Raw genomic sequence first — 55,982 nt, forward strand, 5'->3', positions numbered from 1 at the left:
GGTAGTCGCGCAGCAGGGCCAGCACCGCCGTACCACCCGTGCCGATGGTGTAGGAGTAGCCGAGTCCGGTCGCACCGTCCGCGGTCTCCACCTCGACGAAGATCGTCTCCTGCTTGAGGAAGGCCTGGACCGCGTCGGTCCTCGGCGTCTCGACGGGCAGGTCGACGAGGAACGCCTCGGCGCGGGTGATCGCGGCGGTCACTTGCAGGAGAGGTACTGCGCGTCGAAGGCCTTGAGCAGCTCGGCCGTCTTGGCCTGGCGCTCGGTGTCGTAGGCGCCCACGTTGTCCTTGGTGACCACGAAGGAGCCCGAGTCGATGATGACGCCCGGCTCCTTCATCGTGCAGCCCTCGAGGAGCTTGCTCAGGGCGTAGGTGCCGGCGGTGGCCTGGCCGACCGGGTTCTGCGTGACCGTGGCGGCCACGGCGCCGTCCTCGATGCCCTTGATGATGGACGAGTCGTCGTCGATGGCGACGACCTTGATCGGCAGCTTCGCCGAGGCGACTCCCGCAGCAGCGGCCACGGCGGGGTTGTAGGCCGTGGTGACGATGCCGTTGACGTCCTTGCCCTTGGCGGCGAGGAGGTCGGCGACGGCCCGCTGGGCCGACTGCAGGTCCACGTCGATGTCGGTGATGGTCTGGATGAGCTTGACCTTCCCACCCGTCTCGTCGACTGCCTTCTGGACGCCCTTGATGCGGCGCTGGGTGTTGGAGTCGACCTTGTTGCCGGTGAGGTGCACGAGGTTGCCCTGGCCACCCATCGAGTCGATCGCCGCCTTGGCCGCCTTGTAGGCGGCGAGCTCGACGTCGGTGGAGAGGCAGAAGGCCGCCTCGTTGGTGTCACCGGCGGGGCAGGAGGCGAGCGAGGCGACCTGGAAGCCCTGCTTCTCGAGGTCCGAGAAGGTGGAGTTGATGTTGTCGGGGGACACCCCGAAGATCCCGAAGGCGTTGTAGCCCTGGGCGGCCAGCGACTTGAGGACGTCGTTCTGCTTCGTCTGGTCCCAGCCGGCGGTCTCGTTGAACGTGACGTCGGCGAGCCCGAGCTTCTTGCCCTCGTCCGCCCCGGCGGACTTCCACGGCTGGAAGTAGGGGTGGGGACCACCGGGGACGAGCGCGACCTTGATGTCCTTGGCCGCCTTCCCCGACGGGGCCGCCGACCCGGAGGTGGTCTCGGCGTCCCGCTTGGCGCAGCCCGCGGTGGACAGGGCGAGGCACAGGGCCGTCGCCAGGATGGTCGTGCGTCGAATGCTCATGCGTGCTCCTTTGGACGGCCCCACCGTTGGGGCGTGCTCCGACAGCCGCAATCATCATTCGTCATACGTATCCTGTCAAGAGTGATTCCGCACTATGCTTCGGCCATGACGGAGGACAGGTCCCACGAGGACGAGGTGGCCACGGTGAGCACGCCCTGGCCGCGCCGGCCGCGCCGCCTCGCCACGGTGGTCATCGACGAGCTGGTGGACCGCCTGGTGGGTGGCGAGCTGCCGGTGGGGGCGAGCCTGCCCACCGAGCCGGTGCTGTGCGAGACCTTCGGCGTCTCGCGCACGGTCGTACGCGAGGCGGTCAAGGCCTTGGAGACGATGCGCCTGGTGACCGCCCAGCAGGGCCAGGGCACGCGCATCCGACCCCTCGCGGACTGGGACCTGTTCAACCCGACCGTGCTGTCGGCCGTGGTCCGCCACGACGCCGACAACGCCATCCTCGAGGACCTCGTCGACGTGCGGCGCACGCTCGAGGCGCGGATGGCAGGGCAGGCCGCGGCCAACGCCACCCCCGCGGAGCGCGCCGCGATCACCGAGCGGATGCGCGAGCTCGACGCGAGCATGGACGACGCCATGACCTACCTCAAGGCCGACGTGGCGTTCCACGACGCGATCATGATCGCCTCCCGCAACCGCCTCGGCCGGGCGATGATCCACAACCTCACGGTGGAGGCGTACCGGTCCCTGCGCTACGTCGGCGACCCGTCCCCCGAACACATCCGGCTCACGAACCAGGCCCACCAGGAGGTGCACGACGCCGTGCTCTCCGGCGACGCGGAGAAGGCGTCGAAGGCCATGGACGAGCACATCATCGAGTCCTGGCAACGGCGGCGGCGCACCCGCTGAGCATTCGGCCCGTTGAGCACCCGCCCTTGAGCACCCGCCCTTGAGCACCCGCCCTCGAGCACCCGCCCTCGAACATGCCGAGAGCCCCGTCGGCGGCGGGACTCAGTCGGCCAGCCGGTACCAGCGCTGGGCCGTCCCGCCCCACACCGCCCGCTCGTCCTGCTCGCTGACGCCGGGCACGGCGGCCAGGGCCTCGTCGACGGCATCCACGACCTCGGCGTACGTCATCGACATCGACGAGACCGGCCAGTCGCTGCCGAACATCACCCGGTCGCTGCCGAACGCGTCGAGGGCGGCCTCGACAAACCCGGGGAGCTGGCGGCGCACGGCGGCCGGGGAGTCCGCCCGGGCGGCGACGGCCGACAGCTTGAGGGCGATGTTGGGGGCGGCGGCGAACCCGGCCAGGTCGGACTGCCACCGTGCCGGCGTCGAGGTCCTGAAGTCGACGTTGCCGAGGTGGTCGAGCACGAACCGCGTCCCGGGGTGGCGGGCCACGGCCGCGGCGGCAGCCGGCCACTGGTCCGGACGCAGCAAGAGGTCGACGACCAGGCCGGCCTCACCGCACGCGGCGAAGAGCGCGTCGGCCGCCTCACCCGCCGCCCAGTCCGACTCGGGCCGGTCGGCACTCTGGTCGCGCAGGCCAACCAGCCGCTCGGCACCCGCGAGCCGGGTCACCGCCTCGACCTGGCGGGCCACCCGCTGCGGCCCGAGGTCCAGGTCGACCCAGCCGACGACGCCTCGGACGAGGGGGGTGGCTGCTGCCAGCTCGAGGAACTCCCCCGTCTCGGCCGGGTCGCGCACCGTCTGCACGAGCACCGAACCCACGATGCCGCTCCCCATGGCCGCCTCGACGTAGTCGCCGACGAGCTGGTCGTGGCCGATGAGCGCGTCCTGCTCCGGCGTCATCCACAGCTGGGGGTGCCGCGCGACCTCCCACACGTGGTGGTGGGCGTCGATGCGGACCATCTCTCGGAAGGCTCTCGTCATGGCGCCAAATTCATCATACGATTCCCCCATGGGTCAATCATCATACGAATTTTCCTCCTCGGTGGCAGCGCCTGACGGTGCCGCGGCGGCGCTCGGCGCCCTGCTCCAGCCGGCCCCCGGCCTGCGCGTCCTGGTCACGGGAGGCACGTCGGGCATCGGGCTGGCCGTGGTCACCGCCCTCGAGTCCTTCGGTGCCCGCGTGCACGTCTGCGGCACGGACGCCGACCGGCTCGCCGCCCACCTCGACGCGGTCCCCGGACGCACCGGCAGCCGCTGCGACGTCTCCTCCCCCGACGAGGTCGCCGCGATGGTCGCCGACGTCGAGCGCGACCTCGGTGGGCTCGACGTGCTGGTCAACAACGCGGGGATCGCCGGCCCCACGGCGCGCGTCGAGGACATCACGACCGAGGAGTGGCGCCGCACCATCGACATCGACCTCAACGGTGCCTTCTTCTGCGCCCAGGCCACCGCACCCATGCTCAAGGCGAGCAACGGCTCCATCGTCAACATCTCCTCCGTCGCCGGGAGGCTGGGCTACGCGCTGCGCTCGCCCTACAACGCGGCCAAGTTCGGGCTGGCGGGCCTCACCGAGTCACTGGCCCGCGAGCTCGGGCCCGACGGCGTCCGGGTCAACGCGGTGCTTCCCGGCTTCGTCGACAGCGACCGCCTCAACCGCACCACGCAGGCCCGGGCCGACGCGATGGGCCTGTCCTTCGCGGAGGTCGAGGGGATCCTCATGGCGAAGACCTCCCTGCGCACCAAGGTGAGCGAGCAGGAGGTGGCCCTCCTCGTGGCCTATCTGCTCTCGCCTGCCGCCCGCACCATCAGCGGTCAGTCCCTGAGCATCTGCGGCAACGTGGAGTACCTGTGAGCACCGCCGGGCAGGACCTGACGGGCACCACCCCAGCGTCTGGACCCGCGCCCGTCGCCGTCGTCGGCGCCGGGATGGTCGGGCTCGGGTGGGCCGTGATCTTCACCCGTGCCGGGCACCCCGTCCGCCTCGTCGACACCCGGCAGGAGGCCCTCGACCGGGCGCCGGGCGCCCTGGCTGCGATGTGGGCCGATGTCGAGGACGGTCCCGTCCCCGACAGCACCACCTTCACCCTCGACCTCGAACACGCGGTGGGGGACGCCGTCCACGTCCAGGAGTGCGTCCTCGAGGACGTCGGCCTCAAGGCAGAGGTCTTCACGCGGATCGCCGAGGCCACCGCCCCGCAGACCGTGATCGCCTCCTCGACCTCGGCCCTGATCCCGTCCTCCTTCACGGCGGACGTCCCGGGCCGCGAGCGCACGCTCGTCGCGCACCCCTTCAACCCCCCGCACCTGCACACCGCCGTGGAGCTCGTCCCCGCCCCCTGGACCTCTCACGAGGCCATGGCCACGACGCGCGCCCTGCTCGCAGGAGCCGGCATGGAGCCGATCGAGCTCGCGCAGGAGCTCGACGGGTTCGTGGTCAACCGCCTCCAGTCCGCGATGATCCACGAGGTGTTCCGCCTCCTCGGCAGTGGGGTGGTCAGCGCCGCCGACATCGACGCCGCCGTCCGCGGCGCCCTGGCCCCGCGGTGGCTGGCCCTCGGCGTGGTCGAGACGATCGACCTCAACGCCCCCGCTGGCATCGAGGACTACGTGGCCCGGTACGGCGGGATGTACTCCCGGCTCGCCGAGGTCCAGCGCGACCCCGTCGACTGGCAGGCCGTGCTCGACGCCGGGTTGGCGCAGGAGCGTTCGGCCACCCTCCCGCGCGAACGGCTCGACGAGCGGCGCCGCTGGCGTGACGCCCGGCTGGCGGCCATCGCCCGGTTCCGCGAGGCCGATGCGGCAGCCGGTCCCTGGCCCCCGGACGCCGACTGACGAGGACGCTCACGGGGCGGGTCGGGGAACAACGGCGGGGTCGTGCGCGCTGGCACTCCCAGACCCCCGACCCCCCACGAGAGGCCTCCCATGAGCCGCTGGACCCCTGACCAGATGCCCGACCTGACCGGGAAGCGCGCCCTGGTCACCGGCGCGAACTCCGGGATCGGGCTCGTCGAGGCGCGCGAGCTGGCGCGACACGGGGCCGATGTCGTCATGGCGGTCCGCAACACGTCCTCCGGTGAGGAGGGCGCCCGACGGATCCGCGCGACGGGGGCGAAGGGGCGCGTCACGGTCGAGGCGCTGGACCTCGCGTCGCAGGCCTCGGTCCAAGCGCTGGCCGACCGGTTCGAGGGTCCGCTCGACCTGCTCGTCAACAACGCCGGCGTCATGGCTCCGCCGCGACGCCGCGAGACCGAGGACGGGTTCGAGCTGCAGTTCGGCACCAACCACCTCGGCCACTTCGCGCTGACCGGACTGCTCCTGCCGCACCTCCTCGAGGCCAGCGCTCCGCGCGTGGCCACGGTCTCGTCCATCGCCCACCACGCCGGCGACGGCATGGTCTGCGAGGGCAACCCCGCGGACGGCTACGACCCCCAGTCCTCCTACGGCCGGTCCAAGCTCGCCAACCTGCTCTTCGCGACCGAGCTGCAGCGCCGGGCGTCGGCCACTGGTTCGGCCCTCACCTCCACCGCCGCCCATCCCGGTGTGTCCGCGACCAACCTCGTGGCGAGCAAGGACGGGATGGGGGCCATCCCGGTCGTCGGCACGATCGCGCAGTGGGGCGTGAAGCTGGCGTTCCCCGGCCCCGACAAGGGCGCCGAAGCGATCCTCTACGCCGCCACCGTCGCCGAGCCCGGGTCGTACTCCGGACCCACGGGGTTCCGCGAGACCCGCGGCCCGGTCGGCGAGGCCCGCCGGAGCACCTGGGCGCGTGACGAGACCCTGGCCGGTCTGCTGTGGGACCGCAGCGAAGAGCTCACCGGAGTCCACTTCTCCCTCTGAGCTCCCGTATGGCGCCGCCCGGAACCGTGGTCGCGGGGCGGGCGTTGGCTCTCGAGAGGCCGATCACGCTGCCCGTGGGTAGCGTCGGAACGGCCCCAGCCGACCCCGACCGCGGACCCACCGACCGCGCCCGGGGCTGACGAGACGAGAGCGAGCCGATGGCCCTGCGACACCGCGACCACCTGCCCGAGGACTTCAGCGAGCGCACCCTGAGCGAGGACGTGCGCGCCGGGCTGACCAGCAGCCCCAAGACGCTGCCGCCGAAGTGGTTCTACGACAAGGTCGGCAGCGAGCTGTACGAGGAGATCACCCGGCTCCCGGAGTACTACCCGTTCGCGGCCGAGCGCGAGATCCTCATGGCCCGTGCCACCGAGATCGTCGGTGCTGCCGGCTGCCGCCACCTCGTGGAGCTGGGCTCCGGCTCCTCGGAGAAGACGCGGGCCCTGATCGAGGCCGTGCTGGAGGCGACCCCGGAGGATGAGCAGGCGGCATACCGCGCCATCGACGTGAGCGACAGCGCCCTGCGCGCCGCCGCCGAGCACCTGTCCCGGCGCTACCCCACCCTGGAGCTGGAGTCGGTCCGCGCCGACTTCGAGCACGGGCTCGCCGAGGCCCTCGCGGTCGAGGACGGCGACGATCGCGGTGGTCGCCTCGTCATCTTCCTCGGCGGCACCATCGGCAACCAGACCCCCGCGCAACGCCGCCGCTTCCTCGCGGCCCTGCGCGGCGTGCTCGAGCCGGGTGACGCGTTCCTCCTCGGCGCCGACCTCGTGAAGTCGCCCGAGGTCCTCGTGCCGGCGTACGACGACGCGGCAGGGGTCACGGCCGCCTTCAACCTCAACGTCCTCGAGGTGGTCAACAGCCGACTCGGCGCGAACTTCGACGCCCGCGACTTCCGCCACGTCGCGGTGTGGGACGCCGAGAACGCTTGGATCGAGATGCGGCTGGAGGCCGTGCGTGACGTCCACGTGCGCATCGCCGACCTCGACCTCCAGGTGGACTTCGCTGCGGGTGAGCAGATGCGCACCGAGATCTCGGCGAAGTTCACCCGCGAGCGGCTGGTCGACGAGTTCGAGGATGCCGGCTTCGCCGCCTCGGGGTGGTGGACCGACGATGCCGACCGGTTCAGCGTCTCGTTGTGGACCCCGGCCGGCACGGCCTCGACGGCCGTCTCGACGGACATCTCGTGACCGACCGCATCCTGGAGATCGTCAACCAGATCGGTGAGCTCGGGGTCGGGCTGCTGATCCTGCTGGAGACCGTCATCCCGCCGATCCCGTCGGAGGTCGTGCTCCCCTTCGCCGGCTTCGCCGCGGCGTCCGGCCACCTGAACCCCTGGCTGGCCTGGGTTGCTGCGACCGTCGGCTCCGTGGCCGGTGCCTCGATCCTCTACTGGCTCGGTGTCGCGCTCAGCTACGAGCGGCTGCACCACCTCGCCGGCAAGCCGTGGTTCCTGCTCTTCGGCCAGCGCGACCTCGAGCGCGGGCAGCGGTTCTTCGAGGCGCGGGGCGAGGTCGTCGTGCTCGTCGGCCGCTGCGTCCCGTTCATCCGGTCGGTGGTGTCGGTGCCGGCCGGGCTCACCCGGATGCCGATCCTGCGCTTCGCCCTGCTCACCACCCTCGGCAGCGGCATCTGGAACGCCGTCTTCATCTACGCCGGCTTCCGCCTCGGCGACAACTACACCGCGGTCGAGCGCTACCTCGCCCCCATGAGCAAGGCCGTCGTCGCGATCGTGCTGGTCGTGCTGGTCTGGCTCGTCGTCCGTCGCCTCCGCGAGCGGCGTATGGCGCGTGAGCGCGAGACCGTGGGCGCTGGCTCCCCCGAGGTCGGTTGAGCCGTCGGCCGTGGTGCGTCGGCGGGGGTCGCTACCCTCGCCGGTGTGGAGGCGCGGGAGATCAGCAGGGCGCAGGCGCGGCGGATCGCCGTGCGCGCCCAGGCCCTCGACCTGCCCCGACCGGGTGACCTGGTCGAGGTGGTGCAGCAGCTGAGCCTGCTCCAGATCGACCCCGTGGCGGCGATCGCCCCCAGCGCCGAGCTCGTGCTGTGGAGCCGGCTGGGGGCCGGATACCGGTCGGCGGACCTCGTCCGGGCGCTGGAGTCACGCACCCTCGTGGAGTTCAACGGGATGATCCGCCCCGTGGAGGACCTGCCCGCGCACCTCGCCGGGCACGACGAGTGGCCGCGCCAGTGGGACCAAGGGCGGGAGTGGCTGCGGGCCAACGACCGGTTCCGGCAGGACGTCCTGAACCGCCTCGAGGACCAGGGACCGTTGCTGTCCAAGGAGATACCGGACACCAGCCAGGTGTCGTGGCCGTCCTCGGGGTGGACCAACGACCGCAACGTCACGCAGATGCTCGAGTTCCTCGTGATGCGGGCCGAGGTCGCGGTGAGCGGTCGTCGTGGTCGGCAGCGGGTCTTCGACCTCGCCGAACGCGTCTACCCCGACCTGCCGGAGCTGACCCTGGAGGAGGGGCTGCCGCTGCGCGACGAGCGACGGCTCACCTCGCTCGGGATCGCCAGGACCAAGGGGACCGCCATGCCGTCCGAGCCGGTCGACGTCGGCCAGGCCGGGATCCCGGTGACGATCGAGGGTGTCGACGGGCAGTGGCGGGTGGACCCCGAGGCGCTCGAGCGGGACGAGACCACCGAGTTCCGGGGACGGGCAGCGCTGCTGTCTCCTTACGACCGGTTGGTCTTCGACCGCCAGCGCGCACAGGAGCTGTTCGGGTTCGAGTTCGTCGTCGAGGTCTACAAGCCGGCGAACAAGCGACGCTGGGGCTACTACGCGCTGCCGATCTTGTTCAGGGACAGGCTGATCGGCAAGCTCGACGCGAAGGCCGAGCGCAAGGAAGGCGTCTTCGAGGTGTACGCGATCCACCAGGACGTGGCCTTCACGGAGGAGATGACGGTGGCGGTCGAGGCCGAGATCGACGCACTGGCGCACTGGCTCGGGCTGGAGAGGCTGCGATGAACGGACGCGAGGACCTGCAGCGGCTGGCCGACGAGCTGCTCGCCCGCGCCTCTGTTCTCCGCGAACAGGTGGATCGCGGCGACGGTCGGGACGCGGTCGAGGGCCTGGCCGCGGCCGCCGCTTCCCTGCGTGGGCTCGCCGTGACCCTCGGCGTCGACCCGGCGCGGCTGCTCGACCCACCGGTCGTGGCGACGGCATCGCCGACCGGTCCGACCCCCTTGCCACCACTGGAGATCACGGTCCCCGTCCTGGGAGTCGACGCCTGCAAGGCCGGCTGGGTCGGCGCAATCCTCGAGCCCGGTGCACCCCGACCCCGCATCGCGGTCGCCGAGACCATCGGTGGGCTCGTCGAGACGGTGCGGCAGTCGCTCGGCATCCAAGTCGTGGGGATCGACATCCCCATCGGCCTTCCCGACGACTCGACCCGTCAGGCCGATGCCTTGGCGCGCAAGGCGTTGAAGGGCAAGGCTTCCTCGATCTTCACCACCCTGACCCGGGCCGCCTACGCGGCCGAGACGCGGCTCGAGGCCGACGCCGCCAACCGGGCTCGCTCCGGCCAGGGTGTCGGTGCCCAGGCCTTTGCCCTGCGGCCCAAGATCCTCGAGGTCGACGCCTGGGTCCGCAGCCGCCCGACCGTCATGGTCCTCGAGGTCCACCCCGAGTTGTCCTTCGCCACGATGGCCGGCGCCCCGCTGCTCGACAGCAAGAAGACCGACGAAGGGCGCCGCGCCCGCCTCGCCGCCCTCGCGGCGGCCGGCCTCGCCTCCCCCTCGGTCCTCTCCGGTCCGGGGTATGCCGCCGACGACGTCCTCGACGCCTGCGCCGTCGCGTGGACCGCAGCTCGCCGGACAGCCGGACTGGCCACCCCGTTCCCGGACCCGCCCGAGGTGTTCAGCGACGGCATCCCCGCCGCGATCTGGGCCTGACCGGCACGCGCCCCGGCCCCGCTTGCGGGACTGCCGAGCTCAGGGCTTGACCCTGACGTTGCGTCAGGGCTGCACGCTCGTGCCATGACCACGACACACGCCATCGAGATCCACGGTCTGACCAAGTCCTACGGCGACCACGCGGTGCTCAAGGGCGTCGACCTGAGCGTCGACGCCGGCTCGGTCCTCGCCCTCCTCGGCTCCAACGGGGCGGGCAAGACGACCGCGGTGAAGATCCTGTCCACGCTGCTGTCCGCCGACGGTGGGACGGCCACCGTCAACGGGTTCGACGTGGCGAGCGACCCCGGCAAGGTCCGCGAGTCGATCAGTCTCACCGGCCAGTTCGCCGCCGTCGACGAGGTGCTCACCGGTCGGGAGAACCTCGTGCTCGTCGCCCAGCTGCGCCGGCACCCCGACGCCGGGTCCGTCGCGGACGACCTGCTCACGCGGTTCGACCTCACCGAGGCGGGACGGAAGCGGGTGGCGACGTACTCCGGGGGGATGCGCCGCCGCCTCGACATCGCGATGAGCCTGGTCGGCGACCCGCCGGTGCTGTTCCTCGACGAGCCGACCACCGGCCTGGACCCGCAGTCACGGCTGGAGGTCTGGGAGACCGTGCGCGAGCTCGCCGGGCGGGGCACGACGGTGCTGCTCACGACGCAGTACCTCGACGAGGCGGAGCAGCTCGCCGACCGGATCGCCGTCCTGCACGAGGGCCGCCTCATCGCCGACGGCACCCTCGCCGAGCTCAAACAGCTCCTGCCACCGACCACGGTCGAGTACGTCGAGAAGCAGCCCACCCTCGAGGACGTCTTCCTCGCCATCGTCGGCCACGACCGCCGCCACGCTGAGGAGTCCCGATGACCACGTACGCCCTCCACGACACCGTCGTCCTGCTCAAGCGGTCGCTGCGCCACATCCTGCGCAGCCCCGACACGATCATCACGACCGCAGTCACCCCCATCGCGATGCTGCTGCTGTTCGTCTACGTCTTCGGTGGCGCGATCGACGTCGGGACCGACAGCTACGTCAACTACCTGCTGCCCGGGATCCTGCTCGTCACCGTCGCCTCGGGCATCGCCTACACGGCGTTCCGCCTGTTCACCGACGTCTCGGGAGGCATCTTCGAGCGCTTCCAGTCGATGCCGATCACCCGGTCGGCGGTGCTGTGGAGCCACGTGCTGACCTCGGTCGTGGCCAACCTGACTTCGCTGGTACTCGTCGTTCTCGTCGCGCTGGTCATGGGATTCCGTTCCAGCGCAGGCGTTCTCGCCTGGCTGGCCGTCGCGGGGATCCTCGTGCTGTTCACCCTGGCCCTCACCTGGCTGGCCGTGATCCCGGGGCTGACCGCCACGTCGGTCGACGGCGTGAGCGGCTTCTCCTACCCGCTGATCTTCCTGCCGTTCATCAGCTCGGCGTTCGTCCCGACGGCCGGGATGCCGGGGCCGGTGCGCTGGTTCGCCGAGCACCAGCCCGTCACCTCGATCGTCGACACGCTCCGCACCCTGTATGCAGCCGAGCCCGTCGGTCGCGAGGGCTGGGTCGCCGTGGCGTGGTGCGTCGGCCTGCTCGTCGTCGCGTACGCGCTGGCCATGCGGACCTACCGCGGCAAGGTCGCACAATGAGCCTATGCTGACGATCAGCCAGATCGCGTCCTACGCGGGGGTCACCGTCCGGACCGTCAGGCACTACCACGCGAAGGGGCTGCTGCCGGAGCCCGAGCGCGACCACTCCGGCTACCGCCGCTACGACGCCGCCGCCGTGGTCGAGCTGGTCCGCATCCGGACGCTGGCCGATGCCGGAGTCCCGCTGTCCCGGGTGGAGGAGCTGCTGGGGGCCGGGCCCGACGAGTTCGCGGCGGCGGTCGAGGACATCGACCGCCGCCTCCGGGCCGAGGTCCGCGAGCTCCAGCGCCACCGAGAGCGGATCGCGAAGCTCGCCTCGGGCGACAGCCTGGCGCTGCCGCCCGAGGCAGTGGCCTACCTCGAACGCCTCCGCGCCGTTGGCGTCACGGAGCAGATGGTCGACGCCGAGCGCGACGCCTGGATCCTCGTCGCGGCCCAGCTGCCGGACCGGATGCCTTATTACATGCAGACCAAGAGCCAGCAGCTCGAGGACGCCACGGTCACCGCCCTCTACCAGGAGCTCGCCGAGATCGTGGAGTGGCCGGCCGACGACCCACGGCTGGACGTCGTCGGAGACCGGCTGGCCGCCCAGTTCGCGGCAGTGCCCGACACCGGCTGGGACGAGGGTCCACTCCCTGACGACCTGGCCGACCTGCTCGACACGGTCTTCCTGACCTCCGTCCCGGGCGCCCGGCGCATCCTCGAGCGGCTCGAGCATCACGGCTGGACGGGCTGGACCAACATCCGGCGGATCAACCCCGAGCACTGATGTCGACCCCTGCCGGGCTGGACACCTGACGGGCGCGACCGGCGAACGATCAGCTCGCCCTCGCCGTGGTGCCGCCGAGCACGAACTGTCGCACGGTGGCCGCGAGGTGATCGTCCGCCGGCGGTGAGCCGCGCGCCGGCCCCTCCCGCGGCGCCATACCGCGACGGGCCCGGACGACCGCCACAGGAAGCGGTGCGTCCGAGCCCGTCGTGGGGTTTGGAAGGTCGAGATCAGGAAGCGATGGCGGAGATGTCGAACTCGAGCGCGATCTTCTCGGACACGAGGACGCCGCCGGTCTCGAGCGCGGCGTTGAAGGACAGGCCCCAGTCGGCGCGGTTGATCGTCGTCGAGCCCTCGAAGCCGACGCGCACGTTGCCGTACGGGTCCTTGGCCGAACCGGTCTCCTCGAAGACCACGGTGACGGGGCGCGTCACGTCGTTGATGGTGAGGTCGCCGGTGATGGACCACTCGGCGCCGTCGCGGACGACGTCAGTGCTGGTGAAGGTGAGGTTCTCGTAGGTCTCGACGTCGAAGAAGTCGGGGGTCTTGAGGTGGGCGTCGCGCTGCTCCTGGCCGGTGGTGACGCTGGCGGCCTTGATCGTGACGGTGACCGAGGAGTTGGCCGGGACGGCCGTGTCGATGACCGCGGTCCCCTCGAACTGGTCGAACTGGCCGCGGACCTTGGTGACCATGGCGTGGCGGGCGGAGAAGCCGATGCGGCTGTGGCTGGGGTCGAGCGCGTAGGTGCCGGAGATGTCGTCCAGGACCTGCGAGTCGTGGGCGACGGCGGGCGCCGGGGCGTCGATGACTGCGGTGGAGGACTTGCGGGAGAACAGGGCCATGGGAAGTTCCTTCGAGGTTCAGGGCTCGGGGTCGGGCTCAGGGTGAGCTAGAGGTGGGACTCGAGCAGTTGGTTGAATGTTCAACCACACCGTAGCGCACTTCATTCCCCCTCCGACCACTCGGGTCGCTCCCCCGGCCCCACGCCCCATGCGTCCCGCTTCGGGCGACTCGTCCTTTGTGCGGAGGCGGCCCCGGCCGGGCGGTGCTCTACTGATCGCCGATCAGGGGGTGCGAGATGGGCGAGGCTCGGGACGGGCACCGCGACGTCACCGGCGAGTACAAGGCGCGCGTGGGGCCGATGACGTGGGGACGGATCGCCCTCGGCGTCGCCTGGGTGGTTGCCGGAGCCGTACAGCTGGCCGACGACCACGTCAGCATCGCGCTGCTCTGGTGGGCCACTGCAACCCTGTGGCTGGCCATGGCTGCGGTCGGGCAGCGCGGGCGCACCCTGGTCGATGCCGATGGCGTCGTGGTGAAGGCCGTCAGCCGCACCAAGCGGATGTCGTGGGACGAGGTCAACTTCACGACCAGCGCACCGTCGACCCACTGGCCACCAGCCGACCTCACCCTTCGGGCCAGGAACGGACGAGAGCTGCCCACCCACGTCCCCGCCCTTCGGTGGGCCGAAATCAAGGCGTACGGCGAGCAGCATCGTTCCGTGCAGGACCAGCCTTCGAGGCCGACATGAGCACCATGGGTACCGCCTGTCTTTCGGGCGAGGTGAAGGAGTGAGGATGGGGCGGCTCGAGCAGCGGTGGGAGTCCCGGCGCGAGGCAGGCCGTGAACGCGCACGTCGTTCTCTCGCCGTCGATCCCGGGCCGCGCCGGGTCCTTCCGGTCGAGGGTCGGCACCCGAGGCTGGACTCGCTGGGCGTGTCCGAGCGATCACAACGACGGCACCGGTGGGGTCTGGGCCTCACTTCAGTGGCCTTTGCCTGCCAGACGGCCCTCGGGATCGTCACCGAGCGGTACGGCTACGCCGCTCTGGCGGCGACGATGCTGGTCCTCGTCTGGGTCGTCGGTCGCAGGACCACGAGGAGCCACACCACCGTCGCACCCGACGCACTTCGCGTCCAAGGGGTCGTCCGGCAGGTGACGATCCCGTGGGGCGGGATCTCGTCCGTTGCCGAGACCAGCGCCTGGAGCCCTACGCAGACGGTCATGCTCACCACCGACGAGGGGAAGCAGCTGCGCACCGACGTGCCCGACTCCCTGCGCGAGGAGTTCGTGTCCTACGCGCGCTCCCACGGGATGCACGACGCCTCGGACCAGACCTCACCCGAGGCGAAGTAGGCCAAAGCTGGGAGGGGCCCACCGACGCATGGAGCGATGGCCCTCGAGGGGGCCATCGCTCCATACGTGTCCATGGGTGGCCGCCGCCTCACGAAGGTGGCGTCGGCACGGGGACCACTCGCTCAGACAGCCAAGCTCGGCTCACCCATTGGCCCTATCCGGCTTAATGACGACCAGTCGACGACAAGCCGGCCAGCCAGTTGGTGGGGCTGAGCACGAACAGAGGCGGATCCGGAGGCGGCTTGTCGTCGACTGGTCGCCCGTCGGTCACCCCACGGACGGACGCATAGGTGCAACTGCCGGCCACAGGCACAGCGTGGAGGTGGTGGGGACAGCCCCGGTTTGCGGGAGTCGACTACGTCAGAAGTTCTGGGCCATGTTGGCGAACCGGGCGTAGTGACCCTGGAACGCCAGCACCATGTCCTTGGTCGGGCCGTTTCGGTGCTTGGCCACGATCACGTCGACCTCGCCCTCACGGCCCTCGAGCTTGGGCTCGCGGTGCAGCAGGATGACCATGTCAGCGTCCTGCTCGATGGAGCCGGACTCACGCAGGTCGGACATCGCAGGCCGCTTGTCGGCACGCTGCTCCGAACCACGGTTCAGCTGCGAGATCGCGATGACCGGGACCTCGAGCTCCTTGGCCAGCAGCTTGAGCGCACGGGAGAACTCCGAGACCTCCTGCTGGCGCGACTCGACCTTCTTGCCCGAGCTCATCAGCTGGAGGTAGTCGATGACGACGAGCTTGAGGTTGTGCTGCTGCTTGAGCCGACGGCACTTGGCCCGGATCTCCATGAGCGACATGTTGGGCGAGTCGTCGATGAACAGTGGCGAGTCGGAGATCTGGCCCATGATCCGCGCAAGCTTCTTCCAGCCGGCATCGCCGATGGTGCCCTTGCGCAGGTCCTGCAGCTGGATCTGCGCCTCGGCGGACAGGCAACGCATGGTGATCTCGCTGCGGCTCATCTCCAGGGAGAAGACCGCCGTGGCCTGCTTGTGCTTGATGGCGGCACAGCGGGCGATGTCCAGGCCCATGGTCGACTTACCGACGGCGGGACGGGCGGCCAGGACGATCATCTGTCCCGGGTGCAGTCCGTGGGTCAGCTCGTCGAGCTCGATGAACCCGGTCGGCACGCCGAGCATCTCGTTGGCGTCGCGACCGGCGGCGACCTCGATCTCGTTGAGGGTGTCCTCGAGGACGTCACCGAGGGCGACGTAGTCCTCGCCACCGCGCTTGTCGGCCACGGCGTAGACCTCGGCCTGGGCGGCGTTGACGATGTCCTCGACGTCGCCGTTGCCCTGCTGGTAGCCGAGCTGGACGATGCGGGTGCCCGCCTCGACGAGCCGGCGCAGCACCGCGCGCTCGCTCACGATCTCGGCGTAGTAGCCGGCGTTGGCGGCAGTCGGGACGGCCTGGATCAGCGTGTGCAGGTAGGCCTGACCACCGATCCGCTGGAGGTCGCCGCGCTTGGTCAGCTCGTCGGAGACGGTGATCGCGTCGGCGGGCTCACCGCGGCCGTAGAGGTCGAGGATCGCGTCGTAGATCAGCTCGTGCGCGGGCCGGTAGAAGTCGGTGCCGCGCAGCCCCTCGACGCAGTCGGCGATCGCGTCCTTGGACAGGAGCATGCCGCCGAGGACCGACTGCTCGGCGTGCAGGTCCTGCGGGGGCACCCGGTCGTCGGACTGCGGAGGCCCGTCGCCGCCAGCACTGAAAGCGCTGGTGCTCAGCTCCGCAAGAGACACTCTGCCAACTCCCTGGGACACGAACGAGAACGAAGAACACCGGTGTGATTCGAGTAGACCACGGCCCACCGACAGTGGACACCCACCCCGCCGGACGAAGCACCGGACAACCGCCCGGATAAGCCCCCGAACCACGAATGCCTCACCGTAGGGCGGCGCCGGCCACCCGCCCAAACGCGCCCTGTGGACGGGGTGTGGACAAGGTGTGCGCAACTCCCGACCACCTTGTGCACAGTCGGGGGATAACCCTGTGGATTTCCGCGACGGAGCGTTTCGCCCACCCCGCTGACCTGCACCGATCTCGTCCACGGGGTGTGGACCGAAGAAAGTCTCGGGCGTGTCCGTGAGGTGTCGCCCCGTGCACAACCTGTGACGAACTTTCGCACGGGCCTGTCCCACGCGCCATACCGGACGTAGCCTGCGGGCATGTGCCGAAACATCCGCCAGCTGCACAACTTCGAGCCCCCGGCGACCAGCGACGAGGTCCGCGCCGCCGCCCTCCAGTACGTCCGCAAGGTGAGCGGCAGCACCAAGCCCAGCCAGGCCAACCAGGCGGCGTTCGACGCGGCGGTCGAGGAGATCGCGCACGCGACGGCGCACCTGCTCGAGCACCTCACCACCACCGCACCGCCCAAGGACCGCGAGACCGAGGCCGTCAAGGCGCGCGCTCGCGCGCAGGCGAGGTATGGCGCCGCCTGACCACCCGGTGGAGTGACCGCTGAAAACGGTTTGAGCCCTGTCGGTGGCCCTCGGCAGGATGGTCGGGCAGCAGGGCGATGAGTTCTGGGGAGCACCCCGGTCTACACCCCGAACCCAGCGACCACGAAGGACCTCCCCATGACCGAAGCCACCGCCCTCGGCGGAACGGACACCGCGCGCGGACTGCCGGGCGAGCGGACCCCCACCGTCAACACCACGGCCGTCCTGCGGATCCTCGTCCTCGCCACCTTCATCGTCATCCTCAACGAGACGATCATGGTCAACGCGATCCCGCGGCTGATGCGCGACTTCGACGTCCCGGCGACCAGCGCCCAGTGGTTGTCGACCGCCTTCATGCTGACGATGGCCGTCGTCATCCCCGTCACCGGCTGGTTCCTCCAGCGCGTCACCACGCGCACCGCCTACACGCTGGCGATGAGCCTGTTCCTCACCGGGACGGCGCTGGCCGCGGTCGCCCCGACGTTCAGCATCCTGTTGGGCGCCCGGGTCATCCAGGCCAGCGGCACCGCGGTGATGATGCCGCTGCTCATGACGACGATGCTCACGCTCGTGCCCATGCAGGACCGCGGCAAGGTGATGGGCAACGTCACCCTCGTCATGTCCGTCGCCCCGGCACTCGGCCCGGCCGTCTCCGGGGTCCTGCTCCAGCTCGGGTCGTGGCGGCTCATCTTCGCCGTGGTGCTCCCGATCGCGGTCGTCATCACCGTGCTGGGTCTGCGCGAGCTGGTCAACATCGCCGAGCCCAAGCCGTCGCGGATCGACTGGTCCAGCGTGGCCCTGTCGGCCGTCGGGTTCGGCGCGCTCGTCTATGGCCTGAGCGGCCTCGGCGAGGGGTCGCACAGCACCGCCGCGATCCCCCCGGCGGTCACCACCGCGATCGGTGTCCTCTCGTTGGCCGTCTTCGTGTGGCGCCAGATCCGGCTCCAGCGCGGCGCCGGCCCGCTCCTCGACCTGCGCACCCTGACCTTCGCGCCGTTCGCCATCGCCCTGGCGCTGATGTGCGGGTCCTTCATGGCCCTGATGGGCGCGATGATCCTGCTGCCGCTCTACCTCCAGGAGGTCAAGGGCCTGAGCACCCTCACCACAGGGCTGCTGCTCATGCCGGGCGGGCTCGCCATGGGCGTGCTCGGCCCGTGGGTCGGCCGCGCCTACGACCGGTATGGCGCCGCCCGCCTGGTCGTCCCCGGCTCGGTCGTCATGGCGCTGACCCTGGTCGCGTTCACGCAGGTCGGTGTCGACACCCCGGCCTACCTCGTGCTCACCAACCACGTGGTGCTCAGCGCCGCGCTCGCGATGATCTTCACGCCGGTGTTCACCTCAGGCCTGTCGGTCCTGCCTCCGCACCTCTACGCGCACGGCAGCGCGGTGCTCGGTTCGCTCCAGCAGGTCGCTGCCGCCGCCGGCACCGCCGTCGTCATCAGCGTCATGGCCGGGCGCACTGCCGCTGCCGCCGCGGACGGCGCCTCGGGGACGGCCGCCCTGGCCACCGGCGCCCAGTGGGGCTTCGGCGTCGGAGCGGTGCTGGCGGTGGGGGCCGTCGTCATCTCGTTCTTCGTCCGCACGCCGAAGGTCGACCCCCACGGCGACCACCACGGCGCTTCCCACGACTCGGACGACAGCCTTGCCGCTGCCGAGCCGCAGCACGCGGAGCAGTGACCTCGGCGCCGGTCGTCGAGGCGGTGCGGTCGGCCCTCGCCTCAGCCGGCGACCCCGACCGCGCCGTCGCGCAGCAGGCATACATGAAGTCGGCGATGCCCTACCGCGGCATCACCGCACCGGAGCTCAAGGCCCTGCTGCGCCCGCTGCTGGCTGACCCCGCCCTCGAGCTGCCCGGCCGCGGGGCGTGGGAGGGCGCGGTCCGCGAGCTCTGGGACGGCGCGACCCACCGCGAGGAGCGCTACGCCGCAACGGCTCTCACCGGGCACCGCGCCTACCAGCGGTGGCAGGACCCCGACACGCTCGAGCTCTACCGGCACCTGGTCGTCACCGGTGCCTGGTGGGACCACGTCGACGAGATCGCCAGCCAACGCATCGGCCCGATCCTGCTCTCCCACCGCGAGGAGGTCACGCCCGTCATCCTCGACTGGGCGCAGGACGACGACCCGTGGCTGCGACGGACGGCGGTCATCAGCCAGCTGACCTTCCGCGAGAGGACCGACCTCGGGCTGCTGCGCGCGACGATCGAGCCCAACCTCGACGACACGAGCTTCTGGCTCCGCAAGGCCATCGGCTGGGCGCTGCGCCAGTACGCCCGGACCGACCCGGACTGGGTGCGGGCGACGGTGGCGGAGTACGGCGAGCGCTTGTCCGGCCTCAGTCGTCGTGAGGCCCTGAAGCACCTCTGACGTCGGACGGGGTCGCGGTCGGCGTGGGCACACCGCGAAGCACCGGCACGGCGACGACCAGCGCCGCCAACGACGAGCCCGCCGCGACGAGGAAGGCCGCGCTGATCGAGCCACCGTCCGCGAGCGCCCCGGCCGTGAAGGCGCCGACCGAACCACCTGCGAGGAAGGCACTGATCAGCCACGCGAAGGCCTCGGTCGTCGTCCCCACCGGAGCGAGCCGGTCGACGACCTGGAACACGCAGGTCAGCGTCAGCGGCAGGCCGATGCCGCTCAGGACGGTGAGCACGGCCATGACCGGTGGCTGCGCCGGGGTCCAGGCCAGGGCGGCATACGTCGCGACGAGGGTGAGCAGGCCGAACGGCAGGTCGCGCAACGGATTCCGGTGGGGTGCGCGTCCGCTGTAGGCGAGGCCGCCGGCGAGCGCACCGAGGGCGTTGGCGGCGACCAGCCACGAGGCCCACCCGGGGGCGGACACAGACTCGGCGTAGGCGACCAGGGCCACCGCGGGGACGCCGATGGTGAGGCCGACGAGGAGGACGGCGATGTAGAGCACGCAGAGCCGGGCCGAGCGCAGCGGCCCGAGCCAGTGCCGCTCCTCGCGGACCGGCGTCCACTCGCGCGACACCCGCGACGCCGTGAACCACCACGTGCCGGCCACGCCGACCACCGCTGCAGCGATCAGCCCGCCGCCGTCGCCGAACCCTTGGGCCAGCAGGACGACGAGCGGGCCCAGGACGAACACGAGCTCCTGCGCCGCGGCGTCGACCGCGAACGCCGCCGGCACCTCGCGCGCGGGCAGGACCGAGGGCCAGAGGGTGCGCAGGGCGGGTTCGAGCGGCGGGGTCATCAGGCCGGCCACGAGCGCGACCAGCAGACCGGCGAGGCCCGGGGCGAAGGGCACCGCCGCCAGCGCCACCGACGACACGATGCCACCGAGGACCAGCGTGCCTCGTTGACCGCGAGCGTCCATGACGCGCGACAGGACAGGGCCGCCGAGGCAGGCGCCGAGGGAGTACGCGGCGGTGAGCAGCCCGGCGCGGGCGAAGTCGGCACCGCTCTCGCGGGTGAACAGCACCAGCGCCAGCGGCACCATGCCCGTGGGCAACCGGCCGAGCAGCGCCGAGAACAGCAGACGGCTGACGTGCGGGCGACGCAGCAGCTCGACCGGCCCGACGGTCGCGGCTGCGGCAGGTGCCGTGGACGACGGCGCCGCGGTGCCGTCTCCGGCCGGGTGGTGCGGTTCAGCCACCGAAGGGCCAGCCCGGCTGCATACCGGGCTCACGGCCGGGCTCGATGTAGTGCTCGAAGCCGAAGAAGGCGAGGAAGTACTCCTCGGGCATGCCGAGCATGCCCTCGATGTCGGTCGCCTGGCTGGCGTGCGCCTCGAGGGCGGCACGACGCTGGGGCAGGTAGTCGGTGACGTCGACGCGCCAGTGGATCTCTGCCTCGGGCGTGCCGAGAGGGTTGCCATCGTCCATGTCGCTGTCGGGGTCGAAGCTCTTGTCCCCCTGTCCGGCGGCCACCGCGGCCTGGTGGAAGGTCCGCATCTGGTCGCGGTTCATCGTCGACTCGAGCAGCCGCGGCCGTCGCGTCGCGAGCTCGGCCGCTCGGTGCACGACGGCGTGGACCCGGACGTGGTCGGGGTGGCCGTAGCCGCCGTGCCAGTCGTAGCCCACGAGGACATCAGCGTCCTCCTCGTCGAGGATGGCGGCCAGCCGCCCGGCGGCCTCGTCGAGGTCGGCGGAGTGGAACGCGCCCTCGTGGCCGTTCTGCTCCCACCCGGTCATGCCCGAGTCGCGGTAGCCGAGCCAGGCGACCCGCTGCACCCCGAGGACGGCGGCCGAGGCCTCGGCCTCGCGCCGGCGCCAGTCGGTGAGGGTCTCGCCCTCGGGCAGACCAGCCCTGGGCTCCTCGCCGTGCTCGCCGCCGGTGCCGTAGACGGTGACGACCCGGCTCCCCTCGGCGCTCGCACGGGCCATCGCGCCCGCGGTCTGCGAGGCCTCGTCGTCGGGGTGGGCGTGGAGGAACACGATCGTCGGCACGGGGTCCATCCTGCCCCTCGACAGTGCCGCACCGGGGTCGACGTCGAAAGGTCACGAAATGATAAATAGTTAATAGCCACTATTTATTAATGACATGGAGACCTGCTCCACTGAGGAGGTAGAGGGTCAGGCACCGGCGCCGGACCCACAGGGACACTCGGAGTCAACGATGACCATCCCCACGCACACCGCGCTCGCCCCCGAACCGCCAGCTCCCCGCTGCGGCGAACGGCCCACCGAGCCCAAGTCCGCCCTGTTCGTCGCCGCCCTCGGCTTCGCGCAGTTCGGCCTCTTCGTCGCCCTGCTCGGACCGGTCATCGTCTCGATGGCCCTCAAGGTCAACACGATCCTGGCCACGCCGACCGAGCGCACCAGCGCCCTCGGCGTCATCCTCGGCGTCGGGGCGGTGGCCGCGTTCGTCGGCAACGCCCTCTTCGGCCGCCTCTCCGACCGCACCACCTCCCGCTACGGCCGTCGCCGCCCGTGGATGGTCGGCGGCGTCGCCGTCCTCACCCTGGCGCTGTGGTTCATCGCCACCGCCGACTCGGTCCCGGCCCTGGCCGCCGGCTGGTTCGTCGCGCAGCTCGGCGCCAACGCCACGCTCGCGTCGTTCATCGCGACCCTGGCCGACCAGCTCCCCGAGCGGCAGTACGCCAAGGTCTCCGCCATGGTGGGCATCATGCAGAACGTCGGCATCCTCGGCGCCAGCCAGATCGCCGCGCAGTTCACCTCGGACATGCTGGCCCTGTTCCTCGTCCCCGCCGCCGTCGGCGTGGTCGGGATCCTCGCGTATGCAGCCGTGCTCAAGGACCCGGTGCTGCAGACCCGGCCCGGACGCCTGGACCTGCACACCCTGGCCTCGTCGTTCTGGGTCAACCCGTTCACCCACCGCGACTTCGGGCTGGCCTGGTGGAGCCGCTTCCTCATCATCCTGAGCAGCTTCCTGTTCTCGACCTTCCGCCTGAACTTCCTCGTCGACCGCGTCGGCCTCACCGACGCCAGGGCCGCCGGGGCGATCGCCACCGGCATCCTCATCTACACCGCCGTGCTCGTCGTCTCCGGCTGGGTCGCCGGCGTCATCTCCGACCGCACCGGCAAGCGCAAGATGCTCGTCGCCTCCTCCACCGCGCTGTTCGCCCTCGGGGTCGCCGTCCTCGCCCACACCCACACCCTCAGCGGCTTCTACCTCGTCGAGGCGATCATGGGCGTCGCCTACGGCATCTACATGAGCGTCGACATGGCGCTCGTCCTCGAGGTCCTGCCCAACCCGGAGGACTCCGGCAAGGACCTCGGCGTCTTCAACATGGCCAACGCCATCCCGCAGTCGGCAGCACCGTTCCTCGGCTCGGTCCTGCTCGGCGTCGGCGCAGCCTCCACCGCGGGCGGATCCTCCTCGCCCAACTACACCCTCATGCTCTGGGCGGCCGCGATCGCGGCGCTCATCGGGGCCCTCGTGGTCCTCCCGATCAGGAAAGTGAAGTGACCAGCATGACCGCCACCACCGACCGTCCCACCGCCTCCGCCGCCACCCCCGGCGAGGCGCCCGCGGGCCGCGACCACGCGGCATACCTCGAGCTCGTCGGCCGGCTCGACCTGGCCACCAAGGTGCGGCTCCTCACCGGCGCCACGTCGTTCACGCTGCACGGTGAGGAGTCGATCGGGCTGGCACCGATGGCGTTCTCCGACGGGCCGACCGGAGTCCGCGGCCTGAAGTTCACCGGCGGCGACCACGTCGCGCTCTTCCCCAGCGCCACGGTGCTCGCGAGCGCCTGGAGCGAGGAGACCGCGCACGAGGTCGGCGAGATGCTCGCCGAGGAGGCCGAGCGCCAGCAGATCCACGTCGTCCTCGGGCCGACCATCAACCTGCACCGCACCCCGCTCGGCGGTCGCCTCTTCGAGGCCTACTCCGAGGACCCGCTGCTCACCGGCAAGCTCGCCGCCGCCTACGTGCGGGGTCTGCAGGGGCGCGGGATCGGCGCCTGCCTCAAGCACCTCGTGGCCAACGAGTCCGAGACCCTGCGCAACTACATGAACTCCGTCGTCAGCGAGACGGCCCTGCGCGAGGTGTACCTACTGCCGTTCGAGATCGCGGTCCAGGACGCCGACGCGTGGTCGATCATGGCCGCCTACAACGACATCAACGGTGTCGCCGCGACGGAGCAGAACCACGTCAACAACACCGTCGTCAAGGGCGACTGGGGCTGGGACGGGCTGCTCATGTCGGACTGGTTCGCCACGAAGACCTCTGCTCCGGCGGCCCTCGGCGGGCTCGACCTCGTCATGCCCGGCCCGGACGGCCCTTGGGGCGAGGCGCTGGTCGCCGACGTCGAGTCCGGCGCCGTGCACGAGTCGGTCATCGACGAGCACGTCGTGCGGTTGCTCCGCCTGGCCGAGCGCGTCGGCGCCCTGGGCTCGACGGACGAGCAGCGGGTGTGGCCGACCGAGTCGCTCGCCCCCGACGCCCCGGCCCGGCGCGCGCAGCTGCGCCGCCTCGCCACCGACGGCATGGTCGTGCTGAAGAACGCCGGAGGCATCCTGCCCCTGGCCGCAACAGGACCAGACTCCGGCGCGGGCACCGCGGGGGATGCCCGCGCCGGCACCGTCGCGCTCATCGGTCGCCACGGCATCGACACCATCTGCATGGGTGGAGGCTCTGCCACGGTGAACCCGCCCTACCAGGTCTCGATCGCCGAGGGCCTCGAGGCCGCGATCGGCGACCGTCTCCTGGTCGTCGACGGTGTCGAGGTCCGCGATCGTGCGGTCGTCGCCGAGCCCTCCGCCATCACCGACCCGGAGACGGGCGAGCCCGGCCTGCGCGTCGCCTACCTCGACGCCGAGGGTGTCGTCATGGCCAGCGAGCACAGCAGCGTCGCCTCGATCGTGACCGGCTGGGACGACGTGCTGCCGCGTCCGACCGAGCAGGTCGTGCTGACGGCCCGCCTCACGGGCTCCGGGCCGGTCCGCCTCGGCGTGCTCGGCACCGGCACCTGGACGATCGACCTCGACGGCGAGCGGGTCGGATCCGCCGAGCTGGTCGCCGAGGGGTTCGACCCCGGCGAGTCGATGCTCAAGCCCCCGGTCTGGACCATCGACACCGACGCGACCACGACGACCGACGACGAGGGCACGCGCGAGGGCGCGCTCGTCACCGCGACCGTGACCGTGGTCCGCTCGGAGCCGCAGCCCGGCCCCGACGGCAAGCTCAGCACCCTCTCGCACGTCATCGCGTCCGGCATGGGGATGAAGGGGCTCGTCGTCTCCCCGGTCCCCGCACCCGCGTCCGAGGTCCTCGAATCGGTAACTGCCGCAGCGGCATCCGCTGACGTCGCGGTCGTCGTCGTCGGCCTCACCGAGGAGCAGGAGACCGAGGCCACCGACAAGTCGACCCTCGCCCTGCTCGGCGACCAGGACGCCATGGTCTCGGCCGTCGCAGCCGCCGCGAGCCGCACGGTCGTCGTCGTCAACGCCTCCACCCCGGTGCTCATGCCGTGGTTCGACGAGGTCGACGCCGTCCTCGTCGTCGGCCTGCCCGGTCAGGAGGGTGGCCACGCGGTGGCCGATGCCCTGCTCGGGGTGCGTGAGCCCGCAGGTCGCCTGGTCACCTCGTGGCCGAGCGCCGACGAAGCAGCCCCGGCCTGGGAGGTCGTCCCCGACGGCCTGACGCTGGAGTACACCGACGGCACCTTCGTCGGCTACCGCGGGTTCGCTGCCGGTCACGCCCCTGCCCCGGCCCACTGGCTCGGTGCCGGTGACGGGTATGGCGCGTGGACCTACGGCGCCGCCCGCCTCCTCGAGGGCGGGTCGGGTGCGCCCTCGGTCGAGGTGACCGTGGCGAACAGCTCGACCCACGACTCGCGCGAGGTGGTGCAGGTCTACCTGCGCCCCGACACCGAAGACCAGCCGGTGCGCCTCGTCGGGTTCGCCCCGGTGCAGGTGGCCGCGGGATCCGAGGCCACGGTCACGGTGGACACCGACGCCCGGTTGTGGCGTCGCTGGGACGAGGCGGCGAACGCCTGGGGCGAGCCGCTGACCGGCGGCACCCTCCTCGTCGCCCGGGGCCTCGGCGACGTGCAGGCCGAGCTGCCCCTCGCCTGACGCCGGCTCACGGCTCCTGCCTTCGCCGGGTCGATGTGAGCACGCCGCACATCACGGGCGCGTTCACATCGACCCGCGGAGGATCAGGGAGGCGAAGGGGAGGGAGGGGGAGCAGGTGAGCACACGGCATACAGTCACTGACATGTCAGCCACGTCGGACCGGGCCGCACCCCGCCGCGGGCGTGGCCGTCCGCGCGGCACCGGCACCGGCCAGACCCGCGAACGCATCGTCGCGGCGGCGGCGGAGCTGTTCGCCGAGCGCGGGTTCCACGCGACGCCGATGACGAGCATCGCCGAGGCCGCCGGGCTGAGCCAGACCGGGTTGCTGCACCACTTCCCCGCGAAGGAGGAGCTGCTCGCCGCGGTGCTCGAGCAGCGCGACCTGCGCGACCTCGAGACCCTCGCGTCGACCCACGACCACCTCCCCCGCGGCTGGGAGGTGTGGGACGACATGGTCAGGCTCGTCGGGCTCAACAGCGAGCGTGAGGGTTTCGTGCGGTTGTTCACCAGCCTGGCCGGCGAGGCCGTCGACCCGTCCCACCCCGGCCACGGCTGGCTCGGGGCGCACCACAGCGCAGCGGTCGAGTCGCTCGCGCACGCGCTGCGCGAGGCGGCGCGCGACGGGAAAGCGGACGAGGACATCCCGGCCGAGCAGCTCGCCCGGCAGGCGGTCGCGCTGATGGACGGCCTGCAGCTGCAGTGGCTGATGCGCCCGGACGAGGTCGACATGGCCGCCGACTTCGCCTCCTGGGTGGAGACGGTCCGCCTCCGCTGGGGCACCTAGGCCTCAGAGATCGGGCGCGACCAGTCGCACCAACCCCCGCTGGTATGCCGCGTGCAGCCTGCGCGGGACGCTCGGCCTCGTCGCCGGTGGGCGGCGGGCACCGGGAGCGCCGCCCTCGACAGCCATCCCCGGGACCGGGACGAGGTGGGGCTCCGTGGCCTTCCACCCCGACCGGCGGTGGTGGGTGCGCGACCTCGAGGAGCGGCCCTTCGGCGCCGCCATCAGCGCGTCGTCCCGTAGCGGCGGCGGAACTGCTCGACGCGGCCCTCGCTGTCCAGCACCCTGGCGCGGCCGGTCCAGAACGGGTGCGAGGCACTGCTCACCTCCACCTTGACCAGCGGCAGGGTGCGGCCGTCGGTCCAGGTGGTCGTCAGGGACGTGACGACCGTGGAACGGGTCAGGAAGGCGTCGCCGGTGGTGGCGTCCTCGAAGACGACGGGGCGGTACTCGGGGTGGATTCCAGGTTTCATGGGAGCTCCTCGGGTGGTGGTCGGTGGCGCGGGCCAGGATGGGTGGACCGCGTGGGTGGACCGGATGGGTGGACCGGGGCGGTCAGGCGATGTCGGAGTAGCGGCCGAGCCAGGGGTCGAACTCGTCGTCGAGCCCGACCCAACCGCCGAGCCCGCCCGCGAGCTCGGCATCGGTCAGCAGGGCTCCGCGCAGGGCCGCGGCCACCTGCTGCTGGCCCTCCCCCCGGCCGGTGACGACGACCCGGGTGCGCGGCCGTCGCCCCTCCCAGGTCCCGCTCGTGCCGATGCTGAGTTGACCGCCCGACCCGTCCCAGACGCCGACTCCGCCGGGCCTGGTCGGCAGCCAGAAGCAGCCACGACCTCGCAGTCCACCACCTCCGAGGTGCTCCAGGTCGCGCATCAACCGACCGGGGTGGAACGGTCGCCAGGTGTCCAGCACGACCGACCAGATGCCCTCGGCAGGAGCGAAGGCTGCCACGGCGTCGGAGGGCGCGTCGTCACCCGGAAGACCGGTGGGCCCCGCGGAGCGGGTGAGGGGGTGCACCCACTGCTCCGCTGCTCGGTGGTCGCGCCGCCCACCCAGCAGGTCGGCGGGCACGAGCGTGCTCACCTCGGGGACGACCCGGGACCCCGGACGGCGCAGGGCGTCGAGCAAGGCCGCGGCCTCCTCGGAGGTCGACCCGTCGGCGAGCGCCAGCACGTCGGCATACTCGAGCTGCGCTGCCAGGGCCTCTCCCCAGGCGCGCGCATCGCCGGGAAAGCCCTCCTCGTCGCGTTCGCGCAGGAGGTCGTCCCCGAAGACGTCGTCGACCACGGCCTGCCCGTCGAGGGCCACGACGACGCGCGCCACCTCGAGGTGGGCGACGGCTCGACGGGAGCCGATCACCATGTCGCGGATGCCACGCACCACAGGCGCGGGGTCCGCAGCCAGCGGCAGGCTCACGACGACCGACTCGTGCTGACCGGCATCCTTGAGCCGCAACAGCATCGGCACGATCTCGTAGCGCAGCGCGCAGGTGAGGCAGGCGTGCTCCAGGGGGATCTCGACGCGCTCCACCACCCCACCGTGGTCGGAGAGACAGCGGGTCAGGACCCCTCGGGTCAGGTCGATCTCGTGGCGCAGCACGGCGGTGCCCGGCAGCGAGAACGCGAGCGCGCCCTCCACCACGGCGGTGTCCGGGCGGGTCATCCCGGCGAGGACGACGACAGGCAGGCGACCAGCGGACGAGAGGTGGGGCTCGGGCGCCCCGGACGGCTGGGAGGAGGTGGACATGGCTTCAGTTGTATATGAGAATGATTTTCATTACAACTCATATCGAGAGGACCACCGTGGCTCGCACCACCGACCTGCGCCCCGTCATCAAGCTCCGTTCCACGGCCGGCACGGGATACACCTACGTCACCCGCAAGAACCGCCGCACCACCCCCGAGCGGCTCGTCGTCCGCAAGTTCGACCCCGTCGTGCGTCGCCACGTCGACTTCCGCGAGGAGCGCTGAACGGTCGGACTACGGAGCGGGGGCGAGAACCCAGAGGACCTCGCAGGGCGCCTCGACCGACGCGTTGCGCCAGGTGTGCGGCGCCCGCCCCGGGAAGGTCATCGCGTCGCCCGGACCGAGGTCCTCCTCGCCGGTCTCGAGGACGATGGTGAGGTGCCCGGCGATGACGTACGCGCACTCCACGTCGCAGTCCAGCGTGTAGAGGTCGTCACCGCCGTTGCCGCCGGCGTCGATGCGGGCGTGGATGATCTCGAGGCCCTGCTGGGTGCCGGGGGTGATGAGCGCCTCGTGGGCACCGGTGCCACCGAAGTTGATCGGCCGCCCCTCGCCGGCCCTGATGACCGCGGTCTCGGGTGGGTCGAACAGGTCACCGACCCGTAGCCCCAGCACCTCGCACACCGTGACCAGCGAGGCCACCGACGGTGACACGTCGTCGCGCTCGAGCCGGCTGACGAACCCCTTGGTCAGCCCTGCCGACTCGGCGACCTGGGCGATGGTGAGGCTGCGGGCCTGCCGCGCGGCGCGGAGCCGGGCGCCGATGCGGACCTGGGTGTCCGGGCGCTCGCGGGCCGCGCGGGACGCCGGTGTCCGGGTGGTCATGGCGCCAGTTCTACAGCAACCGCCCGGACCGGCGCCCCGTCGGCCGCCTCGAGGCGGATCGGCAGGACGGAGACGAACGGGTCGGCGAAGTCGATGTCGCCCAGGCCGCGCAGGTTCTCGATGATGACGCCACCGAGGTCGGCGATGAGGTGGTGGCAGGGGAACCCCACTCCCGGGTGCTCCTCGTCCGGCGTCTCGTCGAGGTTGAGTGCGTCGAGCCCGATGGTGCGCACCCCGAGTTCGAGCAGCCGGCGGCAGGCGTCGGCGTCGAGGTAGGGGTTCTCGAAGTACGCGGGCGTGCCGTAGTGCTCGTCCCACCCGGTGTGCAGCAGCACGATCGTCCCGGGGTCGATGCGGTCAGCCACCGGCTCGATGTGGTCCCAGGTCACGACTCCGCGCGGACCCAGGCCGGTCGCGTCGACGACGACCCCGGGACCGGTGAAGAGCGTCAGGTCCAGCTCGTCGATCCGCGCCCCGGACTCCTCGAAGTGGAACGGTGCGTCGACGTGGGTGCCGGTCTGCGAACCAAGGTGCACGTCGAGCAGGTTGAACCCGTCGCGCTCGATGGTGCTGTGCACGGTCAGCGCGGGCTCGGGGTCGCCGGGGTAGATGACGGTCCCGGGACCGACGGGCACCGACAGGTCGACGATCCGAAGGACTCTCATGGTGAACAACTATTGCATTGCAGTAAACCTCGGCGCTAGCGTTCCCGGCCACAAGCCGCCCTCTGGAGGGAACCCGCATGAGCTCCACGACCACCCCGGCGAACGTCCCCGCCCCACGTCCCAAGGTCACCGACGTCGAGCAGCACGGCATCGACACGATCCCCGACGCCGACCGCACGTCGCGACCGCTCGACCTCTTCCGGATCCAGTTCGGCGGCGCCAACACCTTCGCCACCGTCCTGCTCGGCACCTTCCCCATCGCCCTGGGGCTCTCGTTCTGGCAGGCCGTCGGCGCGACGCTCGCCGGAGTCGTCGTCGGCGCGCTGTTCCTCATGCCGATGGGCCTGTTCGGTCCGCTGACCGGCACCAACAACGCCGTCTCCTCCGGCGCCCACTTCGGCGTCCGTGGGCGCATCGTCGGCTCGTTCCTGTCGCTGCTCACCGCCATCGCCTTCTACTCGATCTCGGTGTGGGTCAGCGGTGACGCGCTCGTCGGTGCGATGGCGCGGTTGTTCGGCGTCCCCGACTCCGACCTGCTGCGCGGTGTCGTCTACGCCGTGCTCGGGGCCATCGTCATCGTGGTCGTCGTCTACGGCTTCCAGTTCATGCTGCTGGTCAACAAGATCGTCGTGGTCGGCAACACCGTCCTCATCCTCCTGGCGATCGTCGCCTACGCCTCGGTGTTCGATGCCTCCTACGACCCCGGCCCCAGCGCGTACGCCCTCGGGACGTTCTGGCCCACCTTCGTCCTCTCGGCGCTCATCGTCATGGGCAACCCCGTGTCGTTCGGGGCGTTCCTCGGCGACTGGTCGCGCTACATCCCGGCTGCGACGTCGCGGAAGTCGTTGCTGGGAGCCACGTTCGGCGCACAGCTGATGACCCTCATCCCGTTCATCTTCGGTGTCGCCACCGCCACGCTGGTCGCCGGTGAGGCCGACTACATCGTCGCGCTGATCAAGATCTCGCCGATCTGGTACGCCGTGCTGCTCATGGTCGTCGCGTTCCTCGGTGGCCTCTCGACGGGCGTCACCTCGCTCTACGGCACCGGCCTGGACTTCTCGTCGGTGTTCCCGCGGCTGAGCCGGGTGCAGGCGTCGCTGTTCATCGGCCTGCTCGCCTTCGTCTTCATCCTCGTCGGGCGACTGGCCTTCGACCTCATCGCCAGCGTCAACGCGTTCATCGGCGCCATCGTCATCTGCACGACGCCGTGGATGGTCATCATGACGATCGGCTACATCGTCCGTCGCGGCCACTACCGCCCCGCCGACGTGCAGGTGTTCAACCTCGGGATGCGCGGCGGCGCCTACTGGTTCCGCAACGGCGTCAACTGGCGCGGCATGGTCGCGTGGATCCCGGCGGCCGTGGCCGGCCTGATGTTCGCCAACTACCCGCCGCTCATCGAGGGCCCCTTCCGCAACGCCGTCGGTGGTGGCATCGACATCAGCCTGCCCGTGGCGATCGGTGTCGCTGCGGTCCTCTACCTGGGCCTGCTGTATGCCGTGCCGGAGCCCCGGTACGTGTTCGGCCCGCAGGGCCCGCGCTGGGTCCCCGCAGCCGACGGTGACGAGCCGCCGGTGGTGGCGGACGAGTCGGCGTCCCAGCACCGCAAGGGCCGTCGCGGCCGCACCATGGACGAGTCGGTCACGGCCGAGCTGGAGGCCCGCATCGATGGCTGACGCAACGACCCCGCTGCACCAGACCCTGCCGCGCATCACCGAGGGCGGTCGCGTCGGCCAGGTCGACGCGACCGTGGTCCCGCGGTTCGCCGGCCCCCCGACCTTCGCGCGGCTGCCCCGCGTGGACGAGGTCTCCGACGTCGACGTGGCGGTGCTCGGTGTCCCGTTCGACGCCGGGGTGTCCTACCGCCCCGGCGCACGGTTCGGCCCGGCCCACATCCGCGAGTCCTCCCGGTTGCTGCGCCCCTACAACCCCGCTCAGGACGTGTCACCCTTCGCCGCCCAACAGGTCGTCGACGCCGGCGACCTCGGCGTCAACCCGTTCTCGATCGACGAGGCCGTCGACAGCATCGAGGCCGGCGCACGGGCCGTCCTCGAGCGCGCGGGGCGGATGCTCACCCTCGGCGGCGACCACACGATCACGTTGCCGCTGCTGCGGGCCCACGCCGCAGCGCACGGCCCGATCGCCGTGGTGCACTTCGACGCCCACCTCGACACCTGGGACACCTACTTCGGCGCGCGCTACACGCACGGCACACCGTTCCGCCGGGCGTCCGAGGAGGGGCTGCTCGACAAGGAGGCCTGCCTGCACGTCGGCTCGCGGGGACCGCTCTACTCCGCTAAGGACCTCGACGACGACGCCACCCTCGGCTTCGCCATCGTCCCCAGCGTGGAGATGGACGACCTCGGCGCCCGCGGCGTGATCGAGCGCATCCGTGACCGCGTCGGCGACCGGCCGGTCTACGCCTCCATCGACATCGACGTCCTCGACCCGGGGTTCGCCCCCGGCACCGGCACCCCCGAGACCGGTGGGCTCACCGGGCGCGAGCTGCTCGCGATCCTGCGCGGCTTCGCCGACCTCAACCTCATCGGCGCCGACGTCGTGGAGGTGGCCCCGGCCTACGACCACGCCGAGGTCACCGGCATCGCCGCCTCCCACGTCTCCTACGAGCTGCTCAGCGCGATGGCGCCCCGAGCCGACAGCGAGGTGTCCCGGTGACCACCACCCCCGACGCGTCCCAGACCGTGCAGCAGGAGGTCCTGGCCGCCGCCGACGCCGTGGTGCGCGCCTTCGCGGGCGGCGACAGCGCCGCATACTTCGCCTGCTTCGCGCCGGAGGCGACGTTCGTCTTCCACACGACGCCGCAGCGGTTGGGATCCCGCGCGGCGTACGAGGCGCTGTGGGAGCAGTGGGTCACCGAGGACGGCTTCAGGGTCGTCGCGTGCGCGTCGAGCAACCAGCACGTGCAGGTCCTCGGCGCCGACTCGGCCGTCTTCGTCCACGACGTCGCCACGGTCCTCGAACTCGGTGGTGCTCGCGAGGAGCTCAGCGAGCGCGAGACCATCGTGTTCGAGCGCCGCGACGAGGTCTGGATGGCGGTCCACGAGCACCTCTCCCCCACACCTTTGGTCCAATAGGCCGGGTGAGCAGGGACGAGACGGCAGCGGGCGGCCGGCGCGGCGATCCGGCACAGAGCCGCGAGATCCTGCGGCTGGCGGTCCCGGCGTTCCTCGCGCTCGTCGCGGAGCCGATGTTCCTGCTCGCCGACTCGGCGATCATCGGGCACCTCGGCACCGCCCAGCTCGCCGGTCTCGGGGTCGCGAGCGCGACCCTGCTGACCGCGGCCAACCTGTTCGTCTTCCTCGCCTACGGCGCCACGTCGATCGTCGCCCGACAGGTCGGGGCAGGCAGCGAGCGGGGCGCCCTGGAGGCCGGGATCGACGGCACCTGGCTCGCGGTCGGGCTCGGCGCCGCCACCGGACTGGCGGTCGCCCTGGCCGCCGAACCGCTGTGCCGGCTGTTCGGTGCCTCCGAGGCCGCGATCGGTTTCGCCACGACCTACCTGCGGATCTCGGCCATCGGCATCCCTGCGATGTTGGTGGCGCTGGCCGCGACGGGCGTGCTGCGCGGGCTGCAGGACACCAGGACCCCGCTGGTCGCCTCGGCGGTCGGGTTCGGCGCGAACATCGTGCTCAACCTGCTGTTCGTCTACGGGTTCGGGTGGGGCATCGCCGGCTCGGCGTGGGGCACCGTCCTCGCCCAGACCGGTATGGCGCTGGGCCTGGTCACCGTCCTCGTTCGCCACGCGCGGCGGGCCGGCGCGGGGTTGCACGCCCACCCGGCCCGCGTCCTCAAGGCTGCTGTGACCGGGGTCCCGCTGCTCGTGCGGACCCTGGCGCTGCGCTCCATCCTGCTCGTGACGACATGGGTCGCGGCCGGGCTCGGCGACGTCCCTCTCGCCGCGCACCAGGTCGCCGCCACCGTCTGGTCGTTCCTCGTCTTCGCCCTCGACGCCCTCGCCATCGCGGCGCAGGCGTTGACGGGCAAGGCCCTCGGCGCCGGTGACGTGCGCGCTGCTCGCGCTGCCACGTCGACGATGATCCGCTGGGGCGTCTGGGGAGGAGCCGTCCTCGGGGTCGTCCTGCTGGCGCTGCACACGGTGATCCCGGCCGCTTTCACCCAGGACCCGGCGGTGCGCTCGGCCCTCGCGGCGGCCCTGGTCGTCGTGGCCCTCGGCCAGCCGCTGTCGGGCTACGTATTCGTCGTCGACGGCGTCCTCATCGGGGCGGGTGACGGCCGGTGGCTCGCCAAGGCGATGGTCGCGACCCTCGTCCTCTACCTCCCGCTGGCCCTCGGGGTCCACCTCAACGGCGACCGGCTGCTCGAGTCAGGGGTGCCTTTCGCGATGGGTGCGCTGTGGGTCGCGTTCACCGGCTTCATGGCGATCCGTGCGGTGTTCTTCTGGACCCGCATCCGCGGGGACGCCTGGATGGTGACCGGCGCCGCTCGCTGACGATCGGCGCCATACGGGCTCAGCCGATGCGCGTCGCGGCTTCGCGGCGTGGGTCGCCGGCTGCGACGAGGTCGCCGTCGGCCCCGCGTGCTGCGGCGCCGACCCCGCCGAAGAACATCGAGATCTGGCTGTGGGTGAAGGCCGGCAGCCCCATCGCCTCGACAGCGGCCGCGATGGCAGGGTCGTCCTCGTGGTCGACGCGGGTGCTGCCGTCGTCGAGGATCCGCACGTGCGCGCGCGGTGCGTCGATGGCCTCCTGGAGCGAGTCACCGTGGTGGCAGTAGCGGCCGAGCACCTGCATGAGGGCCGTGGTGATCCGGTCGGCGCCGGGGCTCCCGATCGCCAGCGCCGCGCCGGCGCTCGACCGGGCGACGGACGGGGCCATGTTGGACGCGAGCCGGGTGCCGGGGGTGAGCGCGTGCAGGCCGAGACGGTTGAGCTCGGGCTCGCCGAGGCAGTTGTTGAGCATCATCCCCGTGCCGGGAACCGTTGCGCCCGAACCGTATCCGCTGGATGCCGTGATGGCGCAGACCGTCCCGTCGCTGTCGACAGCCGACACGTTCGCGGTCGACGAGGAGGTCGGCAGTCCCGCCAACCCGTGGCGCTCGACGAGGTCGAGCAGCGCGTAGCCGTCCTCCTCGAGGTCGGTCGACAGGTCGTGCACCTTGTGGCGGTACGCGAGGACGCGGCGCTGCACGTCGATGACCTGCTGCCAGTCCCACCGGTCGGCGCCGAGCTCGCGGAGCATCACGGCCAGCATGGGGCCACCGACCGAGGGCGGCGGGTTGGTGGCCACGTCCCAGTCGCCGAGCCGCATCCGCAGCGGGGTGCGGACCACCGCCCGGTATGCCGCGAGGTCGGCTGCCGTCACGAGCCCACCCCGCTCGGCGCAGTCCTCGGCGATCCGGGCCGCGAGCTCCCCGGTGTAGAGGTCCTCGGCGCCGCGCTCCCCGAGGTGCTCGAGCGTCAGCGCGAGGTCGGGGTTGGTGATCATCTCGCCCGGGGCGAGAGCCGAGCCGTCGGCCCGCTTCACCAGGGGGGCCGTGTGCTCGTCCCATCCGAAGACGCTGTCACCGGTGATGGCGAGGTAGCTCGCAGCAGCGCCGCCGATGGCGTACCCGTCGCGAGCGGTGGCCACGCTCGGTGCGAGCACGTCGGCCCACGCCGCGCTGCCGTGCCGCTCGTGCGCCATACCGAGGGCGGCGAAGGCTCCCGGCGTCGCGACGGAACCATGGCCGGCGTAGAGCGTCAGGCCACCACCGTAGGAGGTGGTGATCTCCCGCAGTCCGGTGCCGAAGCGGTCGGTGGGCAGGCCGCGTCCCGGCATCTCGACGTTGCCGTCGACCACCTCGGGCTCGCCGTCGGCCGGCCAGATGCTGACGAACGCGCCGCCGAGCATCGACACGATCCCCGGCTCGGTCGACATGGCGGCGACGATCGCCGCGATGGCCGCGTCGACGGCGTTGCCCCCGGCACGGACGGCGGCCACCCCCGCCTCCGCCGACACCGGTCCGGTGCCCGCGACCGCCACACGCCTGTCCATGCGCCGATTCTGCCCCGCCGCACCGCCTCGTGCGCGATCTGACCACCGCCGGTCTGGCGTGGACGTGGACGGCACGCCGACCACGGCCGCGGCTAGGGTCCGAGGGTGCTCGAGGTGCTCCTGCTCGTCGTCGCCGCCCTCGTGGTCGGCTACTCGAAGACCTCCATCGGCGGGTTGTCGGCCATCTCGATCGCGATCTTCGCCAACGTCATGCCCGCCCGGGAGTCGACGGCGGCGATCCTGCTGCTGCTCATCACCGGCGACGTCGTGGCGGTCTGGAAGTACCGCAGGCACGCCGACTGGTCCCTGTTGAAACGTCTCGTGCCCAGCGTCCTGCCAGGGCTCGCGCTCGGCGCGGCGTTCCTCGCCGTCGTCGACGACACGGTGCTGCGCCGCTCGATCGGTGTGCTGCTGCTGGTCCTGGCCGCCCTCCAGCTCGCCCTGCGTTTCCGTTCGCCGGACACCTCGGGCCTGGCCCGATCGCGTCCCGCCGCCCTGGGGACCGGTCTCGCAGCAGGGTTCACCACCATGACGGCCAACGCCGCCGGGTCGGTGATGACGCTCTACCTCGTCGCGCGAGGGGTGGAGAAGAGCAGGTTCCTCGGGACGGGCGCGCTGTTCTTCTTCGGGGTCAACCTCTGCAAGATCCCGTTCAGCGCCGGGCTCGGGCTGTTCACCGCGGAGACGCTCCGGCGGACGGTCCTGCTCATCCCGTTCGTGCTGCTCGGGACGTGGGCCGGGCTGCACACCGCGCGACGGCTCAGCCAGGAACGCTTCGACCAGGCGGTGCTCGCCGCGACCATCGTCTCGGCCGTGGCGCTCGTCGCCCGCTGAGCGCCTACTGGTCCTGCGGGCCGACGAGCGGACGCTGGTTCTTCTTGTGCTCGACGTACTCCGCGTAGGCCCGCTGCGTCGACGCCAGCTCGGACTCGGCGCTGACCGGGACGTCCCACCAGCTGTCGCTGTCGGGGGCGAAGACGGTCGGGTCGGTCTCGACGTGGATGACCACCGGACCGCCGTCAGCAGGAGCCGCCTTGGCCTCCTTGACCGCCTGCTCGAGCTCGGCGCGCGAGTGCACCTCGATGACGTGGGCACCGAGGCTGCGGGCGTTGGCCGCCAGGTCCACCGGTAGCGGGGCCCCGTCGAGTCGTCCCGACGCCTGGTCGCGGTAGCGGTAGCGCGTGCCGAACCGCTGCGAGCCCAACGACTCCGACAGCGACCCGATCGAGTGGAAGCCATGGTTCTGGACGAGCACCACGACGACCTTGACCCGCTCCTGCACCGCGGTGACGAGCTCGGTCGGCATCATGAGGTAGCCGCCGTCACCGACCATCGCGAACACGTCACGACTCGGGTCCGCGAGCCGGATCCCGATGGACGCCGGGACCTCGTAACCCATACAGGAGTAGCCGTACTCCACGTGGTAGCCCTTGCGGTCACGGACCCGCCACAGCTTGTGCAGGTCTCCGGGCATCGACCCGGCGGCGCACAGGACCACGTCGCGCGGGTCGGTCCGCTCGTTGACGACGCCGAGCACCTCGGCCTGGGTCAGCAGGCCCGGCGCCAGGGTGTCGGTCACCTCCGCAGAGGGTTCGTATGCAGCGACGACCTTCTCGTCCCAGGCCTGCCACAGCGTGACCTGGCGTTCGCGGTAGGACGTGTCGACGGAGTACCCGTCGAGCGCGGCGGTCAGTGCGGACAGGGCGGCACGCGCGTCGGCGACCACCGGCAGCCCGGCCTGCTTCCCGGCGTCGAACCGCGCGACGTTGATGTTGACGAACCGGACACCCTTGTCCCGGAAGGCCGTTCGCGAGGCTGTCGTGAAGTCGCTCCAGCGCGTGCCGATGCCGATGACCACGTCGGCCTCGGCGGCGAGAGCGTTGGCAGCCGTGGTGCCGGTCGACCCGACGGCCCCCATGAGCTGCGGGTGTCCGTGCACGAGCGAGCCCTTGCCGGCCTGGGTCTCCCCGACGGGGATGCCGGTGGCGTCGCAGAAGTCCGACAGCGCCGACTCCGCGCCGGAGTAGTGGACACCGCCTCCGGCGACGACGAAGGGCCTTGAGGCAGAACGGATCAGCGCTGCCGCGTCGTCGATGTCCACGGCCTCGGGGACGGGTCGGGCGATCCGCCAGGTGCGCTCGGCGAAGAGCTCGACGGGCCAGTCGAACGCCTCGGCCTGCACGTCCTGCGGCAGGGCGATCGTGACGGCACCGGTCGCGGCGGGGTCGGTGAGCACCCGCATCGCCGCCAGCAATGCCGACGGCAGCTGCTCTGGGCGGTTGACGCGGTCGAAGAACGCCGAGAGCGGCCGGAACGCGTCGTTGACGGTGACGTCCGCGGCATACGGCTGCTCGAGCTCCTGGAGCACCGGGGCGGCGACACGTGTCGCGAACGTGCCCGAGGGCAGCAGCAGCACCGGGATCCGGTTGATCGTCGCGAGCGCAGCGCCGGTGAGCATGTTGGTCGAGCCCGGGCCGACCGAGGCGGTGCAGGCCCACGTCTGGAGCCGGTCCTTGTGCTTGGCGTAGCCGACGGCGGTGTGGACCATCGCCTGCTCGTTGCGGGCGAGGACGTACGGCAGGTGCCGGTCGTGGTCAGCCGAGTCGTCGGCGAGCTCGCCCTGGAGCAGCGCCTGGCCGATGCCGGCGACGTTGCCGTGGCCGAAGATGCCGAAGCACCCGGCGAAGAGCTTCTGCCGCTCGCCGTCACGCTCGCTCCACTGCTCGCCGAGGAACCGCACGACGGCCTGGGCCACGGTGAGGCGGACGGTCGACGCTCCGGTCGCGGACGCGGGTTCAGCAGCGGTCATCGGGTCCCTCCCAGGGGCAGTCGCGGGTCGACGTCCTGACCCTTCCAGGTCTGGCGCACCCAGCCGTGGGCCGGGTCGTCGCAGATCAGCCAGGCCCGCTCGGCGCCGGGGCCGGCCATGACGTTGAGGTAGTAGAGGTCGTAGCCGGGGACGGCCATCGCGGGGCCGTGCCAGCCGTGCGGCACGAGGACGACGTCACCGGTACGCACCTCGGCGAGCACGTCGATCGGACGCTCGTCGGTCCCGTAGACCCGTTGGTAGCCAACGGGATCTGCGTCGTCGGGGGCGGGTGAGCCGGCGGACACCTGCACCTCGAAGTAGTAGATCTCCTCGAGCTCGGTCTCGACGCCCTCGCGCTCCTCGTCGTGCTTGTGCGGCGGGTAGGAGCTCCAGTTGCCGCCCGGCGTGATGACCTCGCAGGCGATGATCGAGTCAGCGTCGAGGACGCCGGGGATGCCGAAGTTGCGGACCTCCCGGCTGGCGACACCCGCGCCGCGCAGCTCGACCGGCACCTCGGCTGCAGGCAGGTGCCGGAACGCGGGGGCCTGCGGTGCCGCTGCCCGCGCCGCGCAGACCGCCACCCGGGCGGGCCCGTCGTGGGCGACCACGGTGAAGCCACGGTCACGGGCCACGTAGGCGACATCCGTGGGGCCGGCGAAGACCGAGGCGCGCCCGGCGAGCACCGCCGAGTCCTCCTCCGAGGACACGGTGACCGTTCCCGACAGCGGGACGACGACGTGCTCCCACTTTCCCGCCGCGAACTCACGACGCTCCCCGGCATCCAGCCGACCGGCATACAGGCCGGTGTGCTGCCAGCCCTCGACGGCCTGGTCGATCGCGACCTCCCACCCACGGTCGGCGACGGTGCCGAGCGGACGCACCCAACGGGCGTTGTCGCTCACCGGCTCACCCCGTGCACGAGCTCGGCGGCGATGTCGACCGCAGCACCGACGTCACTATCCGGCGGGTAGAGCAGGGCCCGGCCGACGACGAGACCGCGCACGGCTGGCAGGTCGAGCGCCTTGCCCCAGGAGGCATAGGTCTCGTGGGGGTCACCCACGGGGTCGCCACCGAGCAGGAGCGTCGGCAGCGTCGTCGCGTCCATGACCCGCGGCAGGTCGTCGACGACCGGCAGCTTGAGCCAGGTGTGGGCGCTGGACGCGCCCAGGGCCGAGGCCACGTGGATCGAGGTGATGACGGAGTCGGGGTCGAGCAGGTTGACCACGCGCCCGTCGCGGCGCTGCGACAGGAACGGCTCGACCATCGCCATGAGGCCCAGCTCGGCGAGCTCGGTCACCGCCTGCGCGCTGGACTCCAGAGTGCGCACGGTGCCCGGGTCGTCGAACGCGATGCGGGTCAGCATCTTGCCGCCGTCGAGCCCGAGGGCCGCGAGGTCGCTGGCGCGATAGGCGGTGAAGCGGTCGTCCAGCTCGAACGAGGAGCCCTGCAGCCCACCGCGGTTCATCGAGCCGACGACGACCTTTCCCTCGAGGGCTCCGAGCAGCAGCAGGTCGTCGAGGATGTCGGGGGTGCCGAGGACACCGTCGACACCGGGTCGCGCGAGCGCGGTGACGAGGCGCTCGAGCAGGTCGGTGCGGCTGGCCATGGCCCGCGGTTGGTTGCGGACACCGAGCGCCGCGCGTGCCGGGTGGTCGGCGGCGACGAGCAGCATCCGTCCGTCGCGGCGCACGACCTGGCGCAGCCGGCGGTTCTCCCACTCCTCGCCGATGCGGTGCGGCTCCCGCGCCCGGATCTCGGTGAGGTCGGCGACGTTGACGCGGGGGGCGGTCATGACCGGCTCCCGGCCGGGGCGCGCCCTGCGAGCAGCGCCTCCACCTCGGCGGTCGTGGGCATGGCCGTCGAGCACTCGAGCTTGGAGGCCACGACGGCCCCGGCGACGTTGGCGAACTCCAGCGTGCGACGCAGGTCCCAGCCCTCCAGCAGACCGAGGCAGAGCGCACCACCGAAGGCGTCACCGGCACCGAGCCCGTTGACCACCTCGACGGGGAACGGTGGCACCTCGACGCGTTCGTCGCGCGTCGCGGCCAGCACCCCCTTGGGTCCCTGCTTCACCACGGCGAGCTCGACGCCGCGCTCGAGGAGGGCGTCGGCGGCACGCTGCGGGTCGGTCTCGCCGACGGCGACCTGGCACTCCTCGCGGTTGCCGACGGCGACGGTCACGTGCTCGAGGGCCTGATCCACCTGCGCACTCGCCTCCTCCGGGTGCGGCCAGAACATCGGCCGGTAGTCGAGGTCCAGGACGGTGTGGATGCGTCGGCCGCGCGCCTGCCAGGCGGCGAGGTGCGCAGCGCGGCTTGGCTCCTGCGAGAGGCCGGTGACGGTCGCCCAGAAGATCCGGGCGTCCCGGATCGCCTCGATCGGCAGCTCGTCGGCCTCGATCATCAGGTCGGGGGCGATGGGGTAGCGGTAGAAGTACAGCGGGAAGTCGTCCGGTGGGTGCACCTCGCAGAACGTCACCGGTGTGGGTGGGCCCTCCACGGCGGTGACGAACTCGTCGTCGACGCCGAACTCACGCAGCGCCCGGTGGATGTACCGCCCGAACGGGTCGTCACCGGTGCGGGTCAGCAGCGCCGTCCGCAGCCCGTGCCGCGCGGCGGCGACAGAGACGTTGGTGGCGCTGCCGCCGAGGAACTTCTGGAACGTCTCGACGTCCTCGAGCCCCACCCCGTGCTGGAGCGGATAGATGTCGACCCCGGTGCGCCCCACCGCCACGACATCGTACGGCGCGGACCCACCAGCGGTTCCGGCCTCACCCGGGCGGTCGCTCACGGTCCCATCCGACACCACGTCAGCTCCTCACGCTCGGCGAAGCGCCCTCGGCCACCTCGAGCAGGTGGTCGAGACTGGTCCGCACCGCACCGATGGGACCATCACGACCGGGGTCGGCGGGCAGGATGGTGTCCTGCTCCAGGACGTACCACCCGTCATACCCCTGCGCCTCGAGCGCGCCGACGATGGCGGCGATGTCGACGTCGCCCTCGCCGAGGGGGACGTACATGCCGGCGGCGACGGCCTCGGTGTAGGTGGCCTCGCCGGACTGCACCTGGCGCGCCCAGTCGAGCCTGACGTCCTTGAGGTGCACGTGGGCGATCCGCTCGGGCGACGTGACCGCCACGGCGACGGGGTCACCGCCGCCGATGAGGAGGTGGCCGGTGTCGAGGCACAGCCCGATGCGGCTGCCTGCGAGCACCCGTGCCGTCTCGTCGCCGCTCTCGATCATCGTGCCGACGTGCGGGTGCAGCGTCGCGGTCAGGCCACGGGTCGACGCCGCCTCGCTGATGCGGTCGAGGTTGGCGAGCAGGGCGGTCCACGCGGCGTCGTCGAGGACCGGACGCTCGTCGTAGCCGTCCATCCCGGAGGCTGCTGCGAGGACCACGGTCGAGGCCCCGGCACGGACGAGGGCCTCCATGGCCGGCTCGACGTCGGGCAGCGGGTCGTGCGCAGGATCGTGCAGGACGACGGGCACGAACTGCCCGACCGCGTGCAGTCCGTGAGCCGCTAGCGTGCGTGCGCGCTCGTCCAGGTCCTCGGGCAGGAAGCCATCAGGGCCGAACTCTGTTGCGGCCAGACCGATCTCGGCCATCTGCGTCAGGACGGTCTCGGCGTCGTACTGCCACCCCCAGCCCGGCACCTCGCAGACGCCCCACGAGATGGGGGCGCCGGCCACACGCTGCGCGACAGGGCGGCGCCCGCCGCCCTGTCCCTGGGGCCCCTCCGGCTGCTCCACGGAGTGCTCGACGTCGGCGCTCACAGCCCCTCCACCTCGTCGAGCCGGACCACGCGGCCCTCACGGCGGGAGGTGTCGCAGGCCTCGGCGATCCGGAACGCCTGCAACGCATCGGCGACGGTGCACGGCGAGGGGATGGCTCCCCGCGCGACGTCGGCGAAGGCCGTGAGCTCGGCGCGGTAGGCCGGCAGGAAGCGGTCCATGAACGACACGTGCACCGGACCCGGGGGGAACGACACCCCCGGCTCGACCGATCGCAACGCCAGCGAGTCGTCGAGCCCGACGGCGACGCTGCCCCGGCTGCCGACGACCTCGAGCCGCACGTCGTGCCCCTGGCCGGTGTATCGCGAGGACGACACCTGGGCGATGGTGCCGTCGTCGAGGGTGAGGATGGCCGCAGCCGTGTCGACGTCGCCCGCCTCGGAGAAGAACGACTCCCCCTTGTTCGATCCGGTGGCGAAGACGGACACGACCTCGCGTCCGGTGACGAACCGGATGATGTCGAAGTCGTGGACGTTGCAGTCCCGGAAGATCCCGCCACTGGTCGGGATGTATGCCGCGTGCGGCGGGGCCTGGTCGCCGGTCACCGCGCGCAGGGTGTGCAGGAAGCCCAGGTCGCCGCTGGTGACGGCCTCGGCCGCGGCGCGGTAGCCGGCGTCGAAACGTCGCTGGAACCCGATGTGCACCGGGACGTCCGCGCTCGCCTCGAGCTTGGCGAGCTCCAGGCTCTCGGCGAGGGTGCCGGCCACCGGCTTCTCGCAGAAGGTGGGCACCCCGGCCTCGATCCCGGCCCGGATCAGCGAGGCGTGCGCGTTCGTGGCCGCAGCGATGACGAAGCCGTCGACCCCCTCGGCCAGCAGCGCCTCCGGGGACTCGGCCCAGGCCACCCCCAGCTGCTCGGCGACGGCCCGGCCGACTTCGGCGTTGACATCGGTGACGACGAGGTCGTCCACCACGGGGAGGGCTTTGAGGGTGTCGGCGTGGAAGGCGCCGATGCGTCCGACGCCGGCGAGGCCGATGCGCATGACTGCTCCGTTCAGGGCGAGCTCGGGAAGTACGACGCCACAGCCTGACAAGTGGGTCGACAACGTGTCAAGCATATGTCCTGACATTCTCATGTCCTCTAGTCCACCGCTCCGACCCACTATTCTTTCGGCCATGGTGAAGCAGATCGGCGTCCGGATTGACCGGGCCTCCCCCGTGCCGCTCTACCACCAGCTCTCCCAGCAGCTCTCAGCCGCGATCACGAGCGGCGACCTCCAGCCGGGCGACCCGTTCGAGAACGAGATCGCCCTCGGCGAACGGCTCGGGCTGTCCCGTCCCACGGTCCGCCGCGCGTTCCAGGAGCTGGTGTCACAGGGACTGCTCGTGCGCCGACGCGGCCTGGGCACCACCGTCGCCAACCGCAAGGTCCACCGTCGGGCCGAGCTCACCAGCCTGTGGGACGACCTGGCCCGCGCCGGCGACACCCCGACCACGACCGTCCTGTCGCACGAGCTGGTGCAGGACGAGGTCGCCGCCGCGGCCCTCGACCTGCCCGCCGACACCGTGCTGCTGTGCATCCAGCGGCTGCGCTCCGCCGGGACGACGCCGCTGGCGGTGATGCGCAACTGGCTGCCCCCGGCCGTCGGCGAGATCGCCCGGGACCAGCTCGAGCAGGAGGGCCTCTACGCGGTCCTGCGCGAGCGCGGCATCCGCCCGGTCGTGGCCCACCAGAACATTGGCGCCCGCATGCCCACGGCGGCAGAGCGCCGGCACCTGCGGATCCGGGGGACCGAACCGGTGCTCACCATGACGCGCAGCGCCTTCGACGCCGCAGGCAAGGCCGTCGAGTACGGCGACCACTGCTACAAGGCGTCGAGCTACAGCATCGACGTCATGGTCGACGAGCGCTGAGCGCACCCCTCAGCGGCGGCGGCGCCCAGCGGCGTACCTTGCGACGTGGCACGGCTACTTGGTGGTGAGGCGGACCCGGAAGTCGGCGCTGGTGCCCTCACCCGACACGGTGACACCGAGGGCGGAGAGGCTGGCCAGGTCGGCGACGTCCTTGGGGTCCATGTCGTCCTTGAACTCCGAGACCAGTCCGGCGATGTCGATGTAGACGACCGCGCGGGCGTCCTCGACGTCGTGGACGGCGTCCTGGAAGCCGGGCATCGTGCCGAGGCCGGATCCGGTGACGATCTCTTGGCCGTACTCGTCGGAGGTGGCGAGGACACTGCGTCCCGGTGACGGCAGCAGCGTGAGCTTCTCGCCCCCGAAGGCCTGCCCGGACGTCGCCAGCTTGCCGAGCACGACCTGGTCGCCGTTGCCGACGAGGGCGGCCTTCAGCTGACCGTTGCGCTCCTCCACGCCACCGAGGACGAGGGTGAGCTGGCTGCCCAGCGCTGCATACAGGTCCTCGGGCAGCGAGATGCCGAGGAGTCGTTCGGCCGCGGCCAGCGGACACTCGGATGGTGCGGCGGCTGCTGCACCCTTCGTGGCGCTGGCCCGGCCCTGCGCCGGGACTGAGCCCGAACCGGTGGCCCGGCTGATCTCCGGCCAGGCGGCGCGCAGCTGGGCGCCGCCGTTGGCGATGCTCACGGCGGCCAGGGAGTTCCACGGCAGCGACGTCACGCCGGTGACGTGCTCCTTGCCGACGAACGAAGCCTTGGCACCGTTGGTGTGGCCGGCGAGCTCAAGGTGCGGCCCGTCGAAGCGCAGCGCGATCGCAGTGCGACCGGTGTCGGCGAGGCCGTCGCCGGGCGAGCCGCCCTCTGCCCCGGGGAGGTCGGCGGTGGCGCTGGTCAGGCCTTCGAGGACGTCGCCGGAGAAGAGCGGCAGGGAGCCGACGAGCTCGGCTGCCTTCGCCGAGTCGACCCAGCCGGCGACGATCCCGTCCTCGCCGAGGTCGCCCATGTCCTGGCGGAAGGTCGCGGCCTCGGCCAGCGAACCCCGGGCGGTCGCAGTGAGGACGGCGTCGAGGGCGCTGCCGTCCTTGCCCCGGGTGCAGACCGCGAAGTCCTGCACGACCTGGCAGGTGCCGCCGAGTGCGGTGGCGACCTTCGGCAGGTGCGTGCGCGCGGCACCGGGGTCCTCGACGGCCAGTGCCAGGACGGCGACGGGCTCGTCCTGGGTCGTGGCTCCGGGCACGATGCCGAGCGCGATCCGCTGGCCGATCCACGGCGCGACGTCGGCGCGGTAGTCCACGCCGGCGAGCTGCCCTTCGGCCTGGAGTGCGGTGAAGGCGACCTCGCGCAGGTCCGACGTCTCGCTGACCTTGTCACGAGCCTGCGGGAAGGCGCGCAGGAAGCGGACGGCGTCGACCTTCTGCCCGGCGGAGGGGTTCAGGTCCACCTTGACGAAGGCCACCGTGGTCGAGGGCAGCGCGGTCTCGGGCTGTGGGCCACCCCCACCGAGGGCCGACCACACGAAGGTCCCGCCCGCGCCAGCGGCGACGATGGCGAGCAGGCCGCCCACGAGGGCGACGTTCCGACCACGTCGCCAGCGCGCCACCTTGGCGCTGGCCATGTTTGCGCGCAGGTCGACGGCGAACTCATCGCGATCGGCGGCGGTCAGCGCCTGGACTGGAGCGAGTTGGTCAGCCGGCAGCAGGGTGCTCCCGCTGCTCGGGGCCGGGGCCCCGACGAAGAGGGAGCCGGTCGCAGCGTGCTGGTCGGGCGACGCGAAGATCGATCCCGGTGCCGCCTGGTGACCGGGCCTGCTGGGCACGGCTGCCGCGGTCGTCCCGACCCCGGCAGCCGGGACACCGGCGTCAGGGGGGCCGTCGGAGTCGCCGAGGCCGCCGAGGACCGCGATGTCCGAGGCCGCGACCCCCTCGGCGTCGACGCCGAGGTTGACGACGCGGCGGTCGGGGTCGTCGGCGGTGAGGTCGATGGTCATGGACCCCTCGGCGGCGACGCCGAGGTTGACGACGCGGCGGTCGGGGTCGTCGGCGGTGAGGTCGATGGTCATGGACCCCTCGGCCGCTGCGCCGAGGTCGACCGTGCGACGGTCTGTCAGCTGCGCCCGTCCTGGTCCACGTCCGGCAGCTGTCCCCGGGCCGGCAGAGCCGTCAGACCCAGCCGACCCGGCGGGTTCGACGGCACCGACGGCACCGGCAGATCCCGACCCAGGCAGCGAGAAGATGAACGGCTCGACGGCTGCTCCGGCGAGGTACTGGTCCTGGTAGGCCGAAGGACGGTAGCCGCCGGGCAGGGAGGAGCTCGTGGTCCGGGCCGCCTCGCGGGCAGCCTCCTCGGCCGCCTGCCCCGGCCACAGCTCGGGACCAGGGCGGGCTGACCCCGAGAGGGTCTGCGCCAACCGGAGCGACCGCAGGGACGACGAGGACGGGGCAGAACGCTGCGACAGCTGGAGGCGAGGACGCGCCGATCGCGGCGCAGACTCGCGGCCCGACTCAGACATCCATGCCCCCATACCCAGATCCACTCCGCCCCACGCGGCTGTCCCGAAGCATAGGAAGGGCCCGGTCCCCCACAGGGGGGAACCGGGCCTCAACCAGCCGAACGGTGGATCAGCCGGCCACGACGTCCAGCTTGAGCTTGGCCTGCACCTCGGGGTGCAGACGCACGAGTGCCTCGTGCGTGCCGACCAGCTTGATCGGGGTGCCGATCTCGATCTTGCGACGGTCCAGCTCCGGGCCGCCGGCAGCCTTGACGGCCGCCGCGATGTCGGTGGTGGACACGGCGCCGAACAGGCGACCGCCGGTGCCCGCGTGGGCGACGACCTTGACGGCCTTGTTCTCGAGGTTGCCCTTGATCGACTTGGCCTCCTCGAGCGTCTTCACGGCGCGGACCTCACGGCCCTTGCTGATCGCGTCGACCTGCTTCTGCCCACCCTTGGTCCACGCGGTGGCCAGGCCACGGCGGAACAGGAAGTTGCGGGCGTAACCGTCCTTGACGTCGACGATGTCGCCAGGGTTGCCGAGGCTCGAGACCTCGTGCGTCAGGATGACCTTCATTTCAGTTCCTTCCTGGCCCGGCTCAGCGGGACGAGCTGGAGTAGGGCAGCAGCGCCATCTCGCGGGCGTTCTTGACCGCGGTGGCGATGAGCCGCTGCTCCTGGACAGACACACCGGTCACCCGGCGAGCGCGGATCTTGCCGCGGTCGGAGATGAACTTGCGCAGCAGCGCGGTGTCCTTGTAGTCGATGTTCTCGACCTTCGCCGCCTTCAGCGGGTTGGCCTTCTTCTTGGGCTTGCGCACAACGGGCTTGGCCATCGTGGTGCTCTCCTTCTGCGAAGTGTCTTCGCGGATGAGCCCTGGTCTCCCAGGGATGGTGTTCTTCGAGTTGGTCCTGCCCTGCCGAGGTCAGTCGGCGAGGCAGTGGTGGGTATGGCGCGTGGTGAGCTCCGTGCGGAGCCCGCCCGGGCTCCATACCCGAGTGATCCGAACCAGACCGGTCAGTGGTGCCCGATCAGAACGGGGGCTCGTCGTAGGACGGCGCGCCGCCGCCCCAGCCGCCACCCTGGGGGGCTGCCTGCGGGGCGGACTGCTGGCCACCGGACGGGCCGGTCGCCCACGGGTCCTCCTGCTGACCGCCGCCACCCTGGTTGCCGCCGCCGGAGAAGCCTCCGCCGCCGCCACCGCCACGCTGGGTGCGGTTGACCTTGGCCGTCGCGTACCGCAGCGAGGGGCCGACCTCGTCGACCTCCATCTCGACGACGGTGCGCTTCTCGCCTTCCTTGGTCTCGTAGGAACGAGACTTCAGGCGGCCGGAGACGATGACGCGCGTGCCCCGCTGGAGGGACTCGGCCACGTTCTCGGCGGCGTCGCGCCACACCGAGCAGCGCATGAACAGCGTTTCGCCGTCCTTCCACTCGTTGGACTGCCGGTCGAACTGCCGCGGCGTGGAGGCCACGGTGAAGTTCGCGACGGCAGCACCCGAGGGGGTGAAGCGCAGCTCGGGGTCACCGGTGATGTTGCCGATGACGGTGATGATCGTGTCGCCAGCCATGGAGCGAGTCCCCTGTTCGGTAGGTCAGGTCTGGTGGAGCAGGTGGTGCAGGTTCAGATCGTGCGGCTCAGGCGCCGGGGCGCAGGAGCTTGGTGCGCATGACCGACTCGTTGAGGCCGAGCTGGCGGTCCAGCTCCTTGGCCGTGGCCGGCTCCGCGGTGAAGTTGACGACGGCGTAGATGCCCTCGGCCTTCTTCTTGATCTCGAACGCCAGGCGACGACGGCCCCAGATGTCGATGTTGTCGACGGTGCCCTTGTCCTTGGTGATCACGGTGAGGAACTTGTCGAGCGAGGGAGCGACGGTGCGGTCGTCCAGCTCGGGGTCGAGGATGACCATGAGTTCGTACTGACGCATGCTGATAACCCGCCTCCTTTGGTCTGTGCGGTCACGGTCTCTCCGTGACAGGAGGGTTGCAGTGCGATCCCCCTTGGACTCACCAGTCGGCGGGCCTCGGGGGAACTGGACAAGAGTACCGGGACCGGGCGACAACACCGAATCACTTGTCCACAGGCCGCCCGCCGACCCCTCGAGGTCAGGCGAGGCGGACGAGGAACCGGTCGTCCGCCCCCGCGAACTCACCCTCGAGCTCGTCGACCTCCGACTCAGCCTCACCAGCCTCGGCCTCAGCCGACGTCTTTGAGGGATCCGACGTGTCAGGGTCCGCCGGATCCCTCAAAGACCCGGGTATGGCGCGGGGCTCGGGGGTGAGCCCGGGTGCGGGGCTGGCGGCGGGGCGGGCGGCGGCGGTGCGCCAGACGCGCCACACGAGCCAGGCCACGCCGAGCACGCGCAGGACGAGGAACACGGCATACCACCCGCCGGGCAGGCCACGGTCGGGCGTGGACAGGCCCGCGACGTAGAGCCAGACCGCGACGAAGTGCAGCGCCTCGGCACCTGCCCAGAGGAGGTGGTCGCGCCAGCGCACGCCGCACAGCGCGACGAGCGGGACCAGCCACAGCGAGGACTGCACCGGGAACGCCTTGCCCGACAGCAGCGCCAACGCGACCAGCACGAGCGCTACCTCGGCCAAGGTCGGCCGGCGGTCGGTGCTCAGAGCGAAGACGGCACCGGCGGCGAGCGCCAGCACCAGCGCGACGAGGGCTGCGAGGGTGGTCGCGGTCGTCGGGAGCTGCGCGCCGAGCAGCTGCGGGAGCATCCAGACCGAGCCGAGACCGGCGGCGCTGTCCCACCAGACCTGGGTCGAGCGCAGGATCGCCGAGGGGTGACCGACGAGGAACGGCAGCAGCACCACGGCCACGGCACCTGCGGCACCGAGCAGGGTCCGCCCGACGACGGCGAGGCGGCCTGTGCGCAGGCCGAGCAGGACCAGGGCCAGCAGCACGAGGAGGGGGTAGGTGCGCGCGGTGACCGCCAGGCCGAGGAACACCCCGGCTGCCACCGGGTGGCGCCTGCTCCACGCCCAGATGCCTGCGCTGACCAGCGCGACCCCGAACAGGTCGGAGGACACCAGGGCGGCCAGGAGCAGCACCGGGCTGAGGGCGATGTGGACCGCGAGGTCGGCGCGGCGCGGGCGTGAGGCGGCCGTCAGGGCGACGACCACGATGGCGAGGACGGTGCCGAACAGCGCCCACAGCGCGAAGTACCAACGGGTCTGGTCGAGGAAGGCGCCGTCCGGGACGAGCCCGCCGAGCCAGGCCATCGCCGACCCGGTGAGCACCGGGTGGTCGGCGCGAGCCCCTTCGCCGCCGACGTAGGAGGCCAGTCCTTGGTCGAGGTTGCCGAGCTGGTACTGAGCCGGCAGGTCAGAGAAGCACGCGTGCCAGAACTGGTCGGAGCCGACCCAGCCCTTCTGGATGCAGTGGGCGCGCTCGAGCACCGACAGCGCCATCGTCGCCGACACCGCGACGAGCAGCGGCACCACGGTCGCCAGCCACGAGTTCGCCCGCGCCGAGGCGTGACGGCCGAGCGGCCCACCGGCAACAGCCAGCGAGCCACTCGGCAGCAGGTCCCGCCCCGAGGTCACGGTGAGGTGGTCGGTGAGCTCTGCGCCCCACCCGGGAGCAGCGTGATCGTGCCGCTGCTCGTCGGGCTCGGCGGCCGGGGGCTGTTCTTCGTCTTCGTCGACGAGGTCGGGGCCGGGGGCTCCGAGGTGGTCGTCGTCGGAGGACGCGTCGTGGTCGTGGTCGTGGTCGTCGTCGTGGTGGTGGTCGACGAGGACGAGGACGAGCTCGACGAGCTGGTGGACGGCGGCGGCGTGTAGACCTCGTCGTCACCGACTCCCGAGCGCTCCGGGAACTGCAGGACCTGCTGGCCCTTGAGCGCCACCTGCATGTAGTCGGTCCAGATCTTCACCGGGACCGTGCCACCGGTGAGCTCGCCGAAGCCGGGCAGGTTGCTCATCGACTTGGTGCCGTCACCCTTGTAGATGCCGACCGCGGTCGCGAGCTGGGGGGTGAACCCGTCGAACCACGCCGCCTTGTTGTCGGTGGTCGAACCGGTCTTGCCGGCGGCAGGACGGCTCAGGCCCTGGGCGAACGAGCCGCTGCCCCGCTGGACGACCTGGGTCATCGCGTCGATCGCGTCGGCGGTGACCTTCTTGTCGAAGGCCGCCTTCTTGACGACCTTGGCCTTGTAGTTGAGGTTGCCGGGGCCGCCCTTGACGGACTTGATGAAGTACGGCGTCACGCGCGTGCCGTTGGAGGCGATCGTCGCGTAGGCGTTGGCCATGTCGCGGACGTTCACGGTGTCGGTGCCGAGGACGTTGGCCGGGTTGCTGCCCAGGCCCTTGGTCGGCAGGCCGGCGGCGACGGCCGCGGCCTTGGTCTTGTCGGCGCCGACCTCGATGTTGAGCTGGGCGTAGACGGTGTTGATCGAGTTGGCCGTGGCCGTGCGCAGGTCGACGTTGCCGAAGCTCTCGAACCCGAAGTTGGTCACCTTGCCGTTGTCGTTGCCCTCACCCTCGAACTCCTTGAAGTACTGCGGGCTGCGGCCGTCGAACCGGGTCTTGGTGCTGATGTCGTCGTTGAGGGCGGCCAGCAGCGTGAACACCTTGAAGGTCGACCCGGCCTGCAGCTTGGCGTCCGTGGCCGTGTTGAACTGCTCCTTGGCGTAGTCGGCGCCGCCGTACATCGCCACGATCGCGCCGTCGCCGGGCTTGATCGAGGTGAGTCCGACGTGCAGGTCCTTGCCGGCCGCACCCTCGGGCATCCGCGCCTTGACGGCGTCGACGGCGGCCTTCTGGGCGCGGGCGTCGATGGTGCTGACGATCTTGTAGCCACCGCGGTCGATGTCGGCGTCGCTCAGCTTGAGCTTGCTGCGCAGCTCGGCCTTGACCTGCTGGGTGAGGTAGCCGGTGGTGCCGCTGGCACCCTTGTCGGGCGAGTACTTCACGACCTTGGGGAAGGTCGCCTTGGCCCGCTCGTCGGCGGTGAGGTAGCCCTGGGACACCATCCCGTCCATGACGTAGACCCAGCGCTCCTTGGCGTTCTTGGTCTGCTCGGCGCCGAGGCCCGGGTCGTAGAAGGACGGGCCGCGGATCACCGAGGCCAGGAGCGCACCCTCGGAGGCGTTGAGCTTGGAGACGTCCTTGTTGAAGTAGGCCTTCGCCGCCGTCTGGACGCCGTACGCACCGCGCCCGTAGTAGATGGTGTTGAGGTAGTCCGCGAGGATCTGGTCCTTGGACTTCTGCTTCGCGATCTTGATGGAGATCACGATCTCCTTGCCCTTGCGGGTCAGGGTCTGGTCCTGGGTGAGGAAGTAGTTCTTCACGTACTGCTGGGTGATCGTCGAGCCACCCTGGGTCGCCCCACCGCGCAGGCCGACCCAGACCGCGCGGGCGATGCCGGTCGGGCTGATGCCGGAGTTCTTGTAGAACGTGCGGTCCTCGGCGGCGAGGTGGGCCTCGCGCACGACGGTCGGGATCTTGGGCAGCTCCACCGACTCGCGGTTGACCTCACTGATCCGGTCGAGCTCGGTCTTGCCGTCGGCGTAGTAGATGACCGAGGCCTGCGCGCTGGCGAGGTCGTTGGGCTCGGGGGTGTCGATCAGCGCGTAGGCGGTGAAGAACCCCGCGAGGGCCAGGACGAACCCGGCGAGCGCCGCGATGCCGAGGCGCCTGGCCCACACCTTCGTGCGGCTGCCCGCAGGCTTGGCGCCCTTCGCTCGGCGGCCACTGCTCGCCTTGGCCTGGGCTCGCGTCTTCGGACGTGAGGAACTCATGGGACCTTCCGGGTCGGCATACAACACGGGCTGGGGCGCGCTCGGGGGAGCGCTGCCCCACCCCGACAACTGTCCCTCAGTATGACCGCAGACCTTGGGAATGCCGCATCGGAACAGGCGCCAGGGTCATCCGAACGGTCAGCCGAACGGCCAGCAGAACGCCACACGCCCACCCGGCGTCCGGAGCACGGGCACCGCGCGTCGATGTATCGACTCGATATATCCGGGTGTGTATGGTGGGGTGACAAACTCCGAGTTTGTCACCTCGGGTCCCGACGAAGAACGCGAAGGAGGGCAGTCATGGCCGCACGTCGTACCGAGCTGCTCGAGTTCGCCGTCCTCGGGTTGCTGCACGAGTCCCCGCAGCACGGCTACGAGCTGCGCAAGCGCCTCAACGCCGCGCTCGGGCCGTTCCGTGCACTGTCCTACGGGACCCTCTACCCCTGCCTGCGGTCGCTGCTCGACAAGGGCTGGATCGCCGCGGCGGTCACCGGGCCCGGCGCCACGACGGGTACCCCGACCGGCACCACGGGCAGCAAGCGGGCGCGCATCGTCTACGAGCTCACCGCTGACGGCAAGGAGCGGTTCCAGGACCTGCTCCGCGAGGCCGGGCCGACCGCGTGGGAGGACGACACCTTCGACGTCCACTTCGCCTTCTTCGCCCGCACCGAGGCCGAGGTGCGGCTGCGGATCCTCGAGGGGCGACGCAGCCGGCTCGAGGAGCGCCTGGAGAACATCCGCGCCGTGTCGGCCAAGAACCGCGAGCGCTTCGACAGCTACACCGCCGAGCTCGAGCGGCACGGCCTGGACTCCGCCGAGCGCGAGGTCCGCTGGCTCAACGAGCTCATCACCGCCGAGCGCAACCTGCCGGCCCCCAGCAGCACCACCCAGAACGACCAACCGATCACCCCGTTCAACCACAAGGAGTAATCCATGGGATCCATCCGCGTCGCCATCGTTGGCGTCGGCAACTGCGCCAGCTCCCTGGTCCAGGGCGTCGAGTACTACAAGGACGCCGACCCGACCCAGACCGTCCCCGGCCTGATGCACGTCATGTTCGGCGACTACCACGTCAAGGACGTCGAGTTCGTCGCCGCGTTCGACGTGGACGCCAAGAAGGTCGGCTTCGACCTGTCCGAGGCCATCAACGCCTCGGAGAACAACACCATCAAGATCGCCGACGTCGCCCCGACCGGCGTCACCGTCCAGCGCGGTGTCACCAACGACGGCCTCGGCAAGTACTACCGCATGACCATCGAGGAGTCCGACGCCGAGCCCGTGGACATCGTCCAGGCGCTCAAGGACGCCCAGGTCGACGTGCTCGTGTCCTACCTCCCGGTGGGCTCCGAGACCGCGGACAAGTACTACGCCCAGTGCGCCATCGACGCGGGTGTCGCGTTCGTCAACGCCCTGCCGGTCTTCATCGCCTCCGACCCCGAGTGGGCCGCGAAGTTCGAGGCCGCCGGCGTCCCGATCATCGGTGACGACATCAAGAGCCAGGTCGGCGCGACCATCACGCACCGCGTCATGGCCAAGCTGTTCGAGGACCGCGGTGTCGTGCTCGACCGCACGTACCAGCTGAACGTCGGCGGCAACATGGACTTCAAGAACATGCTCGAGCGTGACCGCCTCGAGTCCAAGAAGATCTCCAAGACGCAGGCCGTCACCTCCAACCTTGGCCACGACCTGGGTGCGAAGAACGTCCACATCGGCCCGTCGGACTACGTCCAGTGGCTCGACGACCGCAAGTGGGCCTACGTCCGCCTCGAGGGCCGCGCATTCGGCGACGTCCCGCTCAACCTGGAGTACAAGCTCGAGGTCTGGGACTCCCCCAACTCGGCCGGCATCATCATCGACGCCATCCGTGCAGCGAAGATCGCCAAGGACCGTGGCATCGGTGGCGCGCTCATCTCCGCGTCGTCCTACCTCATGAAGTCCCCGCCCGTGCAGCGTGAGGACACCGAGGGCCGCACCAAGCTCGAGGCCTTCATCGCCGGCACCGAAGAGCGCTGACGAAGCACGCAACGAGGCCCCACCCGTCCGCGGGTGGGGCCTCGTCGTCTTGGGCCGATGTCAACACGCCCTGATTCTCGGGCGTTTTCACATCGACCCGACGGGGGTGGGCTGGGCGGGTGAGGGCGTATCGGGCGTGGCCGCCCTCGTGGGCGCCTTCACCTTCGCCGGGCCACGGGTGAACAACGGGCGCAGGTCGACGTCGGAGCGCAGCCGCCGCCAGAAGTCGGCGTTGGCCCGCAGGTCCTTGCGGGCCGCGGTCGTCGCGGCGAAGTAGGCCGCGGCCTCGTCGGCGCTGGGCTCCCCCGGACCGAAGACGTGGCCGTTGGCGGAGCGGGCCAGTGGACGCAGGTCCACCGGTCCGCCGGCGGCCGAGGCCTGTTCGAGGCGGGTCGAGCGCCGCGGGATGCGGTGGCCGTAGGAGCGCGCGCTGGCCATGAGGTCGGCCCACGCCCACGCCACCCGGGAGGCGGTCGGGCCGCGGGTCGCGTGCCGACGCCGCCGCCATGCCTTGAGTCCCCGGATCGTCCAGTAGAGGGCGGTCAGCGCGACCAGGACGAGGCCGAGGACGGCCAGCCACTGGACCCACCACGGCCAGGCCGAGGGGTCGAACAGCTTCTTCGGCGGCTTCTTGAGGTTGGTGGCGTTCTGCGCCTGGTCGGGGCCTTGGAGCACGCTGGGCGGGTTGACGCCGGCGGGCGGCGGGACGAGCGCCCCGACCTTGCGGTCCTCGACCTTGGTCTGGAGCTCCTTGGGCTTCTTGTTGCGGTCGGGCAGGAAGTTGCCCGGCAGCACCGGGACCCACTGGCCCTGGCTGTCGCGGACCTCGACCCAGGCGTGGACGTCCTGCCCACGGACCGGACCGCTGTCCGGGGTGATGGCCCCCATGACGACCCGGGTGGGGACGCCGACGCGGTTGGCCATCAGCGCCAGCGTCGAGGCGTACTGCTCGTCGTTGCCGGCGAGCTGCGCCAGCCCGACGAAGCGCGCCAACCGGCCCAGGCTGTGGCCGGGGAGGTAGTAGCGCTCGACCGAGTTCTCGGTGCCGCCGTCGGTGTACGCCCCCTCGCTCGCCATGACCTTGGCGATGGCGGTGAACTGCGCCCACGGGTCGGCCGCGTCACCGGTGAACGCGTCGAGCTTGGCGTCGAGGAAGCTCGTGTCGATCTCGTCGGCCAGCGACGACTGGTCGATCGGCAGCGACGTCGGCATCTTCTCCTGGGTCGGCGGCACGTAGGCGGTGAAGGTGTACCGGTCGCCGGGCTCGAGGCGGTCGGGCACGAGTGCGGTGTTGGTGTCGATGTTGAGCCAGAGCCGGCCGGCGAGGGTGTCTGCCCGTCGTCCCTCGAACTTCACTCCGGCCACGGTGCCGGCGGTCGGCAGCCACACGTCGCCGTAGCCGCCCTCGGGCACGGACACCTGGACCTCGACCTTGCGGCCCGGTCCCTTGGTGGAGACCACCTCGCCCACCTGCTGGAACGCTGCGCCCGGGACGAGCGAGCCGCTGTTGGCGCGCTCGGAGGCTCCCCAGACGGCGCCGTCGTAGGAGTCGAGCGTGGCGAACCGCAGCGGGGTGCCGGCCGGCAGGCCCTGCACCTCCAGCAGCGGGGTGTCCCAGAGGGCCGAGGGGTTGGGCTCGGTGTACTTGCGGTAGCCGGCGAGCGGGCTGGCGAAGGCCGCGATGTCGATCGGCGGCACGACGTGCGAGCGGGCGACGAGGCGGGTGGTCGACCCGGCTCCGGGGAGCAGCGGCCCGACGACGTACCCGGCCACCAGGGCGATCCCGACGAGGGCGGCACCGATGCCGTACCGCGTCCGCTGGCCCGCACCGTTCTGCAGCGGCGCGCGGGTGCGCGCGGCCCGCGCGACCATCCACCCGATGCCGAGCACCGCGAACACGGCACCCTGCACGGTCAGCGCGGCCGGCTCCAGG

The 55,982-nt window shown here is 71.3% G+C and carries 55 protein-coding genes (2 of these 55 running past the window's edge); 28 read left to right on the plus strand and 27 right to left on the minus strand.

Annotation, left to right across the window (positions count from 1 at the left end):
• Together ABD286_RS14250 and ABD286_RS14255 are read right to left on the minus strand one after the other, a co-directional pair.
• On the minus strand, positions 1–202 hold the beginning of the coding sequence (locus tag ABD286_RS14250; protein ID WP_344194597.1) for a mandelate racemase/muconate lactonizing enzyme family protein. The gene continues 890 nt to the left of window position 1, outside the view; the window shows 202 of its 1,092 coding nt (coding positions 1–202); it begins with the start codon at positions 200–202; the stop codon falls past the left edge of the window.
• On the minus strand, positions 199–1,251 hold the full coding sequence (locus tag ABD286_RS14255; protein WP_344194598.1) for a sugar ABC transporter substrate-binding protein: 1,053 nt from the start codon (positions 1,249–1,251) through the stop codon (positions 199–201). The genes ABD286_RS14250 and ABD286_RS14255 overlap by 4 nt, the downstream gene beginning before the upstream one ends.
• A 105-nt stretch (positions 1,252–1,356) precedes the next feature.
• Here ABD286_RS14255 and ABD286_RS14260 point away from each other — a divergent pair, with 105 nt between their 5' ends.
• The gene (locus ABD286_RS14260) at positions 1,357–2,106 is read left to right on the plus strand and encodes a FadR/GntR family transcriptional regulator (protein ID WP_344194600.1); all 750 of its coding nucleotides are present in this window, start codon (positions 1,357–1,359) and stop codon (positions 2,104–2,106) included.
• Positions 2,107–2,208: 102 nt separating this feature from the next.
• Here the strand turns inward: ABD286_RS14260 and ABD286_RS14265 are convergent, their stop codons facing one another.
• A complete protein-coding gene (locus ABD286_RS14265; protein WP_344194602.1) occupies positions 2,209–3,093 on the minus strand; it encodes an amidohydrolase family protein in 885 nt (294 codons plus the stop codon).
• A 61-nt stretch (positions 3,094–3,154) separates the two neighbouring features.
• On the opposite strand from ABD286_RS14265, the gene ABD286_RS14270 reads away from it, so the two are divergent.
• The 10 genes from ABD286_RS14270 to ABD286_RS14315 all read left to right on the plus strand — a co-directional run bounded on the left by ABD286_RS14270 (position 3,155) and on the right by ABD286_RS14315 (position 12,240).
• Positions 3,155–3,964 (plus strand): SDR family oxidoreductase, encoded by an 810-nt coding sequence (locus ABD286_RS14270; protein WP_344194604.1) that lies wholly within the window; start codon positions 3,155–3,157, stop codon positions 3,962–3,964.
• Complete coding sequence (locus ABD286_RS14275; RefSeq protein WP_344194606.1) at positions 3,961–4,944, plus strand: 3-hydroxyacyl-CoA dehydrogenase; 984 nt, start codon at positions 3,961–3,963, stop codon at positions 4,942–4,944. The genes ABD286_RS14270 and ABD286_RS14275 overlap by 4 nt, the downstream gene beginning before the upstream one ends.
• Positions 4,945–5,034: 90 nt before the next feature.
• Positions 5,035–5,949 carry an oxidoreductase gene (locus ABD286_RS14280; RefSeq protein ID WP_344194608.1) on the plus strand — a complete coding sequence of 305 codons (915 nt, stop codon included), beginning with the start codon at positions 5,035–5,037 and terminating at the stop codon, positions 5,947–5,949.
• A 158-nt stretch (positions 5,950–6,107) separates the two neighbouring features.
• Entirely contained in the window at positions 6,108–7,139 is a 1,032-nt protein-coding gene (gene egtD / locus ABD286_RS14285; RefSeq protein WP_344194610.1) for an L-histidine N(alpha)-methyltransferase, read from the plus strand.
• Positions 7,136–7,783 carry a DedA family protein gene (locus ABD286_RS14290; RefSeq protein ID WP_344194612.1) on the plus strand — a complete coding sequence of 216 codons (648 nt, stop codon included), beginning with the start codon at positions 7,136–7,138 and terminating at the stop codon, positions 7,781–7,783. The genes egtD and ABD286_RS14290 overlap by 4 nt, the downstream gene beginning before the upstream one ends.
• Positions 7,784–7,828: 45 nt before the next feature.
• Complete coding sequence (locus ABD286_RS14295; protein ID WP_344194614.1) at positions 7,829–8,920, plus strand: DNA glycosylase AlkZ-like family protein; 1,092 nt, start codon at positions 7,829–7,831, stop codon at positions 8,918–8,920.
• Positions 8,917–9,846: a DUF429 domain-containing protein gene (locus ABD286_RS14300; protein WP_344194616.1), complete on the plus strand. Its 930-nt coding sequence runs from the start codon at positions 8,917–8,919 to the stop codon at positions 9,844–9,846. The genes ABD286_RS14295 and ABD286_RS14300 overlap by 4 nt, the downstream gene beginning before the upstream one ends.
• Positions 9,847–9,930: 84 nt before the next feature.
• On the plus strand, positions 9,931–10,710 hold the full coding sequence (locus ABD286_RS14305; protein WP_344194618.1) for an ABC transporter ATP-binding protein: 780 nt from the start codon (positions 9,931–9,933) through the stop codon (positions 10,708–10,710).
• The gene (locus tag ABD286_RS14310; protein WP_344194620.1) at positions 10,707–11,471 is read left to right on the plus strand and encodes an ABC transporter permease; all 765 of its coding nucleotides are present in this window, start codon (positions 10,707–10,709) and stop codon (positions 11,469–11,471) included. The genes ABD286_RS14305 and ABD286_RS14310 overlap by 4 nt, the downstream gene beginning before the upstream one ends.
• 4 nt (positions 11,472–11,475) lie before the next feature.
• Positions 11,476–12,240: a helix-turn-helix domain-containing protein gene (locus ABD286_RS14315; protein ID WP_344194622.1), complete on the plus strand. Its 765-nt coding sequence runs from the start codon at positions 11,476–11,478 to the stop codon at positions 12,238–12,240.
• 230 nt (positions 12,241–12,470) lie between these two features.
• Here the strand turns inward: ABD286_RS14315 and ABD286_RS14320 are convergent, their stop codons facing one another.
• Complete coding sequence (locus tag ABD286_RS14320; protein WP_344194624.1) at positions 12,471–13,082, minus strand: YceI family protein; 612 nt, start codon at positions 13,080–13,082, stop codon at positions 12,471–12,473.
• A gap of 236 nt (positions 13,083–13,318) precedes the next feature.
• Between ABD286_RS14320 and ABD286_RS14325 the strand changes: the two genes are divergently transcribed.
• Positions 13,319–13,771, plus strand: coding sequence for a hypothetical protein (locus ABD286_RS14325; RefSeq protein ID WP_344194626.1), 453 nt, complete (start codon positions 13,319–13,321; stop codon positions 13,769–13,771).
• A 235-nt stretch (positions 13,772–14,006) separates the two neighbouring features.
• The gene (locus ABD286_RS14330; RefSeq protein WP_344194628.1) at positions 14,007–14,375 is read left to right on the plus strand and encodes a PH domain-containing protein; all 369 of its coding nucleotides are present in this window, start codon (positions 14,007–14,009) and stop codon (positions 14,373–14,375) included.
• A 360-nt stretch (positions 14,376–14,735) separates the two neighbouring features.
• On the opposite strand, the gene dnaB is transcribed toward ABD286_RS14330, so the two are convergent.
• Entirely contained in the window at positions 14,736–16,100 is a 1,365-nt protein-coding gene (gene dnaB / locus ABD286_RS14335) for a replicative DNA helicase (protein WP_344194749.1), read from the minus strand.
• 441 nt (positions 16,101–16,541) lie between these two features.
• Here dnaB and ABD286_RS14340 point away from each other — a divergent pair, with 441 nt between their 5' ends.
• The 3 genes from ABD286_RS14340 to ABD286_RS14350 all read left to right on the plus strand — a co-directional run bounded on the left by ABD286_RS14340 (position 16,542) and on the right by ABD286_RS14350 (position 19,180).
• The gene (locus tag ABD286_RS14340; RefSeq protein ID WP_344194630.1) at positions 16,542–16,814 is read left to right on the plus strand and encodes a DUF2277 domain-containing protein; all 273 of its coding nucleotides are present in this window, start codon (positions 16,542–16,544) and stop codon (positions 16,812–16,814) included.
• Positions 16,815–16,952: 138 nt separating this feature from the next.
• Complete coding sequence (locus ABD286_RS14345; RefSeq protein WP_344194632.1) at positions 16,953–18,491, plus strand: DHA2 family efflux MFS transporter permease subunit; 1,539 nt, start codon at positions 16,953–16,955, stop codon at positions 18,489–18,491.
• The gene (locus ABD286_RS14350) at positions 18,488–19,180 is read left to right on the plus strand and encodes a DNA alkylation repair protein (RefSeq protein ID WP_344194634.1); all 693 of its coding nucleotides are present in this window, start codon (positions 18,488–18,490) and stop codon (positions 19,178–19,180) included. Before ABD286_RS14345 ends, ABD286_RS14350 begins: the two co-directional genes overlap by 4 nt.
• On the opposite strand, the gene ABD286_RS14355 is transcribed toward ABD286_RS14350, so the two are convergent.
• On the minus strand, positions 19,149–20,429 hold the full coding sequence (locus ABD286_RS14355) for an MFS transporter (protein ID WP_344194636.1): 1,281 nt from the start codon (positions 20,427–20,429) through the stop codon (positions 19,149–19,151). The genes ABD286_RS14350 and ABD286_RS14355 overlap by 32 nt on opposite strands.
• Positions 20,422–21,222: a PIG-L family deacetylase gene (locus ABD286_RS14360; RefSeq protein ID WP_344194638.1), complete on the minus strand. Its 801-nt coding sequence runs from the start codon at positions 21,220–21,222 to the stop codon at positions 20,422–20,424. The genes ABD286_RS14355 and ABD286_RS14360 overlap by 8 nt, the downstream gene beginning before the upstream one ends.
• 169 nt (positions 21,223–21,391) lie before the next feature.
• On the opposite strand from ABD286_RS14360, the gene ABD286_RS14365 reads away from it, so the two are divergent.
• From ABD286_RS14365 to ABD286_RS14375, 3 genes are all read left to right on the plus strand, one after another.
• Entirely contained in the window at positions 21,392–22,705 is a 1,314-nt protein-coding gene (locus tag ABD286_RS14365) for an MFS transporter (RefSeq protein WP_344194640.1), read from the plus strand.
• Between the two features lie 5 nt (positions 22,706–22,710).
• Entirely contained in the window at positions 22,711–25,317 is a 2,607-nt protein-coding gene (locus tag ABD286_RS14370) for a beta-glucosidase family protein (RefSeq protein WP_344194751.1), read from the plus strand.
• 142 nt (positions 25,318–25,459) lie between these two features.
• The gene (locus tag ABD286_RS14375; RefSeq protein ID WP_344194642.1) at positions 25,460–26,101 is read left to right on the plus strand and encodes a TetR/AcrR family transcriptional regulator; all 642 of its coding nucleotides are present in this window, start codon (positions 25,460–25,462) and stop codon (positions 26,099–26,101) included.
• A 3-nt stretch (positions 26,102–26,104) separates the two neighbouring features.
• Here the strand turns inward: ABD286_RS14375 and rpmF are convergent, their stop codons facing one another.
• The 3 genes from rpmF to ABD286_RS14390 all read right to left on the minus strand — a co-directional run bounded on the left by rpmF (position 26,105) and on the right by ABD286_RS14390 (position 27,844).
• A complete protein-coding gene (gene rpmF, locus ABD286_RS14380; RefSeq protein WP_344194644.1) occupies positions 26,105–26,323 on the minus strand; it encodes a 50S ribosomal protein L32 in 219 nt (72 codons plus the stop codon).
• Positions 26,323–26,571, minus strand: coding sequence for a type B 50S ribosomal protein L31 (locus tag ABD286_RS14385; protein ID WP_344194646.1), 249 nt, complete (start codon positions 26,569–26,571; stop codon positions 26,323–26,325). The genes rpmF and ABD286_RS14385 overlap by 1 nt, the downstream gene beginning before the upstream one ends.
• 82 nt (positions 26,572–26,653) lie before the next feature.
• The gene (locus ABD286_RS14390) at positions 26,654–27,844 is read right to left on the minus strand and encodes a GTP-binding protein (protein WP_344194648.1); all 1,191 of its coding nucleotides are present in this window, start codon (positions 27,842–27,844) and stop codon (positions 26,654–26,656) included.
• Between the two features lie 20 nt (positions 27,845–27,864).
• Between ABD286_RS14390 and rpmG the strand changes: the two genes are divergently transcribed.
• Positions 27,865–28,068 carry a 50S ribosomal protein L33 gene (gene rpmG / locus ABD286_RS14395; RefSeq protein ID WP_344194650.1) on the plus strand — a complete coding sequence of 68 codons (204 nt, stop codon included), beginning with the start codon at positions 27,865–27,867 and terminating at the stop codon, positions 28,066–28,068.
• Positions 28,069–28,077: 9 nt separating this feature from the next.
• Here the strand turns inward: rpmG and ABD286_RS14400 are convergent, their stop codons facing one another.
• Both ABD286_RS14400 and ABD286_RS14405 read right to left on the minus strand, forming a co-directional pair.
• Positions 28,078–28,668, minus strand: coding sequence for a helix-turn-helix domain-containing protein (locus ABD286_RS14400; protein WP_344194652.1), 591 nt, complete (start codon positions 28,666–28,668; stop codon positions 28,078–28,080).
• Positions 28,665–29,333 (minus strand): cyclase family protein, encoded by a 669-nt coding sequence (locus ABD286_RS14405; protein ID WP_344194654.1) that lies wholly within the window; start codon positions 29,331–29,333, stop codon positions 28,665–28,667. The genes ABD286_RS14400 and ABD286_RS14405 overlap by 4 nt, the downstream gene beginning before the upstream one ends.
• A 77-nt stretch (positions 29,334–29,410) precedes the next feature.
• On the opposite strand from ABD286_RS14405, the gene ABD286_RS14410 reads away from it, so the two are divergent.
• From ABD286_RS14410 to ABD286_RS14425, 4 genes are read left to right on the plus strand one after another with little or no spacing between them, the layout of a single operon-like run.
• Complete coding sequence (locus ABD286_RS14410) at positions 29,411–31,009, plus strand: purine-cytosine permease family protein (RefSeq protein WP_344194656.1); 1,599 nt, start codon at positions 29,411–29,413, stop codon at positions 31,007–31,009.
• A complete protein-coding gene (gene speB / locus ABD286_RS14415) occupies positions 31,002–32,009 on the plus strand; it encodes an agmatinase (protein WP_344194658.1) in 1,008 nt (335 codons plus the stop codon). Before ABD286_RS14410 ends, speB begins: the two co-directional genes overlap by 8 nt.
• Positions 32,006–32,428 (plus strand): SgcJ/EcaC family oxidoreductase, encoded by a 423-nt coding sequence (locus ABD286_RS14420; protein ID WP_344194660.1) that lies wholly within the window; start codon positions 32,006–32,008, stop codon positions 32,426–32,428. The genes speB and ABD286_RS14420 overlap by 4 nt, the downstream gene beginning before the upstream one ends.
• 5 nt (positions 32,429–32,433) lie before the next feature.
• The gene (locus ABD286_RS14425; protein WP_344194662.1) at positions 32,434–33,804 is read left to right on the plus strand and encodes an MATE family efflux transporter; all 1,371 of its coding nucleotides are present in this window, start codon (positions 32,434–32,436) and stop codon (positions 33,802–33,804) included.
• A 19-nt stretch (positions 33,805–33,823) separates the two neighbouring features.
• Here the strand turns inward: ABD286_RS14425 and ABD286_RS14430 are convergent, their stop codons facing one another.
• Complete coding sequence (locus ABD286_RS14430) at positions 33,824–35,347, minus strand: gamma-glutamyltransferase (RefSeq protein ID WP_344194664.1); 1,524 nt, start codon at positions 35,345–35,347, stop codon at positions 33,824–33,826.
• Between the two features lie 105 nt (positions 35,348–35,452).
• On the opposite strand from ABD286_RS14430, the gene ABD286_RS14435 reads away from it, so the two are divergent.
• Entirely contained in the window at positions 35,453–36,181 is a 729-nt protein-coding gene (locus ABD286_RS14435) for a sulfite exporter TauE/SafE family protein (RefSeq protein ID WP_344194666.1), read from the plus strand.
• 4 nt (positions 36,182–36,185) lie between these two features.
• Here ABD286_RS14435 and iolD read toward each other — a convergent pair whose 3' ends face one another.
• Genes iolD through ABD286_RS14465 form a run of 6 tightly spaced genes read right to left on the minus strand, consistent with a single transcriptional unit; the run spans position 36,186 to position 42,929 of the window.
• Positions 36,186–38,156, minus strand: coding sequence for a 3D-(3,5/4)-trihydroxycyclohexane-1,2-dione acylhydrolase (decyclizing) (gene iolD / locus ABD286_RS14440; RefSeq protein WP_344194668.1), 1,971 nt, complete (start codon positions 38,154–38,156; stop codon positions 36,186–36,188).
• On the minus strand, positions 38,153–39,058 hold the full coding sequence (gene iolB, locus ABD286_RS14445) for a 5-deoxy-glucuronate isomerase (protein ID WP_344194670.1): 906 nt from the start codon (positions 39,056–39,058) through the stop codon (positions 38,153–38,155). Before iolB ends, iolD begins: the two co-directional genes overlap by 4 nt.
• Positions 39,055–39,948 (minus strand): class I fructose-bisphosphate aldolase, encoded by an 894-nt coding sequence (locus ABD286_RS14450; protein ID WP_344194672.1) that lies wholly within the window; start codon positions 39,946–39,948, stop codon positions 39,055–39,057. Before ABD286_RS14450 ends, iolB begins: the two co-directional genes overlap by 4 nt.
• Positions 39,945–40,946, minus strand: a complete 1,002-nt coding sequence (iolC, locus tag ABD286_RS14455) for a 5-dehydro-2-deoxygluconokinase (RefSeq protein WP_344194674.1) — start codon at positions 40,944–40,946, stop codon at positions 39,945–39,947. The genes ABD286_RS14450 and iolC overlap by 4 nt, the downstream gene beginning before the upstream one ends.
• A gap of 19 nt (positions 40,947–40,965) precedes the next feature.
• Positions 40,966–41,928, minus strand: a complete 963-nt coding sequence (locus ABD286_RS14460) for a TIM barrel protein (RefSeq protein ID WP_344194676.1) — start codon at positions 41,926–41,928, stop codon at positions 40,966–40,968.
• Positions 41,925–42,929 (minus strand): Gfo/Idh/MocA family protein, encoded by a 1,005-nt coding sequence (locus ABD286_RS14465; RefSeq protein WP_344194678.1) that lies wholly within the window; start codon positions 42,927–42,929, stop codon positions 41,925–41,927. The genes ABD286_RS14460 and ABD286_RS14465 overlap by 4 nt, the downstream gene beginning before the upstream one ends.
• Positions 42,930–43,062: 133 nt before the next feature.
• Here ABD286_RS14465 and ABD286_RS14470 point away from each other — a divergent pair, with 133 nt between their 5' ends.
• Positions 43,063–43,800: a GntR family transcriptional regulator gene (locus tag ABD286_RS14470; protein ID WP_344194680.1), complete on the plus strand. Its 738-nt coding sequence runs from the start codon at positions 43,063–43,065 to the stop codon at positions 43,798–43,800.
• Positions 43,801–43,854: 54 nt separating this feature from the next.
• On the opposite strand, the gene ABD286_RS14475 is transcribed toward ABD286_RS14470, so the two are convergent.
• From ABD286_RS14475 to ABD286_RS14505, 7 genes are all read right to left on the minus strand, one after another.
• A complete protein-coding gene (locus ABD286_RS14475; RefSeq protein ID WP_344194682.1) occupies positions 43,855–46,305 on the minus strand; it encodes a DUF3352 domain-containing protein in 2,451 nt (816 codons plus the stop codon).
• Positions 46,306–46,414: 109 nt separating this feature from the next.
• Entirely contained in the window at positions 46,415–46,861 is a 447-nt protein-coding gene (gene rplI / locus ABD286_RS14480; protein WP_344194684.1) for a 50S ribosomal protein L9, read from the minus strand.
• Positions 46,862–46,883: 22 nt separating this feature from the next.
• Positions 46,884–47,120: a 30S ribosomal protein S18 gene (rpsR, locus tag ABD286_RS14485; RefSeq protein ID WP_056884210.1), complete on the minus strand. Its 237-nt coding sequence runs from the start codon at positions 47,118–47,120 to the stop codon at positions 46,884–46,886.
• Between the two features lie 196 nt (positions 47,121–47,316).
• Complete coding sequence (locus ABD286_RS14490) at positions 47,317–47,856, minus strand: single-stranded DNA-binding protein (protein ID WP_344194686.1); 540 nt, start codon at positions 47,854–47,856, stop codon at positions 47,317–47,319.
• A gap of 67 nt (positions 47,857–47,923) precedes the next feature.
• Entirely contained in the window at positions 47,924–48,211 is a 288-nt protein-coding gene (gene rpsF / locus ABD286_RS14495; RefSeq protein ID WP_344194688.1) for a 30S ribosomal protein S6, read from the minus strand.
• A gap of 178 nt (positions 48,212–48,389) precedes the next feature.
• Positions 48,390–49,841 carry a glycosyltransferase 87 family protein gene (locus ABD286_RS14500; RefSeq protein ID WP_344194690.1) on the minus strand — a complete coding sequence of 484 codons (1,452 nt, stop codon included), beginning with the start codon at positions 49,839–49,841 and terminating at the stop codon, positions 48,390–48,392.
• Positions 49,838–52,036 (minus strand): transglycosylase domain-containing protein, encoded by a 2,199-nt coding sequence (locus ABD286_RS14505; RefSeq protein ID WP_344194692.1) that lies wholly within the window; start codon positions 52,034–52,036, stop codon positions 49,838–49,840. The genes ABD286_RS14500 and ABD286_RS14505 overlap by 4 nt, the downstream gene beginning before the upstream one ends.
• Before the next feature lie 300 nt (positions 52,037–52,336).
• Between ABD286_RS14505 and ABD286_RS14510 the strand changes: the two genes are divergently transcribed.
• Positions 52,337–52,966, plus strand: a complete 630-nt coding sequence (locus ABD286_RS14510) for a PadR family transcriptional regulator (protein ID WP_344194694.1) — start codon at positions 52,337–52,339, stop codon at positions 52,964–52,966.
• Between the two features lie 3 nt (positions 52,967–52,969).
• Positions 52,970–54,049: an inositol-3-phosphate synthase gene (locus ABD286_RS14515; RefSeq protein WP_344194696.1), complete on the plus strand. Its 1,080-nt coding sequence runs from the start codon at positions 52,970–52,972 to the stop codon at positions 54,047–54,049.
• 87 nt (positions 54,050–54,136) lie between these two features.
• Here ABD286_RS14515 and ABD286_RS14520 read toward each other — a convergent pair whose 3' ends face one another.
• Positions 54,137–55,982, minus strand: partial view of a transglutaminase TgpA family protein gene (locus ABD286_RS14520; RefSeq protein WP_344194698.1) — the 3' portion only. Its footprint extends 632 nt past the window's final position; only the last 1,846 of its 2,478 coding nucleotides appear in the window; its start codon lies off the right edge, out of view; its stop codon occupies positions 54,137–54,139.

Source organism: Pedococcus aerophilus, from assembly GCF_039532215.1.
Lineage (GTDB): Bacteria > Actinomycetota > Actinomycetes > Actinomycetales > Dermatophilaceae > Pedococcus > Pedococcus aerophilus.

Bases quoted from the DNA above. Each gene is read 5' to 3' on its own strand.
- ABD286_RS14430 (WP_344194664.1), bottom strand. From the start codon at position 35,347: ATGGACAGGCGTGTGGCGGTCGCGGGCACCGGACCGGTGTCGGCGGAG.
- ABD286_RS14470 (WP_344194680.1), top strand. From the start codon at position 43,063: ATGGTGAAGCAGATCGGCGTCCGGATTGACCGGGCCTCCCCCGTGCCG.
- ABD286_RS14465 (WP_344194678.1), bottom strand. From the start codon at position 42,929: ATGCGCATCGGCCTCGCCGGCGTCGGACGCATCGGCGCCTTCCACGCC.
- ABD286_RS14475 (WP_344194682.1), bottom strand. From the start codon at position 46,305: ATGTCTGAGTCGGGCCGCGAGTCTGCGCCGCGATCGGCGCGTCCTCGC.
- ABD286_RS14320 (WP_344194624.1), bottom strand. From the start codon at position 13,082: ATGGCCCTGTTCTCCCGCAAGTCCTCCACCGCAGTCATCGACGCCCCG.
- ABD286_RS14450 (WP_344194672.1), bottom strand. From the start codon at position 39,948: ATGACCGCCCCCCGCGTCAACGTCGCCGACCTCACCGAGATCCGGGCG.
- ABD286_RS14345 (WP_344194632.1), top strand. From the start codon at position 16,953: ATGACCGAAGCCACCGCCCTCGGCGGAACGGACACCGCGCGCGGACTG.
- ABD286_RS14265 (WP_344194602.1), bottom strand. From the start codon at position 3,093: ATGACGAGAGCCTTCCGAGAGATGGTCCGCATCGACGCCCACCACCAC.
- ABD286_RS14515 (WP_344194696.1), top strand. From the start codon at position 52,970: ATGGGATCCATCCGCGTCGCCATCGTTGGCGTCGGCAACTGCGCCAGC.
- ABD286_RS14325 (WP_344194626.1), top strand. From the start codon at position 13,319: ATGGGCGAGGCTCGGGACGGGCACCGCGACGTCACCGGCGAGTACAAG.
- ABD286_RS14390 (WP_344194648.1), bottom strand. From the start codon at position 27,844: ATGTCCACCTCCTCCCAGCCGTCCGGGGCGCCCGAGCCCCACCTCTCG.
- ABD286_RS14315 (WP_344194622.1), top strand. From the start codon at position 11,476: ATGCTGACGATCAGCCAGATCGCGTCCTACGCGGGGGTCACCGTCCGG.
- rplI (WP_344194684.1), bottom strand. From the start codon at position 46,861: ATGAAGGTCATCCTGACGCACGAGGTCTCGAGCCTCGGCAACCCTGGC.
- rpsR (WP_056884210.1), bottom strand. From the start codon at position 47,120: ATGGCCAAGCCCGTTGTGCGCAAGCCCAAGAAGAAGGCCAACCCGCTG.
- ABD286_RS14510 (WP_344194694.1), top strand. From the start codon at position 52,337: ATGGCCGCACGTCGTACCGAGCTGCTCGAGTTCGCCGTCCTCGGGTTG.
- ABD286_RS14300 (WP_344194616.1), top strand. From the start codon at position 8,917: ATGAACGGACGCGAGGACCTGCAGCGGCTGGCCGACGAGCTGCTCGCC.
- egtD (WP_344194610.1), top strand. From the start codon at position 6,108: ATGGCCCTGCGACACCGCGACCACCTGCCCGAGGACTTCAGCGAGCGC.
- ABD286_RS14260 (WP_344194600.1), top strand. From the start codon at position 1,357: ATGACGGAGGACAGGTCCCACGAGGACGAGGTGGCCACGGTGAGCACG.
- ABD286_RS14305 (WP_344194618.1), top strand. From the start codon at position 9,931: ATGACCACGACACACGCCATCGAGATCCACGGTCTGACCAAGTCCTAC.
- ABD286_RS14340 (WP_344194630.1), top strand. From the start codon at position 16,542: ATGTGCCGAAACATCCGCCAGCTGCACAACTTCGAGCCCCCGGCGACC.
- ABD286_RS14255 (WP_344194598.1), bottom strand. From the start codon at position 1,251: ATGAGCATTCGACGCACGACCATCCTGGCGACGGCCCTGTGCCTCGCC.
- ABD286_RS14365 (WP_344194640.1), top strand. From the start codon at position 21,392: ATGACCATCCCCACGCACACCGCGCTCGCCCCCGAACCGCCAGCTCCC.
- ABD286_RS14490 (WP_344194686.1), bottom strand. From the start codon at position 47,856: ATGGCTGGCGACACGATCATCACCGTCATCGGCAACATCACCGGTGAC.
- iolD (WP_344194668.1), bottom strand. From the start codon at position 38,156: ATGACCGCTGCTGAACCCGCGTCCGCGACCGGAGCGTCGACCGTCCGC.
- ABD286_RS14310 (WP_344194620.1), top strand. From the start codon at position 10,707: ATGACCACGTACGCCCTCCACGACACCGTCGTCCTGCTCAAGCGGTCG.
- rpsF (WP_344194688.1), bottom strand. From the start codon at position 48,211: ATGCGTCAGTACGAACTCATGGTCATCCTCGACCCCGAGCTGGACGAC.
- rpmG (WP_344194650.1), top strand. From the start codon at position 27,865: ATGATTTTCATTACAACTCATATCGAGAGGACCACCGTGGCTCGCACC.
- ABD286_RS14375 (WP_344194642.1), top strand. From the start codon at position 25,460: ATGTCAGCCACGTCGGACCGGGCCGCACCCCGCCGCGGGCGTGGCCGT.
- ABD286_RS14400 (WP_344194652.1), bottom strand. From the start codon at position 28,668: ATGACCACCCGGACACCGGCGTCCCGCGCGGCCCGCGAGCGCCCGGAC.
- ABD286_RS14385 (WP_344194646.1), bottom strand. From the start codon at position 26,571: ATGAAACCTGGAATCCACCCCGAGTACCGCCCCGTCGTCTTCGAGGAC.
- ABD286_RS14505 (WP_344194692.1), bottom strand. From the start codon at position 52,036: ATGAGTTCCTCACGTCCGAAGACGCGAGCCCAGGCCAAGGCGAGCAGT.
- ABD286_RS14280 (WP_344194608.1), top strand. From the start codon at position 5,035: ATGAGCCGCTGGACCCCTGACCAGATGCCCGACCTGACCGGGAAGCGC.
- ABD286_RS14410 (WP_344194656.1), top strand. From the start codon at position 29,411: ATGAGCTCCACGACCACCCCGGCGAACGTCCCCGCCCCACGTCCCAAG.
- rpmF (WP_344194644.1), bottom strand. From the start codon at position 26,323: ATGGCGGCGCCGAAGGGCCGCTCCTCGAGGTCGCGCACCCACCACCGC.
- ABD286_RS14405 (WP_344194654.1), bottom strand. From the start codon at position 29,333: ATGAGAGTCCTTCGGATCGTCGACCTGTCGGTGCCCGTCGGTCCCGGG.
- ABD286_RS14370 (WP_344194751.1), top strand. From the start codon at position 22,711: ATGACCGCCACCACCGACCGTCCCACCGCCTCCGCCGCCACCCCCGGC.
- speB (WP_344194658.1), top strand. From the start codon at position 31,002: ATGGCTGACGCAACGACCCCGCTGCACCAGACCCTGCCGCGCATCACC.